The sequence below is a fragment of the Micromonospora musae genome (genome assembly GCF_003626545.1).
GTDB lineage: Bacteria > Actinomycetota > Actinomycetes > Mycobacteriales > Micromonosporaceae > Micromonospora > Micromonospora musae.
Window position 1 is genome coordinate 850,607 of the sequence record NZ_RAZS01000001.1, and the last position, 56,238, is coordinate 906,844.

The following is a 56,238-nucleotide window of genomic DNA, read 5'->3' on the forward strand; positions in this document are numbered from 1 at the left end:
ACGCGTCGTCCCCGTTGGAGCGCCCCTCCGAGTTGGCGATCAGGTTGTTCGTGCTGCCGTTGGTCATGTTGACCGCGTCAGCGAAGGTGTTCCGGAACCGACTGTTCGTGATCTTGAGGCCGCTGACGCTGACCCCCCAGTAGCCGCAGACGGTGTGCTCGACCCAGACGTTGTCCAACGTCATGTTGTCGACGTCCTTCAGCTCACCCCAGACCTTCCCCGGCCCGTCGATCCGGTTCGTGTAGTTGCCGAAGAAGGCGAGGTGCTCGAAGGACGACCCGCTGGCCGAGGGCTCCACCCGGAAACCGGCGTCGGTGTTCTGCTGCGACGTCGGCGTCTGGAAGCGGGTGAACCACATGCCCGCGCCGACGACCTTGACCGGCTTGCCGTAGACCTGGAGCTTCTGGGCGGTCTCGTACGTGCCGGCTGGCAGGTAGACACCGGTCAGGTTGCCCGACGTGTCCATCCGGACCGCGTCGAGCGCGTTCTGCACGTCGGAGTGGCTGAACCCGTTCGGCACCGCGTACCGGGCCGGATCCGGGTTGGCCCGCGGCGACACCTGCTCCAGGTTGATGAAGTCGATGGCGTACGTGGTGTTGTTGGCCGGGTCCTTCTGGAGGCGGATCCGGCTGCCCGCCGGGATCGTGGAGTTCAGCAGGACGTTCGCCTCGTCGTAGAGGTGCCGGGGCGGGCCCGCGCTCGGCGAGTCGCTCGGGCTGGCCTCCGCGCCGTACAGCCAGATGTGCTTCGAGGTGAGGCTGATCGGCTTGTGCAGCACACCGTTGACGTAGATGTTCAACGTCGAGTTGATGCCCCCGCCGCCCGGCGCATCCGGGATCGAGAAGCGGGTCACCAGGGCGTTCGCCGGCGCCTTCGTGGTCCACTCGACGAAGGCGCCGTTGGTGTTGAGGGTGACGGCCCGCCGGCCGGAGGCCTCACCGCCCAGGTCGCCGATGATCCGGTTCGGCCCGACCGTCTGCGCCCCGCCGCCGATCGTGCCCTCCTCGGCCTCGTACATGTCGTACGGCAGGTTCGCCCCACGCCCGACGAAGAACGGCCGCTCGCTGGTGTTGTTCTGCCGCTTCACCGGCAGCTCGTTGGCGTCGTCGGCGAGCACCACCCGGACGGTGTACCGGCCGTTCGCCGCCGTCCAGCTGCCCAGGTTCACCGGCCCGGCGCTCGCGCCGGCCGCGATGGTGCCGCTGTACGAGCCGGTCAGCGTACGGACCACGGTGCCCGAGTCGTTGACCACGGTCAGCGTGATGCCGTGCGCGCCGCCCGCCGAGGCGACCGTGCCCTGGTTGCGGATGGTCACCGCGAAGTTGACCGTGGCGCCCGCACTCGGCGTGCCGGGCGACCAGGTGACCGCCGAGGCGACCAGGTCCGAGCTGGCCACCGGATTGACGGTGAGCGCGTTCGGGCTGGTGTAGCTGTTGTTCGCCTCGTTCTGCTCGATCACCGTGTTCGCCTCGTCGACCTTGGCCACCAGCTCGTAGCTGCCGGCGTTACGCGGGCCGATGTTCGCCGAGACGGTGGTCGACGCCCCGGCGGCGAGCGCGCCGACGTTCGCCGTGCCGACCTTCGTCGTACCCAGGTAGAGGCCGACGGCCGTGGCCGCCGCGCCCGCGGTTCCCGCGTTGCGGACCGTGGCGGAGAGGGTGATCGCGTCCGTCTCGACCGGCGTCGCGGGTGACGCGGTGAGGGCGGTGACGGTGAGGTCCGGGTTCGGGGCCGGTACACCGATCACCTGGAGCTCGGCGACCTGCCCGTTCGACGAGCCGGAGTTCGCGGTGAACTGGAGCCGGATGTCGGCGGCGGTCGCCGAGACCGGGATGGTCACCGTGTTGCCGCTCGCCGGGCTGAACGAGTAGGTGGCCGACCCGACCAGCGTGCTGAACCCGGCGGCCGACTGCTCCCGGCCGAACACCTGGAACGTCTGGGTGCGCGGCCCCCAGGCCGGGTCGGGGTTGAGCTTCACCACCAGCGAGCTGACCGTCGCGTTCGCGCCGAGCGCGACGGTCAGCGTGCTCGGGTACGCCCCGGGCGCGCCCTCCCAGTAGGTGGTGACGTCGTCGTCGTTGGCGTTGACGGCGTTGAAGATGTGCACCACCGAGGAGGCGGTGATCGGCTTGTCGACGGCCAGGTTGGTGCCGCCGGGTGTGCTGCCGGGGCGGGTCACCGTGTTGCTGTTCGCCGACACGTTCCCCGCCGCGTCCCGGGCGCGGACGAAGTAGGAGACGGTGGCCGAGGCAGGCTGGCTGTCGGTGTAGGTGAGGGTGGAGCCGTTGACGCTGCCGCGCAACGCGCCGTTGGCGTACACGTCGTAGCCGGTCACCCCGACGTTGTCCGTGGACGCCGTCCAGCTCAGCCGGATCTGGCCGCTCGCCGGCTGGGTGTAGGCCAGGGTGCCCGGCGCGGTCGGGGCCACCGTGTCACCGGTGCTGCCGGTACGGGTCACCGAGTTGCTGTTCGCCGACTGGTTGCCGGCGGCGTCCCGGGCCCGGACGTGGTAGGTCACCGTCGCCGAGGCCGGCTGGGTGTCGGTGAAGGTGAGCGTCGAACCGCCGACGCTGGTGCGCAGCACCCCGTTGGCGTAGACGTCGTAGCCGGTCACCCCGACGTTGTCGGTCGACGCGGTCCAGGTCAGCCGGACCTGGTCGGGCGCCGGCTGGGTGAAGGCGAGGTTGCCGGGCGCCGAGGGCGGCTGGGTATCGCCGGTCGCCGGGCCGTAGACCTCCAGCTCGGAGAGCTGCCCGGCGGGCCAGCCGGTGTTCGCCGTGAAGAGCAGGCGGACGTACCGGGTGGCGGCGTTCGGCACGGTGACGGTGACCGAGTTGCCGGAGCCGGGGTTGAAGGCGTAGGAAGCCGAGCCGACCAGGGTGTCGAAGCTCGACCCGTTGGTGCTGCCCTGCACGGTCAGCGTCTGACTGCGCGCGCCCCAGCCGCCGGGCAGCTTGAGCACCACCCGGTTCACGTTCACCGCGGCGGCCAGGTCGACCTGGATCCACTGCGGGAAGGCGTTGTTGGCGCTCTCCCAGTAGGTGCCGGCGTTGCCGTCGTTGGCGTTGGCGGCGCCGTAGACGTCGGAGTGGCTGCTCTCCGCCATCGCCTTGCCGAGCGCCAGGTTGGTCGACGAGGTCGCCGCGCCGTACACCTCCAGCTCGGCGAGCTGGGCGGCCGACCAGCCGGTGTTCGCGGTGATGTGGACGCGGACGAAGCGGGTGCTGGTGGCGGGGAAGTTGATGGTCACGGAGTTGCCGCCGGCCGGGCTGAACGAGCGTCCGGCCGAGGAGACGATGGTGCTGAAGCCGCTGCCGTCGGCGCTGCCCTGCACGGAGAGCGTCTGGGTGCGCGCCTCCCAGCTGCCGGGCAGCTTGAGCGTCACCTGGTCGATCGACTGGCTGGAGCCGAGGTCCACCTGGGCCCACTGCGGGAGGGCACCGCTGCTCTCCCAGTAGCTGCCCTGGTTGCCGTCGGTCAGGTTCCCGGCGGCGTAGGGGGCGTTGGTGCTGCTCGCGGAGGTGTTCTTTCCGGCGGCGAGGTTCGGGCCGCCGGCCGCTGCGGCGGGTGGCGCCGGGGCCGCGGTGACGGCCAGGCCGATCGCGGCGAGCACCGCGACGGCTCGGGTACGGAATCTGGACATGGTTGCGGACACCTTCTTCCCGGGGGACGTGGAGAGGCGTGTGCGGTGGTGCGGGGTGCGGGGTGGAGCGGGGGTGTTGCGGGCGCGTCGGTGGGGCCCCGATCGGCGGCGGAGCCCCACCGGCGCACGTCAGGTGGCGTAGACCTCGAACTCGGCGAGCTGACCGGCGGGCCAGCCGGTGTTGCCGGTGAGGGTCAGCCGGACGAAGCGACGGTCACCGGCCGGTACGGGGATCGACACGGTGTTCCCGGACGCCGGGTCGAAGGTGTAGCCGGCCGAGCTCTTCAGCGTGCTGAACGAGGAGCCGTCGGTGGAGCCGAGCACGGTCAGCGTCTGCGTACGGGTCTGCCAGGCCGAGGCCGGCGGCAGCTTCAGCACCAGCCGGGACACCGGTCGGGCGCTGCCCAGGTCGACGGTCACCGACTGGGGGAAGGCGTTGTTGGCACTCTCCCAGTAGGTGTTCGCGTTGCCGTCCACCGCGTTGCCGGCGACGTACACGTCGGAGTGGCTGGTCGCCGAGATCGGCCGTCCGGCCGCCAGGTTTCCGGTGGGCGGGTTGGTGGGCGGCGGGGTGGAGCCGTCGCCGTACACCTCGAACTCGGCGAGCTGCCCCGCCGGCCAGCCGGTGTTGCCGGTGAAGGTCAGCCGGACGAACCGGCGGTCACCGGCCGGCAGGGCGACGGAGACCGTGTTGCCCGACGCCGGGTCGAAGGTGCGCCCGGCGGACCCGGCGAGCGTCGTCCAGCTCGATCCGTCGGTGGAGCCGAGCACGGCCAGGGTCTGCGTACGCCGCTCCCAGCCGGCCGGCAGTTTCAGCTGTACCCGGTCGACGTTGCGCGCCGTACCCAGGTCGACGGTGATCGACTGCGGGAAGCTGTTGTTCGCGCTCTCCCAGTAGCTGGCGGCGTTGCCGTCCACCGTGTTGGCGGCCACGTAGTTCTGGGTGGAGCTGGTCGCGGTGACCGGTCGGCCCAGCGCCAGGTTTCCGCCCGTCGGCGGCGGATCGGTCGGCGGCGGGTCGGTGGGGGGCGGGTCGGTCGGGCCACCGCCCCACCGCGGCTCCGGCCAGGGGCCGCAGTACGGCGTGGGCGTGTACCAGCCGGAGTTGCCGGGGCCCTGGGTGATCTGGAAGCCGCTGCCGACGCAGTTGTGGATCGGGTTCGACTGGGCGATCCCGGTGGCCCGCACGTTGGTGAACGACACCTGGCTGGGCGCCTGCACCTGGAGGGCGTACGTGCCCGCCCCGTCGATGCGGACGTTGCTGAAGTTGATCCCGCTGGTGGCGCCCTCGATCCAGTGCAGCGCCGCGTACGAGCTGTCCAGGATGTCGGTGTCGGTGACGTTGATGGTCGCGTTCTGGATCGGTTCGTTCAGTGCGGAGAACCAGATCGCGCCGACGCCGAACCGCCAGTTGTAGTCCGAGTTGCCGTTGCGGATCAGCGTGTTCCGGGCCACGGTGATCGTTCCGGAGACCGCGGTCGGGCCGTTCACGCCGGGGTACCGGTTGGCGACGTGGATGCCGCCGCCGTTGGTGACCGAGTCGGCGGTCACGTTGTCGGTGATCTTGATGTCCCGCCCGCCGTACGTCACCAGGTGATTGGCGAGGATCGTCACGCCGATCGTGTTGAACGTGAACGAGTTGTTGACGTTCGGCACGCTCTGCGCCCACATGGCCAGCGCGTCGTCACCGGTGTTGCGGACGAACGTGTTCGTCACCGTGGAGTTGGTGACGCCCCAGTGGAAGTTCACCCCGTCGGCGGTCTGGTCCAGGATCCGGCTGTCGCGGATGGTGAAGTTGTCCATCGGGCCGTCCATCCAGGCGCCGACCTTGGTGTGCTGCATCCAGACGTTCTGCACCACCGAGTTCGACATCGCGCCGCCGATGGCGTTGACCTGGTGCTCGTCCACCCGCTCCCGGATGTCGCCGATGATGGCGAAGTCCCGCAGGGTCACGTTGCGGCTCGGACCACCGGCCTCGTGGGCACGGATCTCACCGCTGTAGCCGCCGCCGGGGACGTACTTGCCGTAGATGCCGGCGGCACGTTTGCGGTCGGTGGGGTGCCGGCCGCCGAGCACCGAATACCACGGTCCTGCGCCGCGCAGGGTCACCCCGTCCACCACCACGTGGTCCCAGAGGGTGAAGGTGCCCGTCGGGATCCAGACCGCCCGGCCCTGCGCCCGGCCGGCGTCGACAGCCGCCTGGAACTTGGCCGTCGAGTCGGTGGCGCCGGTCGGGTCGGCGCCGAAGTCGGTCACCACGTCCAGCACGTTCGCGGGCTTGCCGATCGCCGGCGCGACCAGCTCGAAGTCGGCCAGGTCGATGGTGAAGGTCGGCGACTGGGCGGTCGAGGAGACCTGGAGCCGGATCTTCGTACCGGTCGGGTAGGTGGTCCCGAACATCGTCCGGGTCTCGTCGTAGAAGTGGTGCGGGTTGGTGTCGCCCGGGTTGTTGTTGAACGGATAGCCGCCGTAGTACCAGCCGTACCGGGAGGTCACCGGGACGGCCTTCACCAGGGCGCCGTTGGCGCGCAGGTCGATGCTGGCGTCCCGGCCGGTGCCGGCGGCGTTGTCCGGGATGCTGTACCGGAAGGTCACGGCGTTGGCCGGCTCGGTGAGGGTGAACTCGACGTACTCGCCGACGGAGTCCAGGGTGACCGCCTCGCGGCCGGACGCCTCGGACGGCAGCGTGCCGTAGTACCGGTCCGGGCCGATCTTCGTGCCGGTGTGCGCCACCTCCTCCGCCTCGTGCTCCACGAACGGGACGTCGGCGCCCCGCCCGGAAATGTCGAACGGGGAGAGGCCGGCCGCCTGGGCCGGGGTCGCGGTGCCGGTCAGCGCGAGAACGGTGAGCGACGTCGCGGTGAGGGCGGCGGCGGCGAGGGCGGCCACCCCCGCGCGGGCGCGGACTCTTCGGGGTGGGTGGGCGGTGGCGTGTTCGGGCATGAGCTGGGCTCTCCCTCTCGTCGGTGGTCCAGATCCCCCCGTGCGTTGCGGTCCCCCCGAGGCGGTGCGGTTGCGGGCGACTACCTCCGTTTCGGTCTCGGCCGGCGGTGCCGGCGGGCGAATCCGGGGCCGGCGGCGGGACGGTGCCGCCGGGTGGTGCGGGCGCGGTGCCGGCGGCGGGACGCCAGCCGCCGGCACCGGGCGATCAGGCCGGGTCGGACCCGGCGGAGACGGGTTCGGCGGTACGCAGCCAGACGGCGGTGTCCGGCGGCAGCAGGTCGTCGTCGAGCGGGCCGCTGGCGAGCAGCCGCTCGGTGTGCGGCGGCAGCGGCACTGCGGCGCCGGAGAGGTTGACCAGGCAGGTGAAGCCGGCCGAGCGGCGGTACGCGAGCACCCCGTCCGGCGCGGGCAGCCAGGTCATCTCCCCGTCGCCGAGCGCGGGCTCGGCCCGGCGGATGGCGAGCGCGGCGCGGTACAGCTCCAGCATCGAGCGCTCGTCGCCGGCCTGCGCCTGGGCCGTCCGGTCCTTCCAGTCGGTCGGCTGCGGAAGCCACGGCGCCCCCGTCGTCTCGTCCGGGCTGAAGCCGAACGGCGGCGTCTCCCCGGACCAGGGCAGCGGGACGCGGCACCCGTCCCGGCCGGGGTCGACTCCGCCGGAGCGGAAGTGCATCGGGTCCTGTCGCAGCTCACGGGGAATGTCCTCGACCTCCCAGAGGCCCAGCTCCTCGCCCTGGTAGACGTAGGCCGCACCGGGCAGCGAGAGCGACAACAACGCGGCGGCGCGAGCCCGGCGGGTGCCCAGCTCCAGGTCGGTCGGGGTTCCCTCCCGCTTCGCGGCGAAGCTGAACGTGGTGTCCGCCCGGCCGTAGCGGGTGACGTGCCGGGTCACGTCGTGGTTGGAGAGGACCCAGGTGGCCGGCGCGCCGACCGGGGCGTGCGCGCTCAGCGTTCCGTCGATGCTCTCGCGCAGCGCGGCGGCGTCCCAGGCGCAGCCGAGGAAGTCGAAGTTGAACGCCGCGTGCAGCTCGTCCGGACGCAGGTAGTTGGCGAACCGCTGCCGGTCCGGCATCCACACCTCCCCGATCAGCGCCCGATCGGGGTACTCGTCGGCCACCCGCCGCCAGGCGCGATAGATCTCGTGCACGCCGTCGAGGTCGCGGAACGGGTGCGGCCGCCCGGGCAGGGTCTCCGGCAGCGAACCGTCCTTGACCAGCAGCCCGGCCGAGTCGATCCGGATGCCGTCCACGCCCCGGTCGAACCAGAACCGCAGGATGTCCTCGAACTCCGCGCGCACCTTCGGGTGGTCCCAGTTGAAGTCGGGCTGCTCGGCGGTGAACAGGTGCAGGTACCAGTCGCCGGGGGTGCCGTCCGGATTGGTGGTGCGGGTCCAGGTCTCACCGCCGAACTCGCCGACCCAGTCGGTCGGTCGTTGGTCGCCGTCGGGGCCCCGGCCCGGACGGAACCAGAACAGCTCCCGCTCGGGCGCGTCCGGTCCGCCGTTGAGTGCCGCCTGGAACCAGGGGTGTGCGTCGGAGCAGTGGTTGGGCACGACGTCGACGATGATCTTTAGGCCGAGCGCGTGTGCCTCCGCGATCAGCGCCTCCGCCTCGGCCAGCGTGCCGAAGACCGGGTCGATGTCGCGGTAGTCGGCCACGTCGTAGCCGGCGTCGGCCATCGGGGAGGGGTACCAGGGGCTGAACCAGATCGCGTCGACACCGAGCGTGGACAGGTAGTTCAGCCGGGACCGGATGCCGGCGATGTCGCCGATCCCGTCGCCGTCGCCGTCGGCGAAGCTACGCGGGTACACCTGGTAGATCACCGCTCCACGCCACCACGGACTGCCGTCTGCTGTGGACACGAGCACCTGCTTTCTGCGTTACGTCGGCGGGTTCGCCGGACCTGGATGTGGATCGGGCGCACGATCGTCGAGCGCCGCGCGGCAGGTTACGCCGGGTGGGGGGCTATCCCTTGAGGCTCCCCGTGGTCAGACCGGACATGATGTTCCGCTGGAAGATCAGGAAGATGATCACGGTCGGGATGGCGGCGATCACCGAGGCGGCGATCACCACGTTCATCGGCGTACCGCCCGCGAAGGCGTAGATGCCGACGCTGACCGTGCGCGTCTCCGGTGACGGCATGACCAGCTTCGGCCAGAGGAAGTCCTTCCACACCGCGGTCACGGCGAAGATCGACACCACGCCGAGTATGGGGCGCGACATCGGCAGGATCACCGACCAGAGCGTGCGCAGCGGCGTCGCCCCGTCCATGAGGGCCGCCGCCATCAGGTCCTCCGGGATCGAGTCGAAGAACCGCTTGAGAAGGAAGATGTTGAACGCGTTCGCGACCAGGGGCAGCCAGATCGCGAACGGGGAGTCGAGCAGGTTGACGTGCAGGAACGGCAGGTCGATCACCGTGACGTACTGCGGGACGATGAGGACCATCGCCGGGATCATCAGCGTCGCCAGCATCATCGCGAGGATCGCGTTGCCGAAGATCGGACGGAGCTTCGACAGCGCGTACGCCGCCGCGGTGTCGAGGACGAGCTGGAACACTACCGCCCCGGCCGCGTAGTAGAAGGTGTTGAACAGCAGCTTGGCGAGGTCCAGGTTGTGCCACGCGTCGACGTAGTTCTGGAACTGCGGATCCTGCGGGACGAGCGACGGCGGGGTCTGCGCGATCTCCTGGCCGGACTTCAGCGCTCCGGTCACCATCCAGTAGAGCGGCCCGAGGAAGACGAGCGAGAACCCCACGACCACGACGGCGAGCAGCGTCCAGTAGATCGCCCTGCCGCGCCCCCGCCGGAGCTGGGCGTGCGAGATCAGGGTGCGGGTCCCGGAGTCCTGTGCCATTCCTCGTCCGTCCTAGTCCTGTTTCGCCGTCAGCCGCAGGTAGACGGCGGAGAAGCCGGCCAGCACCACGAGCATGATCACGCCGAGGGCCGCAGCGCCGTTGAGGTCGTTCTGGAAGAACCCGTGCTGATAGATGAGGTACGCGACCGAGGTGGCCGAGTCCTCCGCGCCGGCGCCGTTGGCGAGGATCAGCGGTTCGATGAAGAGCTGCATGGTGGCGACGATCTGCATCATCGCCAGGAGCGCGAGGATCAGCCGGGTCTGCGGGATGGTCACGTTCCAGATCCGGCGCCAGATCCCGGCGCCGTCGAGCTCGGCCGCCTCGTAGAGCTCGCCGGGGATGTTCTGCAACGCCGCCAGGTAGATGAGCACGGCGCTGCCCATGTTCATCCAGGTCGACGCGATCACCATGGCCGGCATCGTCATCTCGGGCGACTGCATCCACTGGGACGTCGGCAGGTGCAGGGCCTTGAGGATCGCGTTGAAGAGCCCCGCCTCGCTGGGGTCGTACGCGTAGAACTTGAAGAGGAAGAGCGCGGAGGCCGGCGGCAGCATCACCGGCAGGTAGACCAGGATCCGCAGGTACCCCTTGGCGTGGCGCAGCTCGTTGAGCAGGATCGCCACGAGGAACGGCACCGCGTACCCGAGGACCAGCGCGAGGGCCGTGAAGTAGAAGGTGTTCTTCCAGGCGGTCCAGAAGCTGGGGTCGTCGAGGATGCGGAGGTAGTTGTCCCAGCCCACCCAGGTGGTCACGCCGCGCCGGGTGCGCTGGAAGCTCATCACGATGCCGCGGATCATCGGGTACCAGGAGAAGACCGCGAAGCAGAGGACCGCACCGATCAGGAACGCGTGCCCGGTGAGGTTGTCGCGCAGCTTGCGGCCGAGGCCCGCGCGCCGGGGCCGAGGCGCGTACGGCGAGGTGGGGCGGCCCGGTCTGGTGGTACCCGGAGCGGTGGTGATCGCCAAGGCAACTCCTGGTGGGTCAGGCACCGGTCGACGGCGTGCCGGTGGGGTGGGGGCCGGCGGTCCGGCCCCCACCCACGGGGTCAGCTCTCCGCGGCGAGGAGCTGGTTGACCTTCTCCTCGGCCGTCTTCAGCAGCGCGTCGAGGTTCGCGTTCGGGTTCGTGAGCACCCCGGACATCGCGGCGTCGAGCACCGCGTAGATCGCCTGCGCGTTGCGCGGCTCACCCTTGATCGGAACCGGGTTCGCCTCGAAGAGCGCGAAGTTGGCGGTGTCGAGGTTCGCGTTCGCCTTACGCAGCTCGAACTCCTGCTTCTGCGCCTCGCTGCCGTTGGCGAAGAGCAGCGGCTGCGGCAGACCCACCGGGTAGTTCTGCGGCTTGGCCCGGACGTAGTCGAACTGGCCCTTGCCCGGCGTCAGCTTCTGGTACGCGATCCACTTCAGGCCGGCCTTGACCTGCTCGGAGGTGAGGCCCTTCTTGAAGAAGTAGCCCTCGCCACCGCCGAGCGTCCCCTTCGCCGCGCCGTCCTGGCCGGGCAGCGGGCCCATCGCCCAGTCCTGGAACTTGCCCTGGAACTGGCTGACGATCGCCTGGGTGGTGTCCGGCGCGCCGATGAACATGCCGACCTTGCCCGCGGCGGCGTTGGTGAGCAGGTCACCCCACTGGAGCAGCTGGCGGCTGCCCATGCTGTTGTCGCCGTACCGCATGTCCTTGAGGTTCTGCAGGACCTGCTTGCCCATCGGGTTGTTGAAGTCGGCCTTCTTGCCGTCCTCGCTCAGCACCTGGCCACCCTGGGAGTAGAGCAGGGAGGTGAAGTGCCAGCCGCCCGTGTTTCCGGCGCTGTACTCCGCGTAGCCGGCGATGCCGTCGCCGAGCGCGGCGATCTTCTTGGCCGCCGCCCGGACCTCGGGCCACGTCTTGGGCGGGTTGTTGACGTCGAGCCCTGCCCGCTGGAACAGGACCTTGTTGTAGACCAGACCCATCGAGTAGTTCTTCACCGGAACGGCGTAGAGCTTGCCGCCGTCGGTGAAGACCTCCTTGAGCGCCGGGTCGACGCTGTCCCAGGTGGAGACCGAGTCCTTGTTGGCGTGCTCGGTGATCTCCATCGCCTGACCGGAGTCGAGCACCTGCTGGAGATCCGTCATGTAGCCGTAGAACACGTCGGTGACGGTTCCGCCGGCCAGGCGGGCGGTGAAGTCCGGCGGGTTGTTGCACTGCTCGCCGACGCTCACGCTCTTGATGATGATGTCGGGGTTCTGCCGCTGGAACTCGACGACGTCGGCGTTCCAGTTCTGCAAAAGCTCCTTCTGAGCGCCGACCGGCTGGCAGTCGACCGTGATGGTGACCTTGCCGCCTGCCTCGTCCGACGCGTCGTCACTCTTCGTGGAGCAAGCCGTGAGGCTGATTCCCAGGCCGGCCACGAGCGCTAACGCCGCAACCTTCCGGTACTGCGGTACGGACATCTGTCCATCCCTTCGGGAACGGGTGTCTCCATGACCTTCGCTGAGCTGCGGTGATCACCACCGCGGCGATGCCCTGCTACTGATCTGCATCCGCCATACGACCCGACCGCGGTAGGTGCGTCGCGAGTCAGGTGTGAGTGGAGTCACTGTAACTACGTGGCTTCATGGCGGCAAGGTATGGATACCACCTTGCAAAGAATCGACTTTGTAACGAGAGATCAAGACAGCGTCTTGAAAGTGGCCCGATAACGCGGGGTTTCATCCACTTTGGGCGGCCGGGCGTTCGAGCCGATCCCGCAATCGACAACGGTCGACGGGTGTGCTCTGCGGGCCCGCCGGAGACGAGACCGGCCGCCGACTGCGGGGAGCGGTCGACGGCCGGGATGCCGTGCGAGGTCGGCTACGCCGTGGCGCGGCCGGGGGCCGGGGCGGTGGAGCCGCGCACCACCAGTTCGGGCTCGAAGAGCAGTTCGTCGTGCAGCACGCCGGCCCCCTCGATCTGGGTGACCAGCAGGTCCACCGCCGCCTGCCCCATCGTCTCGATCGGCTGCCGGACGGTGGTCAGCGGCGGGTCGGTGCAGGTCATGAACGCCGAATCGTCGTAGCCCACCACCGACACGTCGCCGGGCACCGAACGGCCCAACCGGCGTACCGCCCGGATCGCCCCGAGCGCCAGCACGTCGCTGGCGCAGATGATCCCGGTCACGCCCCGGTCCACCAGCTTGCTCGCGGCCACCCGGGCGCCCTCCATCGAGAAGCTGGAGCGCTCGACCCACTCGGTCGGGTCGGCCCAGCCCGCGATCCCGGCCACCGCGGCGAGCTTGCGCCGGGACGGGACATGCCCCTCCGGCCCGAGCACCATGCCGATCCGCTCGTGCCCGAGCGAGCGCAGATGTCCGTACGCCTGCTCCACCGCGACCGCGTCGTCCGTGGAGACCCGGGGGAAGCCCAGCTCGTCCACGCCGGCGTTCACGAGCACCACGGGCAGCCCACGGTCGGTCAACCGTCGATAGTGGTCGTGCGGCGCGTCGGCGAGCGCGTACGAGCCACCGGCGAAGATCACACCGGAGACCTGGTGGTCCAGCAGCATCTCGACGTAGTCCGACTCGGAGACCCCACCGATGGTGCGGGCGCAGAGCGCCGGGGTGAATCCCCGCTGGGCCAGCGAGCCGGTGACCACCTCGGCGAGGGCCGGGAAGATCGGATTCTGCAGCTCGGGGAGGACCAGCCCGACCAGCCGGGCGCGCTCGCCCCGCAGCTTGGTCGGCCGTTCGTAGCCGAGCACGTCGAGGGCGGTGAGCACCGCGGTGCGAGTCGTCTCGGAGACGCCGCCCCGCCCGTTGAGCACCCGGCTCACGGTGGCTTCGCTGACGCCCGCCTTGCGGGCCACCTCGGTCAACCGTTTCGTCACGGCGCAATGCTATGCCAGTCGGCTGCAAGAACTGAACAGCCTTCTGTCGACAGACGTCAGATCAGCGCAGTCACCGCAGGTTCCGCAGCGCGTCCTCGATCGCCCGGTGGAAGGTCGGGTACGCATAGATCATGTGCCGCAGCTGGCTGAGCGGCACGGCCGCGTGCACGGCGACCACCAGCCCGGAGAGCACCTCGCCACCGGCCGGTCCCGCCGAGGTGGCCCCGATCAGCACGCCCTCGTCCGCGTCCGCGATCAGCTTGATGAAACCCTCGTCGCCGACCCGGTGGATCCAGCCCCGGGTGGACTCGCCCAACTTGCTGAAGCCGACCTGGACGTTGATGCCCCGGGACCGGGCCTGCTCCTCGGTGAGGCCGACCGCGCCGATCTCCGGATCGGTGAACGTGACGCGGGGCAGCGCGCGGTAGTCGGCCCGGGGCACGGTGCCGGCCGTGCCACTCGACCCGCTGGCCCCGAGCGCGCTGGCCGCGCCCATGGCGCCCCCCACCACGCTCGCCGTACCGCTGGGATCGGCGCCCGGCCGGGCGTGCCGGGCCCGGTCGAGCACGTCCGCGATGACGATCGCCGCCTGGTACATCGCGATGTGTGTGAAGGCGCCCTCGCCCGTCACGTCGCCGACCGCCCAGATGCCGTCGGCGACCCGCATCCGGTCGTCGACCGGCAGGTAACGCTGGTCGGCGTCCACCCCCACGGCCTCCAACCCGAGCTCGTCCAGGTGCGCCCGGCGGCCGGTGACCACCAGCAGCCGCTCCGCGGTGAACTCCGCCCCACCATGGGCCCGGAGGCTGAACCGCTCCCCGTCGTGGTCGACCCGCTCGGCCCGTACGCCGGTGTGGACCTCGACTCCGTCCGCGCGCAGGGCGGAGGCGGCCGCCTCCGACGCCTCCGGCTCCTCCACGGCGAGCACCCGGTCCAGCGCCTCGACGATGGTGACCCGTACGCCGAACCGGGCGAAGACCTGCGACAGCTCCAGCCCGATCGCCCCGCCGCCCAGCACCAGCAGCGACCCGGGCAGCTCCTCGACCTCGATCGCATGATGGTTCGTCCAGTACGGCGTGCCGGCGAGCCCCTCGACCGGGGGCACCGAGGGGCGGGTGCCGGTGCCGATCACGACCCCGTAGCGGGCCTCGAAGAGCTGGTCACCGACCCGGACGCGACCGGGCCCGTCCAGCCGGCCGCTGCCCCGCACGAACCGACCGCCCCGGCCGACGAACCTGTCGACCGCGGCCCGGTCGTTCCAGGTGTCGGTCGCCTCTTCGCGGATCCGCCGCGCCACCGGCGCCCAGTCCGGCCGCACCTGCGCGCTGCCGGCGAGCCCGTCGATCCGGCGCGCCTCGGCGAGGGCGTTCGCCGCCCGGATCATCATCTTGCTCGGGATGCAGCCCCAGTAGGGGCACTCGCCGCCGACCAGGTCCCGCTCGACGCCGACGACGCTCAGCCCGGACTCGGCGAGCCGACCGGCCACCTCCTCGCCGCCGACGCCGAGCCCCACCACGACCACGTCAACCTGCTCCGGCTCCGCCACCCCACCAGCATCCCCCGACAGGACCGCGAACGCCGCGTTGATCATGAACTTGTCGCCGATCGGCACGGCGTGTCGTGGCGATAACGTCATGATCGACGCTGCCGGACGGGACGGCGTGCCGACTACCGTGAGCAGGTGCACGACGTACGCTTCGCCGCCGTCGACGACCGCTTCCGCAGCCTGCTCGCGGACGGTCGGGAGACCGGGGCCGCCCTGACCATCTGGTACGACGGCCGGATCGTCGTCGACGTCGTCGGCGGCGAGCGGTCGCCGGGCCGGCCGTGGCTGCCGGAGACGCTGGTCGGCGTCTACTCGGTCGGCAAGCCCGTCGCCGCGCTCTGCCTCCTCGTGCTGGTGGACCGCGGCCGGCTCGACCTGGACGACCCGGTCGCCGAGCACTGGCCCGGCTTCTGCACCCCGGCCACCGTCCGGCAGGTGCTGACGCACACCGCCGGCCTGCCCGCCTTCCCGGCTCCCCGGCCCGCCGAGGCGGTCGCCGACTGGGACCTGCTCTGCGCCGACCTGGCCGCCGCCGACCCGGAGTGGGCGCCGGGGTCCGTCGCGCGCGAGCACGCCTGGACGTACGGGCACCTCGTCGGTGAGCTGGTCCGGCGGGTGGACGGCCGGACGCCGGGCCGGTTCCTGGCCGAGGAGATCGCCGGCCCGTGGCGGCTCGACCTGGGCTTCGGTCTGAGCGCGGCCGACCAGCGGCGCTGCGCCGAGCTGCGGTACGGCGACCCGGCCTGGCCGGACCGGGTGGCAGGCGAGCCGGGTTCGCTGCGTCACCGGGCGGTGTCCAACCCGGCGGGCGGGCTCGACCTGGCCGTGCTGAACAGCCCGCTCTGGCGTGGCAGCCAGGTGCCGGCGGTCAACCTGCACGCGACCGCTACCGGGCTCGCGCGGCTCTACGCCGGTCTGCTCGCCGGTGGCACCCTGGACGGCGCGCACCTGATCGGCCCCGAGCTGGTCGCCGAGGCGACCCGGGTCCAGTACGACGGCGACGACCTCGTGCTCGGCCGGCGGGCCCGGTGGACGTTGGGGATGCAGTGGGAGGAGGACGGCAGCTGGGGCATGGGTGGTCTCGGCGGCAGCTCCGCCTGGGCCGACCCCGGACGCGGCTACGCCTTCGCGTACGCGACCTCGCACCTGGCCGACCACGACCGGGTCGACGACCTGGTCGACGTCCTGCACGACTGCCTCTGAACCGTCACGGGCACAACAGCTGCCCGGCGGCTGCTCGGCGGTGGGGCCGGCACTCAGGAGGCGGTCGGCCCGGGCAGCGGGAGTCGGGCCGCCGCGTCCCCGGGTACCGGCGGCCCGGGCAGGGACACCGGCGTGCCGACCGGCGCGAGCAGGGACCGGGCCGCCACGGCGAGCCGGCGCCGCCGAGGCACCACGGCCCGCCGGGCGAAGACGTCGTAGTCCTGCGCGGCGACCTCGTCGAGGATCCCGCCGTAGAGGGCGTACGCGGTCCGCATGCAGGCCTGCGAACCCGGCGCGAGCATGGTGATCCCGGGGGCCGCCGCGGCGTAGTGCGCCTGGGCCCGGGCCACCTCGAAGGCGATGAGCGCCCGGATCGCCGGGGTGGCCTGCCCTCGTGAGCGGGCCTCGGCCAGCTCGTGCCGGGTCACCCCGAACCGGTCCAGGTCCTCGTCGGGCAGGTAGGTCCGCCCCCGGTCCAGGTCCTCGGCGACGTCCCGGATGAAGTTGGTGAGCTGGAAGGCGAAGCCGAGCTGCCGGGCCGGCTCCCGAGCGGCGGCCGGATCGGCGCTCCCCAGGATCGGCAGCATCATCGTGCCGATGGCCGCCGCCGAACCCTCCATGTAGTCGAGCAGGTGCCGATAGCTGGGGTACGAGCTGACGGTCAGGTCCATCGCCATGCTCTTGAGGAACGAGGCGAAGTCGTTCCGGTCGAGGTCGAAGACGGCGATGGTGTGCAGCACGGCCGGGAGAAGCGGGTCGTCGACCTGTTGGCCGTGCAGGCCGGCGAGGAAGCGGCCGCCCCAGTCGTCGAGCCGGCCGGCCCGCTCGGCCGTGGGCAGACCGTCGGTCCGGTCCACGATCTCGTCGGCGTACCGGGTGAAGCCGTAGAGGGCGTGAACGTGCCGCCGTTTCCACGCGGGGAGCAGCCGGGTGGCGAGATAGTAGGTGCGGCCGTGGCGTCTGTGCAGCTCACGACATCGGTCGTAGGCGTGGGCGAGTTCCGTGTCCACCGGCGCCCTCCTCCATAATCGACGCACTAATCGACGCAACTCGTTACTCTAGGGTACGCTCGGCCGCATGGCCAAGGATGCGGACAGTACGGACACCCCCCTCGAACCGGTGACACGCCGAGGCGGATCCGCAGCGGCCACCGTCACCATCGATCGGCAGGCATGATGGGCGGTCTCGGGCGAGGAGGTGGCGCCATGCGGACGGTGGACGGCCGGACGGATCGGGTGGTCGTCGTCGGCGCCGGTCTCGGCGGCCTGGCCTGCGCGCTGCACCTCGCCGGGAGTGGCCGGCAGGTGACCGTGCTCGAACGCGAGCCGGTGCCCGGCGGGCGGGCGGGCCGGCTCGGCGCCGACGGCTACGAGTTCGACACCGGGCCCACCGTCTTCACCATGCCGGAGCTGGTCGCCGAGGCGCTCGGCGCGGTCGGCGAGGAGCTCGGCGACTGGCTGGACCTGACCCCGCTCGACCCGGCCTACCGGGCGCACTATCCGGACGGCTCGACGCTCGACGTCATCACCGACACCACCCGGATGGCGGCGGAGATCTCCCGGGTCTGCGGCCCCCGCGAGGCCGACGGCTACCTGCGCTTCGTCGACTACGCCCGACGCCTCTGGCAGCTGGAACGGGCCGACTTCATCGAGCGCAACCTGGACACCCCGGCCGACCTGCTCACCGGCAACCTGCTGCGGCTGCTGGCCGCCGGCGCCTTCCGCCGCCTGCACACCAAGATCGGTCAGTTCTTCCGCGACCCCCGTACCCAGCGCATCTTCTCCTTCCAGGCGATGTACGCGGGCCTCGCCCCGCACGACGCCCTGGCGATCTACACGGTCATCGCGTACCTGGACTCGGTTGCCGGGGTCTGGTTCCCGCGCGGCGGCATGCACAGCGTCTCCCGGGCCATGGCGGGCGCGGCCGAGAAGCACGGTGTGCAGATCCGCTACGACACGACGGTGACCCGGGTGGAGACGGCGAACGGCCGGGCCACCGGGGTGGTGACCAGCGACGGCGAGCTGATCCCGGCCGACGTCGTGGTGCTCAACCCGGACCTGCCGGTCGCCTACCGCGACCTGCTGCCGCCCGGGCCCCGCCGCAAGCTCACCTACTCACCCTCCTGCGTCGTGTTGCACGTCGGATCGACCCAGGGTTATGGAAAAATCGCTCACCACAACATCCACTTCGGACGATCCTGGAGGGGGACCTTCGATGAGGTCATCCGCCGGGGTCGGCTGATGTCCGACCCGTCCCTGCTGGTCACCAACCCGAGCCGGACGGACCCCTCGGTCGCGCCCCCGGGCCGGCACAGCTACTACGTGCTCGCGCCGGTGCCCAACCTCGACCGGGCCCCGCTCGACTGGCGCGGCGGCCTCTCCCGCCGCTACGCCGACCAGCTCATCGGCACGCTGGAGGAGCGCGGCTACGTCGGCTTCGGCTCGGGCGTCGAGGTGCTGCACACCGTGACCCCGGCCGACTGGGCCGAGCAGGGGATGGCCGCCGGTACGCCGTTCGCGGCGGCGCACAGCTTCCTGCAGACCGGGCCGTTCCGCCCCACCAACCTGCACCGGACGCTCTCCAACGTGGTCTTCGTCGGCTCGGGCACCCAGCCCGGCGTCGGGGTGCCGATGGTGTTGATCTCCGGCAAGCTCGCCGCCGGCCGGATCACCGGAAGCATCCAATGAGCGAGAGAGGGAGGCGGGCATGAGCGAACGTAGTGAGCGAATCATCAGGCACAGCGCGTTTGAGCCTCATGACGGCACCGACCGCAGGGAGGAGCCGTCATGAGCGAACGTAGTGAGCGAATCATCAGGCACAGCGCGTTTGAGCCTCATGACGGCACCGACCGCAGGGAGGAGCCGTCATGAGCGACCGTGAGTCGCACCTGGTCGAGCTCGTGGACGAGGCCGGGCGGGCCAGCGGCGAGATGAGCGTGGCGGCCGCCCACCAGCCGCCGGGCCGGCTGCACCGGGCCTTCTCCGTCATGCTGGTGGCGCCGGACGGCCAGGTGCTGCTCCAGCGCCGCGCCGCCGTGAAGACCCGTTTCCCCCTGCGCTGGGCCAACTCGTGCTGCGGTCACCCGATGCCCGGCGAGTCGCTCACCGAGGCCGCGAACCGCCGTCTCCACGAGGAGCTGGGCGCCGGCCCGGTCGAGCTGACCGAGGTCGGGGTCTACCTGTACCAGGCCGAGGACCCGACAACCGGCCGCGTCGAGTTCGAGTACGACCACGTCCTCCGGGGCGAGTTCATTCCCGGCGCGCCGCTGGCGCCCGATCCCGCCGAGGTCGCCGAGCTGCGCTGGGCGGAGCCGGCCGCGCTGGAGGTGGACCTCGCCGCCGATGCGCGGCCGTACGCCCCCTGGCTCGGCGGGGTGGTGAGCCGGCTGCTGCGGCCCACCGTCCCGGACGCCTCCGTGACTCCGTCGGCCGCCGCAGGTCTTCCGGTCGAGCCGGCTACCGCCCCGGTCGGACCGGGCGGACCGGGCGATGAGGCGGCGGAGCGGTCGGGTGGCCGTTGAGGCGCTGACCGCGGGGGCGGTGGCCCGCAGGCTCGGGGTCGCGGTGACCACGCTCCGCACCTGGCACCAGCGGTACGGGCTCGGGCCCAGCCAGCACACACCGGGGCAGCATCGCCGTTACACGGCCACCGACCTGGCCCGGCTCGAGGTCATGCGACGGCTCACCGCCGACGGGGTCAGCCCCGCCGAGGCGGCTCGCTGGGCTCGGCAGGACCCCGGGTCGGTACGCGCCGACGAACCGGGTCGAGCCCGACCGGCCCCGGCCCGCGACGGTGGTGGTCAGACCATTCCGGTGGGTCGCGCCGGACCGGCCGCCCGGGGGCTGGCCCGCGCCGCCATGCGGCTGGACTCGGTGGCGGTCGGCGACGCGATCGCGCGCACCCTGACCGATCACGGCGTGGTCCACACCTGGGACAGCCTGCTCCGGCCGGTGCTCGCCGGCGTCGGTGAACGGCACGCCGCCACCTCCGCCCTGGTCGACGTGGAGCATCTGCTCTCCCGCTGCGTCTCCGAGGCGTTCGCCGCTGTCACCCGAACCGCCCCGCCGGCCGGGCCGCAGCGGGTCCTGCTCGCCTGCGCCGACGAGGAGCAGCACACCCTGCCGCTGGAGGCTCTCGCCGCCGCTCTCGCCGAGGCCGGGGTGGGCTACCGGATGCTCGGGGCTCGCGTTCCGCTGCCGGCGCTGCTGGAGGCGGTCGACCGGACGGGGCCGGCCGCGGTGGTGCTCTGGTCACACACCTCGGCCACCGCCGACCCGGCCCAGCTCCGGGCGCTGCTCGCCGCCCCGCACCGGCCGCTGCTGGTGCTCGCCGCCGGCCCCGGCTGGTCGGCCGGGGCGCTCGCTCCCGGGATGATCCGTCCCACCCGGCTCGCGGAGGCGTTGGCCCTGCTCGCGGCGGTGCAGGAAGCGCTGGAGCAGCCGACCGCGGGCTGACCGCGAGATGTCGCCCGCGAGGGTTGTGAACTAGCGTCGGGTGGTCCGCGTACCCCGACCCCTTGCGGGAGCGAACAGATGAAAGCCCGAGCCGTGCTCGCGTACGCCCTGGGCCTGGTCCTGCTCCTCGGCGGTTGCGCCGAGTCCGGCGGCCGCACCGGCGCCAACGGCCCCACCCCGAGCACCTCGACCACGCCACCACCGGCGCCCAGCCCGAAGCCGTCCGCGTCGCCGAAGCCGACCCGGACCAGCCCGACCAAGCGCCCGCTGCGCCCCAAGCCGACGACCATGCCGGCCGGCCTGCGCCGCACCACGGGCGTACGTTCGGTCGCCTTGACCTTCGATGACGGGCCCAGCCCGGCGTGGACGCCGAAGATCCTCGACCGGCTGCGGGCGGCCAAGGTGACCGCCACCTTCTGCGTGGTGGGGATGGAGGCGAAGCGCCACCCGGAGCTGGTCCGCCGGATCGTTCGGGAGGGTCACCAGCTCTGCAACCACAGCTGGCGGCACGACGTCGACCTCGGCCGGCGGCCGGTCGCCGAGATCCGGGCCGACCTGGAGCGTACGAACAAGGCGATCCGGGCAGCCGTCCCGAACGCCAAGATCAGCTTTTACCGCCAGCCCGGCGGGGTGTGGACCCCCGAGGTCGTCGGGGTGGCCAAGCAGCTCGGCATGAGCCCGCTGCACTGGAACGTCGACCCACAGGACTGGCGCAGACCGCCGGCCAAGACGATCAGCAAGCGGGTGCTGGGCGCTGTCCACCCGGGCTCCATCGTGCTGCTGCACGACGGGGGTGGAGACCGGGCCGCCACCATCGCCGCCTGTGTCGGAGTGATCGGCGAGCTGAAGCGCCGGTACGGCATAACTCGGCTCGGCCAAGCGTCCTGACCTGCGGTTTCTTGGGCCGTCACGGATAGGGCGATACCGGTTTGGTCGAGCGCCCGAGCATCACGTATGCTTTCCAAGCCTCCGGCGGGGCCGGATGGGAGCAAGTCCGCTTGACCTTGCGAATGTGCAATGATGGCGGGGCCGCCCTCATCGTCTAGCGGCCCAGGACGCCGCCCTTTCAAGGCGGTAGCACGGGTTCGAATCCCGTTGGGGGCACTGCCGGCGCAAGCCGGTGCAAGAGAGCTAGGTCCTGTGGAGCAGTTGGAGTGCTCGCCGCCCTGTCAAGGCGGAGGTCGCGGGTTCAAGTCCCGTCAGGACCGCAGCGCTAACGCCGCGCGAGACATGCGCGGCGTTCTGCGTATCGGACCAGGGTGCCCTCCAGACGGTTCAGCCGTCCTCCGGGTAGCATGGTTCGAGCGACCTGGCCAGGTAGCTCAGTTGGTACGAGCGTCCGACTGAAAATCGGAAGGTCGGCGGTTCGACCCCGCCCCTGGCCACATAGCCTTTCGCCGGGCTACAGAGATCCCCACCAGCGGAAACGCGGTGGGGATCTTGCTTTTGCTGCCCCCTGCCACGCCGATCACCCGCGCCTGTGGTTGACCGTGCTTGGCCGGTGATCGCCGCCACAAGTTGCACGCCCGCTGCACGCCGCCCGCGATTCTCCGGGGTTGATCGATTCCGCACGTGCCCGCTGATCTGACGCGCCCATAAGGCCGCTCGTGCGACCTGCTGGGTTCCGCAGGGCCTGACGATCGGTCGCGTCACCTTGCCCACCAGCGCACCGAGCTCGGATCGATCGGCTCCTGCGTTTCCGTGCGCTCGTGGTGGCGGATCACTGCTGCAGCCGCGGCCTCTCGCTGCGCGTTGGTCATCTTGCGGGTCACCCACTCCCACTGGCCTTCAAGCCACACGGCGTACATGGCCGCGTCGAGCGAGTCCCCGACACTGTCCCAGCCTGCGGCGCGGCGAGCAGCCGAAAAGGCATCCTCGCGGGTATCCCCGAGCCAAACCTCGCCGGCGCCAAGGGGCCGGCGGTAGGTGGCACGCGTGGCGCCGTCGTCATCCACACGGGCCACGAGGGCGATGGCGGTGTAGTCGCCTTCGGCGGACAGCCAGCCGATGACGCGACCTCCCCATGTGTCTTCGAGGCTGTTTTCGGCGCACCAAAGAGGGCTGGGTTGAGGAACGAACTCGCCGGTCATAGAAGCCCCTCTCTCGGACTGATCATTACGTCACATCGCCGAGTGTGGGGGTGAAAGAGCGGTTGAGGTATCAACCACCGGGGCTGAATCCTGTCGGCTCCCAGCGCCACGGCGACCGGCGCCGCCGCGCTTGACGTGACCAGGCTGCTGATTTACCCTCAGATTCCTACCTAAAAAATTGGGGTAAAGATGCTGTCAGGGCTGAGTCCAGGAGACCGACTCCCCCGCCGTGAGATCCATGCCCGCTTCGGCGGCCGGCGCCAGGGAGGGATCTCACCGTCCCGAGAAGCCCCTGTCGTGATGTTCTTCACCGACCCCCGAACCGGGCACCAGCACGGGTACTACGACGGCTGGGATGAACAAGGCCTACTGAACTACGTCGGCGAAGGCCAGCAGGGGGATCAGAGGTTTACTCAAGGCAACAAGTCGATCTTGCTTCATAGGGAAGAAGGTCGAACGCTCGAAGGCTTTCTCGCCAACAGCCCTGACGTCACCTACCTCGGAGAGTTCGAGTTAGTTGACACCTATTTGCGAGATGCGCACGAGACGGGCAACGAAGACGCCCTTCGACAGGTGATCGTCTTCCGGCTCCGCCCCCGCAACAAGGTCCCCGTCGAGTTGCCCAGCACACCCATCACGCCGACCGCCGCACCCGTCGTCAACACGGTGCCCGTCGAGGAGCAGCACACCGAGCGCAGCTTCGTGACGCCCAACCGCGAGCCGTACGAACTCGAGCGACTCGAGGCCAGTTTGGTTCGCCGCTACCGTAACCATCTACAGAGTCAGGGACACGCAGTGGGGCGGTTGCGAATCATCCCGCCCGGTGAAGGATCGCCTCTCTACAGCGACCTATGGGACGAGACAAGGCGCGAGCTTGTTGAGGCCAAGGGCAGCGTCACTCGTGAGCAGCTACGTCACGCCGTAGGGCAGTTGCTCGACTACGGCCGCTTCGTCGACGCGTCAGTTTGCAGCGTCCTCGTTCCGTCTCGCCCCCGCCGAGACCTCCTCGACTACCTACGGCACGCCGGGGTCGGCGTCATCTATCCCGACGGCGACCGCTGGGTTCGCGAATGACAGCTTCAGCTAGCCCCGGTCGGGGGCGCCCCTATGGCTGAGGTCGCGGTATTGATTGCAAAGATTGCCGCCCGGCCGTCGCTCTCATGGCGCCTCGCCTGGCTTGTCTTTTGCCTGCTCGTTCTCCTGCTCTTCGGTGCTCGGACGCTCCAACTGATCACGCCATCGGTCATCGCCGGTGCCACCGGCTCTTCATCGAAGGCGGCACCGTCGGCTTCACCCGACTCGCGACTTGGGGACTTTGGTCCGATGGCTACGTATGTACTGCCATCGATCGCATGGCTCATGATCGCTTCTGCTGGCATCGTGCTGATGTTCTAGCCCCTGCTACCGAGGAGTGCCACAAACCTCCGCTCGAAGGTCACAAGGGCCCGTGGAGGGCCGCTTTGTTCTAGGTGACCCTTGCAAAGCTTCAGGACAGGGCGGGTCCTGTACGACGACCGACGACCGACGGCCTCGGCTGGAAGCGGACCCATCGCCGTTCCGACCTCGGCCGCACCAGACACCGCCTCTCAACGTTTCACAGCTTCTGCGGCCTCATCTGTTCCGGCGTTTTACTTGTTGATCTTTATCGGGTCGCCGGACGAAGGCCACCATCGATCCCTAGCTCCGGGCACCACGCACGCTGACGCCACGCAGCAAGGGCCAAATCTGGTGAACATCTTCGATACCCTGTTGCGGCGAGTGACGCGGAAGCGGCTATGCGTATCGGGGGATTCGGTGGCTGATCTGGATGCGGTCGATGTCGACCCGTCAGAGCTCCGGGGGATCGCGGCCGGCGTCGCCGAGGTCGGAGAAGGTCTGACCCGTGCCGGCTCCACCCGCTCGGCCACCCTGGTTCCCCTCGGAGGTGGTGGCCTGACCGCTGATGCTGCCCAGTCGGCGCGGGAGGTCTGGGAAGCGTTCGTTCGTCGGCTCGGCGATTCGGTGTCCGCTGTCGCGTCTGACTTGAGGTCGGCCGCCGATTCATATGATGTGAGCGATGGGGAGTCGGCCGATCTAATCCGGCAGTCCGGGCGGGTGCCGAGGTGAGTGCCATGACGTTGCGTGAGCTGCTCGCCGCTGACACCACGGCATTCCACAGCGCCGCTTCAGGATGGGAAGGCCTCGCCGAGGACCTCGACAACACCGTCGAGTCATACATCAGCAGCACCCGGGACCTCGGCCATGTCTGGTCGTCCGGCCCGGCCGCCCAGCAGGCCCAAACGCGGGTCGCCAAGCTGCGTCGGGAGATTAGCAACGCCTACCAACCAGCTCGACAGATCTTTCATGCGCTGGACCATCACGCCTACGCCCTCGGCGATCTGCAGCGACAGGCGGCCGGCATCATCGAGCGGGCCCGGGAAGACGGATACGTCATCGATGAGACCACCGGTCAGGTCACCGCCCGCACCGGCGAGCGCACCAGTGGTTCCGTGGACGCCGAACTGCGCGCGGTGCAGTCGTACGCAGACCAGCTGACGGTCGTCGTCGACCGGGCCCGCAGCTTGGACGAGCAGACCGCCGCCGAGCTGCGACGCCACCTGCCCGACCGGGATACCGGCTTCGGTGACCTGCGCCCACGTGACGTGTCTCGTCAGGAAGTCGAGCAGGTGAGAGGCCGGCCACCGCAGGAAGTCGCCGGCTGGTGGTACAGCCTCACGCCCGAGCAGCAAGAGCAGGTCCTCGCCCAGTTCCCGGATCTCATCGGCTCTCTCGACGGCATTCCGGCAAGCGACCGGGACACCGCCAACCGTGCCCTGTTCGGTGGGATGAAGGACGACCTGCAACGGCGGGAGGACGAGCTCAACCGGCGCATCACGGAGCTACTCCTTCAACCCGCGGCCAGCCTGAACGAGCGCAACGCGAACCTCAGGCTGGCCGAGGAATTGCGCCGCGACCTGGCCGACATCGACGCTCAACAAGCGCGCCTGGGCAAGGTCGACGCCGCGCTGGCGCAACTCGGCGACCGCGGCTACCTCCTCGGCTTGGACACCGCCGGTGACGGCAGGGCGATCATCGCCGTCGGGAACCCGGACGAGGCCCGTCACACCGCCGTCTGGGTACCCGGCCTCGGCACCACCCTGGACAGCACCAAAGGCAACGTCGAACGCGTGATGCACCTGCAGGAAGCCGCCGACGTGTTAACCCCTGGGAGGGCCGGGGATGTCGCCACCGTGATGTGGCTCGGCTACGACGCCCCGGAGCTGGACCTGTCGGTGGCGTTGGAGGAACGTTCCCGGCAAGGAGCCGGACCGCTTGTGAATTTCGTGGACGGTCTGCACGCCACACACCTCGACGGTTCCACTCATCTCACCGTGGTCGGTCATTCCTACGGCTCCACCGTTGTCGGTGAAGCAGCTCTCAGCGGCAATCTCCGCGCCGACGACCTGATCACCGCCGGCAGTCCCGGCACCCACGCCGACCACGCCGATCAACTCATGGCCGACCCCCGGCACGTCTGGGCCGGCTCCGCAACCGACGACCCAGTCTCCAACCCCACCGGCAATCCCTACTCCGTCGGCGCCCTGGCAGGCGCTCACGGAACCGCACTCGGCGGCCTCACCGAAGCACTCGTCGCTGCCTACGACGACGGCCACGGCCCCAGCCCACACACCGACCAGTTCGGCGCGAACCGCTACACCGTCGACACCCACGGCCACAGCGATTACTGGAACAGCGGCAGCGAGAGCATCAACAACCAAGCCAGAATCGTCGTCGGCGAGTACAGCGCCACGACCATCGACCACGGCCAACGCCCACCAGACCTCCCCTAGACCAAGGAGCGCACATGAACGCCCGCACACGGGCCGGTCTGGCCGCCCTCACCGCCCTGATCCTCACCGCTTCCGCCGCCTGCACTTCCCCTGACGACCCGTACGACAGGAAGGCCGCCGACGTGCAAACCGCCAGCGAAGCCGACATCACCCGACAGGTGAACGACTACGCCAACCAGGTCGCCACCACCATCGGCAGCCCCCTGTCCAACTCCACCACGAGCTCCGCCCCATGCGAAGGGTCCGGCGGCGAGATGGACGAGTCGATCCGGACCGTCCAAGGCGTCTACAACATCGCGGTCACACCCGGCAAGCACCTCGACATCCTCGCCCAGCTCCGCGACCAATGGCGCAACCAAGGCTGGGCCATCACCGAGGACCGCACCTTTCCCAACGGCATTGAAGGCACGATCACCGCTAAAACCACCCCCGACAGCTACTCACTCACTGTCACCGGCACGAAAGAACCAACGGCCCTCGCTATCCTCATTCACTCCGACTGCTACAAGTCCACAGACCCACTCTGACCAGGCCGAACCTGACGGCGTCGCACCGGGATGCGCCGCTAACCATCGCCAACGCACCTTCGTCGGTAGCTGCCGGTCGTCTCGCTGCATCCTCGCTGCGTTTCACACAGAGCCCGCACCACCTAATCCGTAGCTCAGGGCGATGCGGTCTTGTAGGTACGGGCGAGCCGTCAGGCAGTCCCGAGTCGTCTTAGTGCGGCCGTCGTAGGCGGGTTGGTTGCTGTACTTCGCTGCTGTACCCCCCGCCCTAGTCGTGACAGGTTGCAGCGGTGCCGGCGGCCGGATCTTGTTGCTGGCCGAGTGCAAGGGACGCGTTCGTGGTGCCCCGATGCTGGGTGGAGCCGTCCTGACATGTGAGTTGGTTAGGTCGCTCCCGACGGTGTGATCCAGATAACGCAGGCAGTCACGAACCAGACAATCCCGCGCTAAATCTGCCCATAACCCTGCAGTGCGGGTAGCGTTGGTTCTGGGAAACGTCGCAACCTGCCGCTACCCTGATGCGACCCAGAGGCGGGAACAAGGGGAGGTTCCGCCAGGAGGTGAGCAACGATGGCACGCGTCCAAGACGTCGCCGCCTACATCCTCGAACAGCGCGGCCCGATGACAGCGATGAAACTTCAGAAGCTGTGCTACTACTCCCAAGCGTGGAACCTCGTCTGGGAAGACCGGCCGCTGTTCGACTCGCGAATCGAGGCGTGGGCTAACGGACCAGTCATCCCCGAGCTCTACCGGATGCACCGTTCCCGGCTGCAGCTCTCTGCTAGTGATGTCCCTGGGGATGCCACCCAGCTGGCGTCCGACGAGAGCAGCACGATCGACGCGGTGTTGGAGTTCTACGGGGATATGAGCGCCCACGAGCTGTCGGATCTAACCCATCGGGAAGATCCGTGGCAAGATGCCCGCGCAGCCGCCGGCCTGGCGCCGATGCAGCGCGGAACGGTTGAGATTCCGACGGCTGCAATGCACGAGTTCTACTTGGGCTACGCAGACTAGGCGGGCCTGTGGGAGGGAAGAAGCCCAAGAAGGTACCTGCGGGGAGCGGCTATCAGGGCCCTCCCCGCAAGTCTGTCCCCGCGTCGGCACACCGGCCGCCTGGCTTCTCGCCCGCGGCTCCCGGCTTGTTCATCGTTCGATGGACCAAGTTCGACTTCAACGGTCCGTGGTGCATCTCGCAGTCTGACGCCGCAGTCATCGTCAACCTGATGACTCGACTTTGTCAGATGGAGACGATGACACCAGGGGAGGTCTTCCGCCCCCCGACCGGGCCTGGCGTTGACTACGGTGACCCCGCACTTCTGCCCAACAACAGCGCCTACGAGCGTTTAGGCGAACTAGGGCTCAGCGACGAGACGAACATCAGCCGGCTTCGGATCAACGGCGAGCAGCGATTGTACGGTTTTCGTCGTGACCCAGCGTTTTACGCAGTCTTCTGGGACCCATACCACCAAGTTTGGCCGTCAAAGCTTCGGAACACCTGAGTAGCTGAACTCGGGCAGCGCGGTACTGCGGCAGCTCGTTCATCCCACCTCGTTGTCGATGAGCCCGAATCTCCCGCTATTAGGGTTGCGCGTGAACTGGACGGCAATGTACGGATCGGCAATCGCCGGGGGAGTATTGTCAACGATGATGATTTGAGCACCCCGACCTGGCCCATCTAGCCAATTGATGATATGGCGGTAGAAACGTTCTACGAGCCGCACGTCAGCAAACTCCTCATCATTCTCGGCCGCTTTGCCGCCGAGATTCTTCTGAGGCGTGTCGATAAGCAAGAACCCCGGATGGTTTGCCCCCTGCTCGTAGGCCACCTCGAATATCGCCAAAATCCAGGCCAATGTTTGCAGCACCTGGCCGCCGCTAGAGGCGTTTCGATAAGGACGGTGGCGAACTGACGGGACAAGACTTTCGTCGATGCTGCCCGTATCGTTGTGCTTAGGGTACTCGAAATCAGCAAGGATCTGGCGGTACCGGCTGCTCAACCTGGCCAGCATTTCGTTACGGTCAGGCCGGGTCTTGCTACTTCTATTCTGTGAACGTAGCTCAGCAAGCTCACCCGCCATCACTTCGAGCTTGCGCTGTCGCTGCTCCACGATGCGCCACTGTTTCAGGGCGGCGTTAGCGCGGTCTCGACGGACCGAAGCCGCTTGACGCCGTGCGAGAAGACTCTCGCGAGCGGCTACGTACGGGGTCACTTTGCCAGACGCGGCCCGATTTACCTCTGCGGCCAGCGCTCCTTCTGTTGCCTCCGCTTGAGCTCGTGCCTCACGCAGCGCCGGCAGGCTGTCGTTGAGCTGGAGCCAATATTCGTTCAGTTCCTTGAACCGTCGCCTAGTGCTCGTCAAGTCCGCCGAAATCGCTTCGAGAGCGCCGGCATCGTCGAACGGCACCTCGTCAAGTAATTCCTCAGGTTCCTGTTGCCTGGGAATCTTGCCGTTCGGCGCCTCTGAGGGCCCGCCGTCCTCAAGACCCGCAACTGTCTCTCGCGCAGAGGCTATGGTTCCGAGGGTGAGCGACGTTACAGAGGTAGATACCGGCTGGCTGCACATGCTGCACTGGCCGGCTTGTACGGACGGAGGCTCAGGAAGTTTCCCGAGGCAGGCGGGACAGACTTGCACTGACAGTTGATCAAAAATAGATTTGGCTTGCTTAAGCAGAGTGAGCTTCCGAATGTCATCATTGTACTGAGCCCGCAGACTCGCGTATCGGCTGACCAGTGCTTCGCGATCACGGAGTCTCTGCCTGGCTTGAATGGCGCCACGTGCTGCACGTTGGTGCCGGTCCCGCAATTCGCGAGCAATCTGCGCAGAGGCAGCCTCTTCCCAGTCAAGTCGATCCAGTTCGCCACGGATTGCTGCGAACTCACCTTCGGCGTTATCCACAACCTCTTGCAACTGCTCTCGAGGAGTGGAACCTTGCTCGCGAATAAATTCCTCTAGGGCCTTTATCTCGCGGCGCGCTCCTAATACCTGCTCGTTTAGTCGACTGATCCTGGAAGCTAAATCGGCGCCCTCGTTCTCATGCACGCCGAAAATCGCGTCCACGGTTTGGATCAGATGGCGATTCTTGTTGTAGTTCCCTTCCCAGAGTATCTGGGTGCTTCCAACTCGCTCGTTCAAAACCATGCACAACCACATCAGGTTGCGGAAGCTCATGATATGCGTGGCCGACTCCTGTTGGGTCGGAGCAACCTTCAGCTGAATGTCGTTCAGGTCAACGGTCGACAGGAGCAAACTGGAGAGGCTGGCCGGGTCGGACGGCGGACCTACGGGATGAGGCTGAGGAACTGTCTCGCCAGCCCGATCGAGAGACGTGTCGAAGAGCAAGGCTGTAGATGCCTCTATCGCCCGCTCGACAGTTATGGGACCAAACGTCGTGTCGGCCTCGACAATCGCCGCTCTGACTTGGCGAACGATTTCCTCATGATCGGGGTAAGATGAACCGCCAAAAGCGTACGCAATGAGCTCTAGGATGCTGGTCTTTCCGGTGTTCGTAGGGCCGGCGATGATGCTGAGTGGCCTAGGGGACCCGTCCTCGTCCCGGAAGTCGACCTCGTACGGCTTGGAGTGGCCGGCAAGACGCAGGCGCAGAATTCTGATGCCACGAATTCGGGTGTGAGCATCCCGGGACTCAAGATCTCTCTCGGGCGTCATGGCACTCCTAGCTTGCGTCGTCGCTGAGCTGAGCAGAACTCTCTGCTGTCGACACTTCGTCTGATTCCTCGGAGCTCGTCGCTCCGTATAGGTCAAGTATCAGGGCCGGCTCGCGAAGCCACTCCCTTGCCTGCTTAGCCAAAGCGGTATCAGTGGTCAATCGGGCCAACCGCCTGACGATAAGGCTCACACCTGCGCGATACTGCTCGGCATAGAGGGCAGTAAGCTGCTCAGCAGTATCGCGGCCAAGTGGCGTAAGCGACCAGCCTCCGGCCCGTAGGGTCGCCAATCCATAAGCAACCAAGAGCGCCATGTCGTGCTGCAGCCGTCGCCGCCGGTTAGCGAAGCGCTGACCCGTAGCCGCATATGAGAGTTGGCGTTCATCGAAGCCAGCGATATGTAAATGGGCCCGGGCTTCGGGCTCTTCCTCGCCTACGACCAGGAATGGATTTGCCGAGAAGAAGTCATAGTAGCCGAGGCGTTCCAAGCCGAGACCAGGCCGGTCTGGTGGCGCTACCAATTGCATTAGGAGTAGGAGTTGCGAAAGTCTAAATAAGACATGATCCTCGGGTGACACGGGCAGGGGGGCAGGTCCAAATGGGGGGCGCCTGTGCTCGGTCGCCATCATCCCGCGGCCGCCGTCGTCGTAACCCCTGGGTGGGCGACATGCGTCTCAGTAGTATGCGTACGCGCTACGTCCCGCCAGTTAGTAACCCACCCTGCCCGTTTCGTCTCAACAACCCGGTGCATCATGCCGGCACTGTGGACTGGACGCACAGGCAGCTCTCTCGGCACGGGCAGACGCCTTACATCTTTCATTACGGCTGCGAAGAGCGCTCGCCCCTGTGCCATGACGTCATCAGAGGCGTCCTCCCCCGTTGGGGCAGACCGCTCCTCCCACAGCGCCCAGACATCGTAATCGAGTTCGAGTAAGGCTCGGGTCTCTTCCGGTACGCCACGATTGACTACGTCCCTGGCAAGAATCTCCGCGTTGAAGAAGGCAACCTTTTGCGAGTCGATTTCGACTAAACCAGCAGCTGCCAATTGCTTGACGAAGAGGGCACCCTCGTAATCCTTCTCCACTGGCAAGGGAGTAATTGTAACTGCAGCATTGTTGGGTGGAACCCATACCCTAGCAGGACCATAGAACTCGTTAAGGACATGCTCCGCATCTGGCGACATTAAGAGTGTGCGCAGCTTGGGCGCGTCCCAGAGGTTGAAGACAACACCCGGGTACTCGCGCTTCCAAGCCCGGCAGCGCCCGTCCCACCATTGGCGTTCCGGGCCGTCAAGGTCGACAGGAACGCAAAGCGTCCAGCTCTCGACCGTGTAATTGTTCTCTCGGGCATGCTTCATCGCGGACTGAAGTGACTCGCGCACCTGGTCGCGCTGGGATTTTCCGATCCCGTCGGCGAAGTACTTCGACTGCCAAATGCTAATTTTGTCGACTAGGCTGCCGACGAAGGTGTCGATTCCCCAGTCGCCTGGGTTCGCCCGCACTTCTGTCGCGGTTTCATACCTGACCTGGATCAGCGCTGTCAGCATCCGGTGGAAGTCCTGGCGGGCCGCGTCGTCCGTCCCGAGCCGGAAGCGGTGCTCCCTGAAATCGAGGCGGGATGCATGTACCACCGGGCCTCCTGCGGGCGCTTAGCTCTACTGCACGTTACCCATCGACGACGTGCTGCCACCATAGCGATCACTTTCGGCCAGCGAAAGCCTCTGCTCACCAGGCCTTCCGATCTTGGGCTCTTTGGCCGATATATCCGGCCAGTCGGCTTGCCAACTGCCATCCCGGCTGCCGCCGACCCACACCTCGGTGGAGCGGGCCAGGGCCAGGGCGACAAGGTGGAGCGCCCAACTGGACGTACGACCTTGTCGCCCTGGCCCTGGTCTGCTCGGCTTGCCTGGGTCGGTGGCTGGCGGGATGGCATCCCACCTCAACCATCCACGAACGGAACCGTTCGGCAACTCCATCCTGGAGTCGTCTGGCCCCCGCCGGAGGCACAGTTCTAACCCCCAGCCCCACCCCCACCTCTCACCCTTCCCACCACCTCCACCCCTTTTCCTCTCTGGGGTTCCAGCGGCCGGTACGAACCGTTCGGCAACTTCGTCCGCGCGTGGTGACCTCCCGGCCTTCGTCGCCATTGGACCGTCGAGAATGGGTGAGAGCCTGCCTCGCTCCGGTCATCCTCTGGACTCGTCACCGGGTCACCTACTGACCCAGGCTGACGCGCGGGGCGGGGCGTGGGGTTCGGGCCGGCTGACTTTCCGCCCCGGCGCCGCAGGCGGCCGGGGCGGCGGCTCCGCAGGAGCCGGTTGCCGCGCCCCGGCCCGCGCCGCGCGGAGCGCCTTGATTTAGTACAGGCAAATTCGGCAACAAATCACCGGTTGCGTTACGGGCCGACCCCGGCCAGCACGACACACATCCCCCGGCCGCCGCCATCCAGGCCGCCACGGACGCTCTCGGCTCTACCTCGTGGCCTGGCCGTGGATAGCCGGTCCAAGTGCTCAGGTCTGCCGCCCTGGGCGACCCTCCCTCAGCGGTCCGCGGTTGCCTCCTGGCCGGCCAGCACAATCTCTCTTCCCACCATCCACCCCGGTCACTAATTCGAACGCTTGTACGATAACGGGATGGGCAGAGAGCTGGTGTCGCGCTGGTGGAACGGCGTCTGGGGACGGCTGACCCGGCGTGATGTGTGGCTCGCCCGCGAGACTCGTTGGCACGTGGTCGCCAGGGCCGGCGACTCGGAGACGGGCAAGATTCTCCGCTGGGAGTTTGACACCGAGGATGATGCCCGTCGGATGGTGCAACGTCTCATGCGCGCGGACAGCGGCCCGTGGCGCGAGATGAACGGCGGCGCAGTCACGCAGCCGCCAGGGTGATGCGTCCTCATGGCGGCCCTAACGCCCAACGCTCTCAAAAACTACTTTCCGTGACTGCTAAAACTAAGATCATCTTTTCTTTCTGCAATTTGCATGATCACACTTAGGCGTTACCTAAATCGTCTCAAATAAGCATAAAAACGGGCAAAATCCGGCTATATTCCCGCTGACTGGCCGATCACTTTTTGCACGGTCCTGTCGTTTCACATAAGCGGGCCGACGACAGCCCGTGCAGGAAAGGGGCGGCACCCTGCCTCGTACGCAAGTGCCGCCCCTGGACTGCGTCCAACCTCAAGCGGGAGGAGCACGCAGAACGATGAGATTAACGAGCGTATGGAAGTTCGGTGGTTCCAGCGATGGGAGTGCCAGCGGTTCGGACCGTCGCAAGCCGACGATCGGCGAGACCGCCGCACTGATCGCAGCGTTCGCCGCCGCGATCTCCGCGCTCACCGGCCTCCTCGCCTCTTGCGGTAGCTAGTACGGCAGGAGAAGCAGCCGCCCTCCAAGTGTTTGGCGGGCGGCTGCTTTCTGTCAGGACCCACTTGGGCTGGTGCTGTCGCCCGCGGCATCGTCCAGTCGCACGAGCGCGCGCGCCACCTCCTTCATGCTCGTCACCACCGCGTCCGCCCCGGCCTGCTCAAAGATCGGCTTTTTCTCGCTCTTGTTGGCGAAGCCGACCACACGTGTTCCTGACGCCTTCGCACCCTCGATGTCAGAGAGCGAGTCGCCCAGCAGCAAGCACAGGTTTGGATCAACGCCAAGAGCGTTCGCCGCTCGCAGTATCGGTTCAGGGTTCGGCTTCATCCGGTCAGGGGCCGCGTACATCCGCCCCACGACCAGGCGGATGTGCTGGTTGAGTCGGTGCGTCCGCAGGTACGCCTCTACTGCTTGCCGCGAGTTGTTACTGACCACCGCGATCGACAGCCCCACCTGCCGGGCAGCGACGATGACCTCTCGCCCGCAGGGTGTTGGCTCGGCCGTAGCGGTGGCTCGCACCTCGGCTGCAATGAGTGCATCCTCAATCGCCCGCGTGAGGCCACTGTCGGCTTCGACGCCAGTCCGCCGAAGGACTTCGAGTGGGTCCGATTCGTCGGCCAGGTCAGTGGCGAACGCAGCACCCCGTGCGACAAGCAGCTGCACGAGTTCCCGTGCAACGATCGGTGCCGGGTAACCCGCGAATATGCTGCACACGGGTCCGTCGAAGTCGAGCAGCAGGGCGCGGACTTCGCGGCCTAGCTGCTCGAGCGCGGCGCTCATCCTTGGTACCGGTAGGCGATGGTCGACCACAGGGAGTCGAACCACTGGCGGGATGCCTCTACGAACTGCGTCCCGTGGGATGCCTCGTCGTCGGTGACGGCGTAGTGAAAGAGGGGAACATCCTTCCCCATCAGGTCGTAGATCGCTGTGGGCTCACCCTTGATCGTCACGGTGCGCTCGACCGCTGGGTAGAAGCCGAAGAATACTTCTTCGGCGTTGAGCAGGTACAGCTTGAACTGCGGGGAGCCGCGGTGCATCCGCACCTCCGCGGTCGCCGAACGAACTAGCCCAAGGTCGGCGAGTTCCGAGACCTGGTCGAGGATGCCGTCTACAGCTCTGCGAGTGATGCGGTCGGCACGCTCTCGCACCAGCGGGTCATCTGCCTGGGTCTCGGCCCTGGCTGGTAGCGCCATCGGCGCCGACATGTCGGAAACCAAGACTCGGACGGCGATCGTCTCCGGCGCAAGTCGGCCCACCCGGACCTTGTCCAGTACTTCGGCTAGTGCGTCCCGGAGTGTTTCGCCGGAAAAGCCGGCGAAGTCGATGGTGACGTGCGGCCGTTCGAATGCGGCCTCGATGTGCGGCCGGAGCTCGACGGCTCGTTGCGTCTGGGCACGGACGAAGGCGCCACTTCCTTGCCGCGTCACGATGAGCCGTTCCGCTCGGAGTGCTTCGAGCGCTCGCTTGACCGTTTCGCGTGCCACGCCGTACCGGGTGGCCAACTCGGGTTGCGACGGCAGTTTGTCGCCTGGCGCCAGTCGGCGCGTGAGGATCGCGGCCCGAAGCTTGTTCGCGATTTGTTGTGACGCCTGCTTCGGGTCATCGGGGTCAAGTTCCCCGAGGTAGTCCAGGTTCTCGGTCACCCGTCCAGGGTACTGCTGGCTAGCCAAGCTAGGAAACACCCGTTCCAAACTCTTGACCTGACTAGCCAGGCCGTCCTAGCCTTCAATGCAAGCCGCTTGGCTAGCCAGGCCGATCAGGCTTGGTGATCGAGAGCGCTGCCGGCGTACCGGTAGGCGCTACGAGCGCCCTTGGCGCTGAGGGAGGAAAAGATGGCTCTTCGCGGTGGAACTCGGTTCTCGGTTCCGTTCGAAGCGGCGTTCCCGCACGGTTGTGTGTTCGTGCCGGAGTCGATTGCGGAGGCGCAGGACTTCAACGAGGCGACTCGGCAGCGGACGCCGAGTAAGGACAAGCTGACGGGTCAGCGGGTGTGGCAGTGCCGGGTGATGGACATGGACCCGGAGCTGGGCGCGCGGTCGCGTGAGGTGTCGATCAAGGTCCTGTCGGATGTGCAGCCGGTGCCGCCGGTGGGTCCGTTCCAGCCGGTGGAGTTCGAGAACCTGACCGTGACCCCGTATGTGGGCAACAACGGCCGGTTGGCCTTCTCCTACCGGGCGACCGCGCTGGTCGCGCCGAAGACCCTGGCCGAGACGCACGGGAAGGCTGCCTGATGTTCGGCCGGAAGCGCTCTGAGCCGGAGCCGGTGCGCCGTGACCAGGTGATGAAGTTGATCAGCCTGGGGATGAAGGAGACCGACGCCGCCGATCGGGGCATCGACGCCCCGGAGTTCGACGGGGCCAAGGCCGCGTTCGACGCCGCTTTGGGCAAGGCGACTCAGGCGGAGAAGGCCGCGGCGTTCAAGGCGCTCAAGCGGCACGGCTACTGAAACTTCACGTGGCGCGGGGCGGCCCATGCCCTAGGAAAGCCGGCCGCCCCGCTGCCCCACCAATTCCTCTCGGCCTGGAAGGGCGGGTTCATCATGCCTTCTTTCCTGGACTGGACTCGTGGCGGCGGTGCCGGCGAGTCCGCTCCGTGTGTGATCTGCGGGCGCCCTGCGATCTGCCGTAGCCCCAGCGGGAAGCCGGTGCACAAGGTTTGCGCGGAGGCGTGGACCGAGCAGCACAAGGCTCCGAAGGCGGTGGCGTGATGCGCGCCCCGCTGGTCAACTTCCGCCGTCTTCAGGTCGCCACCCCGTGGCCCCTGGTCTGGACGATCACGATCGCGTTCCTGCTGGCCCGGCTCGTCGTGGCGGTCGTCCGCTTCCTGATCTGGGCGGTGCGGCACTGGCGTGCCTGGCCGGGCGTCGTGCTGGTCCTGGTCGCCGTCGACGCGTACCAGTCGCACGGCTGGTGGCCGCACCTCCTGGTCCTCGTCGTCCTTGCCGGTGCGGCGGGCTTGTGGTGGTGGCGTGGTCGGGATTCGTTCCACCGCCTGGTCGTGCTCCGGGCGGTAACGGTGTGGCGGCGGCTGTGGGTGTACCGCCGTCAGTGGCACGAGACCATGACGCTCTGCGGGCTGGTGAAGAAGTACGACGGCGGCGAGAAGACCCCGGAACTGTTGTCGGTTCGCTGCTCGTACGCCACGGATGAAGTGGTGCTGCGGATGCCCCGCGGGCAGAACCCGGAGGCGTACCACAAGGCGGCCCGGGATCTCGCGTACTCGTTCGGCACCCGTCACTGCCGCGTGTTCTCCGGCCGTCGGCACGCCGCTCCGCATCGTTCCGGCCGTCTCGCCTGGGTGCTGCGGCGGGTCGATGCGATCCGGTTCCGGGACCGTCCGCGGCACGTGTGGTTGGTGTTCATCCGCCGTGACCCGCTGACCCGCATCGTCGTCCCGCTGCCCGTCCCGGCGCGCCCGGACTTCACTGCCCTGCCCCTCGGGCTGCGGGAAGACCTGGCCGTCTACTGCCTGCGGCTCCTGGCGACGCATGTGCTGATCGGTGGCGCCACGCGGATGGGCAAGGGCTCGGTGATCTGGTCTCTGCTGCGGTCCCTGGGGGCTGGGATCCGGTCGGGTCTGGTGCGGGTGTGGGCGATCGACCCGAAGGGCGGGATGGAACTCGCCATCGGTCGGCCGTTGTTTTCGCGTTACGTCGATGACGACTGGTCGCGCATGGCGGATCTGCTCGAAGACGCTGTGTGCCGGATGCGTGCCCGGCAGCAGATCCTGCGGGGCAAGGTGCGGGTGCACACGCCGACGGTGGATGAGCCGCTGATCGTCATCGTCATCGACGAGATCGCCGCTCTGCTCGCGTACTTGCCTGACAGCGAGATCCGTAACCGGATCGCTCACGCCCTGGGGTTGCTGCTGTCGCAGGGGGCAGGGCTCGGCGTCCTGGTCGTGGCCGCCACGCAGGACCCGCGCAAGGAAGTCGTGTCCGTCCGCGATCTGTTCCCGACCCGCATCGCTCTCGGCCTCACCGAACGCGGCCACGTCGACCTGCTGCTCGGGGATGGTTCCCGCGACCGCGGTGCCCTCGCCGACCAGATTCCGCTGTCCGGCAAGGGCGTCGCCTACGTCCTGCTCGACGGGCAACCCGAACCCGCCCGCGTCCGGTTCTCCTACATCCCCGATGACCTGATCCGCGAGATGGCCGCGACGTTCCCGGCCCCGCCCGAGGTCCAGCCCGAACCGGAACCCGTCCCGGCGCAGGTCAAGCCAGCCCGCGTCAACGGCAACGGGCGGCAGGCCCACACCTACCGGCCGACCGCGCCCCGACAGGCGGCGCCGTTGCTGCCCTCGTCGCTGCTCAACGCCCTGGACCTCAACGGCACCAACACCGCGAACGGAGGTGACCCCCGATGACGGACCCGACTGCGGACGTCCCGGTGCGGATGCCCTACGCCGACGAACCCGACGAGCCGACCGCCCAGGAGCCGCGGCGCTTCTACCGGTTGCGCGCCCCGCACGTGGACAAAGCCTCGGTGCCGGTCACGGTCCGGGTCACCCCCGACGCCGACCTGTACGTCGCGGTGGGTTCCGGGCGGCGCCGCATGTACCTGACCCCGAACGAGGCGTGGGCGCTGTGGCGCTGCCTCTCCGAAGCCGTCGCTTCCACCGGTGAGCCACCGGAGTGGATCCGCGTGCACATCACCCCCACCCACCGCTGACCTCTCACCGCCCTGCCTTGGAGCCCGTGATGCGTACCCGTCGACTCACCCGCCAGCCCATCCGCCGGACCTGCCTCGACCTCGCCCACACCGACCCCGACCAGCAGTGCCCCTACTGCGCCCCCGACACCCAAGCCGACGCGATCCTCGCCGCCGCTCTGGACCGGCACGCCGAGATCGCTGCCGAGGACGCCGAGACCTGGGGGTGGGCCGCGTGAACCCGCAACTGTGGTCCTGGCTCCTCATGGCCGTCGGCGTCACCGGCCTCTACCTGGCCGGGAAGCGGTCGTGGACCGGCTGGGCCGTCGGCCTCGGCGCCCAAGTGCTGTGGCTGGCCTACTCGATCACCACGCAGCAGTGGGGATTCCTCGTCTCCTGCTTCGTCTACGGCGCCGTCTACCTGCGCAACCTGCGCGCCTGGCTCCGCTCGGCCCTGCCCGCGGTGCCTCAGCGGGAGGTGACTCGTGTCGAGCACTGACCCGAGCACGTTCACCCAGGAGTTCGCCGCCGAGTACGCCCGAAACGCCGTCCCGACCATGCTCAAGGCAATCGGCTCGATCAAGAAGTACAACCGCTTCGTCCTGCTCGCCGCGCTGGCGACGAGTTACCTGCACCAAGCCCACTACCTGTGGACGCAGAACGCGGGGTACTTCGCCTACCTGGTGCCGCTGATCTTCGACGCCGCGATGGTGTCGATGCTGACCGTCGTCCGCACCTCCGGCATCGCCCGGGACGCCAAACGCGGGGCGCTGGTCGTGTTCGCCGCGTGCGGTCTGTTGTCGGCGACCATCAACTTCGCTTCCCCGGGAAGCCTCGGTTTGCGGCTGGTCTTCGCCCTGGTCGTCGTTCTCGTCATCGGCGTCGAACTGGTCGCCGGACGCATCCGGCCCGACTTCGCCGCCATCGAAGCCGAAGCCGCGGCACTGCTCGCCGCTGCCCGCGACCTGGCCGACAACAGCCAGCACACCGGCGGCGACCCCGAACCCGCCGACATCCCCGACACCGCCGAACCTGCCCCAGTCGAGACCGCCGGGGATTCCGCCACGGATCCCGCCGAGGTGGCGCCCGTCGACGTGCCCACCGAACCGGCTCCGGTCGTCGTCCCGCCGGCCCCCGTTCCGACCCCGACCCCGACCCCGGTTCGCTCGGCGCTCATCACGTCCACCGTCCAGACCCCGCGTAACGGCCACGTCTTCGCCTCGGAGTTGACCCGATGACCCGCACCCAACTCGCCCGCGTCAACACCCGGCGCCCGTCCGTCGTCGCCCGTCGGATCATCGGCACCCCCGCCGAGGTCGCCGCGTCCGTCGCCCTGGTCCGCGACTCCGGCCGGCTGCTGTCCATGACTGCACCCCAGCAGATCCCTGGCAACGCCGCTCGGGTGACGGTGACGGTGCGGTTCCTCGACACCGGCCGTTCCGCCCCGGCTCCGGTCCGCCGCCCCCGCCGTGGCGTAGCGGTCGCCGCCATCGCCGTGCCCGCGGTCGGTGTCATCGCGGCGGTCGGCTACCTCGCCGCCCAGCTCGTCGCAGCGATCCGGGCCGCGTTCCCGCTCATCGCCGGCGGCGCCCTGGTCCTGCTCCTCCTCGCTCTCCTGCTGCGCAAGTCGGGACGCTGCTGCCCCGGTCTGCACTGCCCCGGCTGCGGCCACTGACCGCCATGACCGCGGGTTGGCCCACCTACTGCGCCCGCTGCCGTAGGTGGGCCACCGCCCTCATCGAAGCCGGCAACCCCGGCACCGGCCGATACCGCGCCGAGGTCGCCTGCGACCGCCACGAGCAAGCGGCCCACCGCTGGGCCGGCCGCCTCGGTCCGACCCGCACCACCCCGATCGCTGACCACCAGCCCGCCCTCTTCGAGCTACCGGAGGTGACCCGTTGACCGCCCCCACCCTGCCCGGCCTCACCACCGACCCCGCCACCGAACCAACCCCTGCCGCGGCTGACCCGCCGGCGCCTGGCTCCCGCGCCGCCCGCCTCGCCCTGCCCATGTCCCGCCAGGTGCTCAAGGAGATGGCCGCCGAGTACGGCGTCTGCCTGCGCCCCGTCACGCTCAGGCGTACCGACCTACACAGCGGTCAGACGGAAGTGATCGACCTTCCGTGCGGCACCACCCGCGAGGACAAGTGCGCTCCGTGCGCGAAACGCGCCCGCCGGCTGCGGCAGACCCAGATCCGGGAGGGTTGGCACCGTACGGACGAGCCCAACCCGCTCGCGCCCTACCCGGCCAGTGAGGCGCAGCGGGAGTTGGTCATGTTCCGGGCGCATCTCGAGTTCGCCCGCGACGAAGCTCAACGCTCCGCCCAGTTCGACCAGGTTCCCGGCATCGACGCCGCGATCGCCGAGGTAGAGGAAGCCATCGCCGCCGAGGGCCTCCGCGGACAGGTCGCCCCAACCCACGACGGCGAAGAGTCCTCCGGCGGCCGGCGCAAGCGGTCCACGAAGCGGCGGCAGGACACCCCGGACCTGCCCCGCAAGCGGGTCGAGCCCCGCACGGTCGGCCGCGTCTACACCGCCCCCGACGGCACCCAACACCGCCCGTCCATGTGGCTGTCGCTCACCCTCGACAGCTACGGCCGCGTCCTGCCCGACGGCACACCCGTTGACCCCGCCTCCTACGACTACCGGCGGGCCGCCTGGGACGCCGTGCACTTCCCGCGGCTGCTCGACCGCTTCTGGCAGAACCTTCGCCGCTGCGTCGGCTGGAACGTCCAATACGCCGGCTGCGTCGAGCCGCAGCGACGCTTGGCGCCGCATGCGCACTTCGCCATCCGCGGCACCATCTCCCGCGCCGTGCTGCGGCAGGTCGCCGCCGCCACCTACCACCAGGTGTGGTGGCCCCCCGCCGACGAACTCGTCTACTCGCTGGATCGGCCGCCTGTGTGGGACAACGACGCGGACGCCTGGGTAGACCCCGACACCCGCGAGCCGCTGACCACCTGGGCTGACGCCCTGGACGCCCTCGACCTTCAAGCCGACCCCGAACCCTCACACGTCGTCCGCTTCGGCCGCCAGGTCCACGCCGAGGGCGTCACCCCCGGCACCGTGCACGCCGAACGCACGATCGGCTACATCACCAAATACATCACCAAGAGCGCCGCGGACTGCCACAAGCCCGAAACGGACCGGCAGCGCAACCACCTCGACCGGCTCTGGCAGCAACTCCGGATCACGCCGTGCAACGAGCGGTGCGCCAACTGGCTGCTCTACGGCATCCAACCCAAAAAAGCCCACGGCAGGCTTCAAGCCGGACGCTGCAAAGGCAAGGTCCACCAGAGGGCCACCCTCGGCATCGGCGGGCGCCGCATCCTCGTCTCCCGCGACTGGTCCGGGAAAACCCTCGCCGACCACCGCGCCGACGCCCGCGCCTGGTTCCGCCGACTCCTCGGCGTCAGCACCGGCGCCGAGGACGTCGACCCCGTCGACCAGGACGACCCGCCCGCCTACGCCTGGGAGATGGCCCGGCCAGACGACCCCGACATCCCACCCCTGCAACACCGCCTCCTACGCGCCCTGTCCCAGCGGGCACACTGGCGGGCTGCCCTGCTGGCTGCCCAAGACCGAGCGGCAGCCGACTCGTCAGACGGTTCGGCGGTACTACCTGGCCAAGGACTACTACCAGCAGTACCCGGCGCCGACGAAGAAGAACTCGCCTCGGACCCGAAGGAGTCGCAGTAATGGATCGGCTGTTGACGGTGGCCCAGGTCGCCGAACGACTCGGGACTACTGAGCGCTTCCCGCGCCGGTTGATCGCTGAGCGGCGCATCCGGTTCATCAAGCTCGGCTCTCACGTCCGTATCCCCGAAAGCACGTTGGCTGAGTTCATCGCCTCCGGGGTGGTTGAACCGGTCACCGTGGCGTGGTCTGACGGAAAGGCCGTGGCCTGATGGCGAAACGTCGATTTGGCATGGTCCGTAAGCTGCCGTCCGGCCGATTCCAAGCCTCGTTCGTGCCGCCCGCTGGTGGCGCTCGACAGACCGCGCCGCACACCTTCAAGACGAAGACTGATGCCAACCGCTGGCTCACGCTGGTGGAAGCGGACATCTCGCGTGGTACTTGGTTGGACGACCGCGCGGCGGCGGAAACGTTTGGCAGCTTCGCGCAGGCCATCCTGCGGGACAGTCCGAAGATCGGCGTGCGCTGGCGGGAGACGTGCGAGCGGAATCTGCGGCTGCACCTGGCGCCGCTGGTCGAAGTGCAGCTGCGTGAGCTCACCGCGAGTCGGGTGCGGGAGTGGCACGCCGCTGCTCTGCGGGGCAAGGGTGGGCGTACCTCTATCTCTCAGTCGTACCGCTTCCTGCGCATGGTCATGAACACGGCTGTCCGTGAGGGCATCATTGCCCGAAACCCGTGCCAGATCCCCGGTGCCGGTACCGTCCGGGTCGCTGAGCGGCCAGTCGCCACGCCGGCTCAGGTCGTCGCCCTGGTCGAGGCCATCAACCCGCGCTACCGCACCGCGGTTCTCATTGCTGCCTGGTGCGGCCTGCGACGCGGTGAGATCGCTGGCTTGCGCGTCGCGGACGTGGACCTGACCGAGCACACGATCACCGTGCGGAAGGCACGCGTGGAACCGCTGCACGCCCCTGATCAAGCGTTCGACAAAGATCCCAAGTCGGAGGCAGGGAAGCGCACGATCACTATCCCGCCGCACGTCGTGCCGCTGGTCCGGCTTCACCTCGACAAGTACGCGGGCAAAGATCGGCTGTTCGTAAGCCGCGACGGGACCCCGCTACGAGGCAACACCTTGTATCAGGCATTCGTCCGGGCGCGGAAACAGGTCGGCCTCGATGAACTGACCTTCCACGATCTGCGGCACACCGGTCAAACCCTCGCCGCCCAGACCGGCGCGACTCTGGCTGACCTCATGAAGCGACTCGGGCACTCGTCCATGGCGGCAGCTCGCCGGTACCTGCACGCGGTCGACGGGCGCGACCGCGAGATCGCCAAGGCCCTGTCGGAACTCGCCGCACACGGTGACGTCGCACGGCTGCCTCGGCACATCACCATGCGGAGTTAGCTGTGACCGCTACCGTTGGAACAGCCCAGTCTCCGTTACCTGACCTTCGCCGCACGCACCGTATAGACCTGCGGGACCCGTTGCCCTGCCGCCAAACGGAAGTGGCCGCGGTTGTGCTCGTGCAGGAACTCCAGGTGCAGACCAGCGGCAGCCAGGGCGCTCACCACGTCGCCCACGCCGTGGAGGAATTCGACCGTCAAGCCCGCGGTGATGGGCGCGTTGGGATCGGCGTAGGTGCCCGGCGCATCCACGACGATCGGGTCACGCTGGAAGTAGTCGCCCTCGACGGTACGGCCGTCTTCGGCGAGGACATCGGTGAACGGGTGGAACTCGGCCAGGTAAAGGAAGCCCCCTGGAGCGACGAGGTCTGCCGCTGTCTGCGCCCAGCGGGCGATGTCCGGAAGCCAGCACAACGCGCCGAAACCGGTGTAGACGATATCGAAAGTCCGCCCATTGAGCGCCTGGACGGCGTCGTACACATCGGCGGTGACGAAGCGTGCGGTGGTGACGCCGATCTGCGCGGCAAGGCCCTCGGCTACCTCCACCGCCGGTGCAGAGAAGTCGAGGCCGGTGACGATGGCTCCACGCCGAGCCCAGGACAGGGTATCCAGCCCGATATGGCACTGAAGGTGAAGCAGCTCCTTGCCAGCGACCTCACCGACCTCGGCGACCTCGAAATCCCGAAGCGTGTTCCTGCCCGCGACGAAGCCGGGAAGGTCGTAGAAGGAACCGGCAACATGGATCGGGACGCGCTCATCCCAGTTGGCACGGTTGGCCGTACGCCAGTCGGTGGCGCCCAAGCTCCTCGTCATGTTGAACCACGCTAGTGAGATGCCCGGATGACGATCAACCTGCTTGCCGCCGGGAGCAACCCGGCGTTACTCACCGAGCAGAGAGACCACGAGGGGGTCGACGTATTGCACGTTGGTTGCACGGCTCCCAGTTACAAGACTCTGACCAGGGAAAATTCACCCGCCTGAAAATCGGAAGGTCGGCGGTTCGACCCCGCCCCTGGCCACATAGCCTTTCGCCGGGCTACAGAGATCCCCACCAGCGGAAACGCGGTGGGGATCTTGCTTTTGCGGCCGAGCCGCCTCGACCGTTTTACGGCCGTGGTCGCCCGCGCTGGAGCATCGGCTAGATCGACTCGATTTCCTTGAAGCCGGGGCTTCCCTGTCGTTGGACACCCCGATTCCAAGGAAGTCGCGCTTCTCACTCCGTCTCAGCGCTTCGACTCGGGTCCGTGCTCGGACATGCTGGCGCGGATCGCGTCCCAGACGCTCCGACCCGCCTGCCGCAGCACCTCACTCGCCTGCCCGGCGAGGTCAGCCGGGTTGGGCACCGGCCATCCCGGCCCACCCGCCTGCCCCTCGCCCGGCTCGGCGCGGCCCGCCTCGCGTTCCCGTGCCCCGGCACCGCCCTGCGGGCCCGCCGCTCCCTGGCCACCGCCGGCGCCCCGCTGCCCCGCACCACCGGCCTGCCCACCCGACGGGCCCTGATCGCCACCGGCGGCCGGCTGCCCCTGCCCCTGCCCCGCGCCGCCCGCCTGCCCACCCGACGGGCCCGCACTGGCGGTAGCCTGCTGCCCCGCGCCACCGGCCTGCCCACCCGACGGGCCCTGAGCGCCGCCGGCGGCCCGCTGCCCCTGACCCGCGCCGCCCGGCTGCCGACCCGACGGGCCCGCACCGGCGCCGGCCTGCGGAGCCGACGGCCCCGGCCCGCCCGCCGCCTCGCCCGGTTGCTCCAGACCGGCTCGCGGCCGCTGAGCGCCCCCGCGCGGTCGCTGCCCGGCGGTCTCGCCAGGTCGCGCGCCCGGCTGCCGCTCGCCGGGCCGCGACGGCTCGAACATCTCCCGAGCGACCGGCGCCTCCCCGGTCCACTCGGCCCGTGCGCTGATCGAGCCGACGTCCCGCCCGAGCCGGTCGGCCACCCGGTCGAGCTGCTCCGCGCGACCGGTCACCTGCTGAGCGGCCCGACCGGCGTCGTCGAGCGCCGCGTGCGCGCTCTCCGCGATCGCCTCGACGAGCTGCGGGTTCCGGTCGAGAGTGTCCAGTGCTCGTTCGAGGATCTCCGCCAGCCGCTCCAGCCGCACCTTGAGCAGCACTTCGGCGAGTACGTCCTTGACGTCGAGCTCGACCGCCTCCAGCCGCACCCGGACGCCGGCGTCCAGCACAATGAGGTTCGCCAGCCGCGCCCGGAGGGAGAGGTCGGCATCCAGAGCGTCGACGGCCAATCGCAGCTCACCGACGCGCAGCTCCGGCACGTCCAGCAGAACGTCCGGTTCCCCGGGCCGCAGCCTGCGTTCGGCCTCGGTCGGCCAGCGGCCCTCGCGTACGTGCCGTTCCGGCCCGTCCTCCTGGTGCCCGGTCGCGGCGCCGCTTCCCTGTCCCTGGTCCGGCCGCTTCGGATCCCGGCCCACCTGCCCGCGCTCGCTCCCGCTGCTCATCCCGCCCCGCCCCCGGCTCGGCTGGCCCGGCCCACCCCGGCCCCGACCGGGCGCGCTTACCCGCTTCCTGCCGTGCCATCCCTGTTCCGGCCACGCTCCGGCCGCCGCGATGCCCCGTTGGCCGAGGCGCAGCCCGACCCGTCAGCCACGCTCCGGCCACCCGGCCGAGAGCCCACCCTCCGGCAGTCCGGCAGTCCGGCAGTCCGGCAGTCCGGCGAGGAGCCTGACCCGGCAGCCACGTTTCCCGGCCCGCTCGGGAGCCCGAGCCCGCCGGCCACGCTCGAGCCGCTTCGGGGGCCGTTCGCGCCGCCATGCGTCGGGGTCCCGCAGTGCCGCGCACGCCCGCGCGTCCGGACCGAAACTTTCGCCCGCTGCACACCCGGGCATCAGCCGGTATGGTCCGGACCTATGGGACAGGAGTTGACGGACCCAGCCGACATCCGGCAGGACGTCGAGCGGTTCCACCTGCGGTGCAGCCTGCTCATCTCCGCCCCCACCGAACGGGCCTTCGCGGTCTTCGCCGGTGCGCTGACCGACTGGTGGGTCAGGGAGTACACCTGGTCCGGCCCGGAGGCGCTCTCCGAGCTGGGCATCGAGCCGTGGGCGGGCGGGATGCTCTACGAGATCGGCCCGTACGGCTTCCGAGCCGACTGGGGTCGGGTGCTCACCTGGGATCCGCCCCGTCGACTGGTCTTCACCTGGCAGATCGGGCCGGACCGGGTACCGGTTCCGGATCCGGCGCGGGCGAGCGAGGTCGAAGTGGTCTTCCTCACCGCGGCGCCGGAGCAGACCCGCGTCGAGCTGGAGCACCGTCACTTCGACCGGCACGGCGAGGCGGCCGAGGGCTACCGGCAGGCGCTCACCGCCGGCTGGCACGAACTGCTCTCCCGCTACGTCGCGACGGTCGACGGTCGCCGTCCGCCGCCGGGCTGACCGCGACCGGCGCGGCGGCTCGGAACCCGCCCGGCCCGGTCGCGCCCCGCTCGGATCCGGCCCGGTCCGAGCCCGGCCCGAGCCGCGGTAGGCACGCCCGACCTGCGGTAGCCACGTCCGACCCGAGCCGCAGTAGGCACGCCCGGCCCCGATCGGAGCGACCGTTCAGCGGCTGAGACGGCGATCGGGGCGCGACCCGGGGTGCACCTCCCGGCCGCCCAGGTCGGCCCGCTGCCCGGCCTCGGCGCCCGAGGCGAATCCGGTACCCGCGAGCCGTCGGCGCGGCGCGGTGCGTAGGCGCGGGTACACCTCGGCGAGGCGGCGCTGCACCCGGTCGGAGCGGTCGGCCAGGACCAGCGCCACGCCCGGTTCACCCGAGCCGGCCGCCGCCTCCGTCTCGGCGGCCCGCAACCGCGCCCCGATCACCTGGGCGAACCCGGCCAGCCACGAGCGGCGAAAGGTGCCGGGTTGCTCGCCGGGCGGTACGGGCGTACCGGCCAGCCCGTGCGCGGCCTGGACCAGCAGCGAGGTGTAGAGCAGCTCGGCCCGTTCCAGGTCGCTCGCGAAGCCGAACAGGTGCATCGCGAAGCCGCTGCCGTGCCGGCGACGTACGCAGCGGCAGCGCAGCGGATCGGCGACCGCGGCGAGCAGTCCGGCCTTGTCCCGGGCGTACGGGGCGGCCACCTCGACCAGGCGGTCGCCGACCGGGTCGGTGGTCGGGTCCCGGGCCGCGAGCAGCGCTCGGTCGACGCCGTACCGGGCGATCAGCTCCGTCGCCTTCGCCATGAACGCCGCCGACTCGGCGGGGGTGCAGGCCGGGTCCTCGGCCTGGGCCAGCAACTTTCGAACCTTGCTCAGCATGGCCTCGGACATGCCCTCAGAGCTATCACACGCGCCAGCCGGGTGGCCGGGTCACCGGGCGCGGCTGCGCAGCGTGGCGACGGTCGACCCCGCGAGGGTGAGCAGGCAGTCGGGGAGGAGGCCGTCGTCGGCCGCGGCGCCGAAGAGCGCCTGGCCGGTGTCGGCGTCCCGGTTCGCGTACGCGCTGACGAAGCGGGCCACCCAACGGGTGTCGTAGCCGGCCTCGTCGATGCCGGGGAAGTCCAGTGCGCAGCCGCCGGCCGGCCCTGGATCGCCCACCATGGTGGCCGCGAGACACCATGCGACCCCGTACGCCCCGGCCAGGCCGGAGCGGTCGACCACCTCGTCGAACGCGCCCACCACGGCATCGCCGTCTCCGGCCAGCGCCGAGCGGAGCACGGCGGTCGCGTCGTCGAGCGTCTGCTGTGGCAGTTCCGTCACGCAGGGCACAGTAGGTGGGCGGGTCAAGGCGGGGCAGGCACCACCATCGATCGCTACTCTCCGTAGCCAGTGGGGGCGACCTGGGGAATGACCCGGCTCCACGGTCCCGCGGCCGACGTGGGCACGCTATCGTGCGCAGCGGACCTTCGCCGATGGAAGGACGACCATGCTCGTATCGCGCGGCTCCCGGACGGCCGCCCTGGCCGCCTGCGCCACTATCCTGCTCGCCACCAGCGCATGCGGGAGTGACAAGCCCGAGGAGGGGACGGCCCAACAGGTACGCCTCTACGGGACCGACGGCAACATGCTCAACTCGTTCCCGGCCGAGTTGAAGGATCACGCCGACCTCGTCGACGGCATGAAGGGCACCACGCCGTTGACGCCGCTGCCCGACGAGTTCAAGACTCGGCTACGGTCCGTCGCTCCGGATCTGGGCGACTACCTCTACGCCGGTGAGACGTACGACGCCGTCATGATCAGCGCGCTCGCCGCGCAGTTGGCGGGCAGCACGGACTCTCCCGAGATCGCGAAGCAGGTCGTGGGCGTCACCAACGGCGGCGAGCGGTGCGAGGACTTGGCGACCTGTCTGAGCATGGCTCGGGAGGGGCAGGACATCGAGTACCGTGGCGTCTCGGTGACCCGCTCCGGCTTCACCGAGGTCGGGGAACCGGCCACCACGAGCTACGGCACCCTGCACTTCGACGGTCAGCAGCTCAACGACGGCAAGACCGAGTTCGTCGGCGCCGGGGACGAGTCGGCCGCGAGCACCAAGGCCCCGCCGAAGGGGAAGAAGCAGGGCGACGGGGCGGCACCCGGAACGCCGCTGGTCATCGCCGGCCTCTGGCCGAAGACCGGTGACCTGGCTCTGGCGTACCCGCCGATGGCCGCCGGCGCGGCGCTGGCGATCAAGGAGATCAACGCCGCCGGTGGTGTGCTCGGCAAGAAGGTGACCTGGATCGAGGGCGACGACGGCACCAGCGCCACGAAGGCGAAGGCGACCGTGGCGGAGCTGATCGATTCCGGCGCGGACGTCATCATCGGCGCCGCGAGCTCGGGGATCTCCCTCGCGGTGCTGCCCGAGACGGTCCAGGCCGGCAAGATTCTCTTCTCCCCGTCGAGCACCGACGACGGCCTGACCACGGCCGAGGACAAGGGTCTCTTCTTCCGCACCGCTCCGCCGGACAGCCTCCAGGGCCGCGCCCTGGCCGACGTGATCCTCCGGGACGGCTCTCAGCGGATCTCGATCGTCGCCCGTAAGGACTCCTACGGTGAGGGTCTCCAGGCCGTGGTGAAGGCGGAGCTGGAGAAGGCGGGGATCGGCACCGACCGGCTCAAGCTGCTGACCTACGAGCCGCCGGAGGGCGAGTCCGCGCCGCAGCTGGACTTCGGCGCCGGGGCCAAGGAGATCAAGGACTTCGGCTCGGACGCCGTGCTGGTGATCGGCTTCGGCGAGTCGGCTCAGGTGATCCGGGCGCTGGCCGACGCGGGCGTGCAGATCCGGCACTGAGCGCGGCAACGCGATCGACGAGAACGGCCGCACCGGGCAACCGGTGCGGCCGTTTCGTCGTCCGGCCCCCGGACCGCTCGACGTGGCGGCGGAGGGGCCTGGCGGCTGTGTCAGCGGGCGCTTCTGCGCTCGAGGAACTCGGTCATCCGGCGACGCTTCTCCTCGTCCTCGAAGAGCACCGCCTGGCTGACCAGGTCGAGCTGAGGATGAGCGGCCGTAGGGGCGTCCACCGCCAGTTTGGTCAGCCGCAGGGCGAGCGCGGAACCCTTGGCCATCTCGTCGAGCAGGCTGTGCGCGGTCGGCAGCAGCTCGCCCGGCTCCGCGACGACCCGGTTGACCAACCCGATCCGGAGCGCCTCCGCCGCGTCGACCCGCCGCCCGGTGAAGAGCAGCTCCTTGGCTCGGGCCTCACCGATCAGCGCGGGGAGCCGGTGGGTCGCGCCGGCGCCGGCCAGGATGCCCAGCCGCACCTCGGGCTGGCCGAAGACCGCACGCTCGGTGCAGATCCGCAGGTCGCAGGCGTACGCCAGCTCGGCCCCACCGCCCAGCGCCGGCCCGTCCACGGCGGCGACGGTAGGCATCGGCAGCGCCCGGATCCGGGCGAAGGCGGCCGAATTGATGGCGGCGAGGGCGTCCAGCCGGCCCCGCTCACGCAGCTGCCCGATGTCGGCGCCGCCGGCGAAGATGCCCTCCGTTCCGCCGGTGAGCAGCAGCAGCCGGGGGCGGGCCTCCAGCTCGGCGCAGACCGCGTGCAGCTCGGCGATCAGGTCGGCGTCGATGGCGTTGCGCTTCTCCGGCCGGTCCAGGGTCACCACCAGCCGGTCGGGGTGTTCCTCGATCCGTACTCCGCTCACCGCGCCCACCCTCCGTTCGCGACTGCGGGGCTCGCAAGCTCACTCCTCGCGCTCACTGCTTCACGCCGCCTTCCCAGGAGTAGAAGCCCTGGCCGGACTTCTTGCCCAGCCGTCCGGCGGCGACCATCTCCACCAGCAGCGGCGGCGGCGCGAACCGGTCCCCGTAGGCGGCCTGCAGGGTGCGGGCGATGTCCAGCCGGACGTCGAGCCCGACCAGGTCGGTCAGCTCCAGCGGCCCGATGGGGTGCCGGTAGCCGAGCACCATCGCCTTGTCGATGTCGGCGGGGCTGGCCACTCCGTCGGCGACCATCCGGATCGCCTCCAGGCCGAGCGTGACGCCGAGCCGCGAGGTGGCGAAGCCCGGCATGTCGCGTACGACGACGGGGTCCTTGCCGAGCCGACCGGCGAGCGCGACGGCCGCCGCGGTGGTCTCCTCGGTGGTGGCCGGGCCGACCACGACCTCGAGCAGGGCCATCGCCCAGACGGGGTTGAAGAAGTGCAACCCGACGAAGCTCTCCGGGCGGGTCAGGTCGGCGGCGAGCGCACCGATGGCGATGCTCGACGTGTTGCTGCCCAGCAACGCCGGACGCAACGTCTCGGCGTCACGCAGCACCGCGCGTTTGAGGTCGAGCCGCTCCGGCACCGCCTCCACCACCACGTCCGGCCCCTCGGCCGCCTCGGCGAGGGCGGCGCGCAGCGTCACCCGGGCGCGGTTCGCCTCCGCCTGGTCGGCGGTGAGCTTGCCGCGCTCGACCGCCCGCTCCCACAGCCCGCCGAGCCGGGCGACGGCCGCCGCGCCCCGGTCGGCGTCGACCTCCACCAGCTCGACGGCGTATCCGGCGCCTGCCGCCACGTACGCGATGCCGAGCCCCATCGTGCCGGCTCCGATCACGACGAACCGATCGCTCACCATGCCTCCCCGCTGCGCCCGACGGCGGCGCGGGGATCACCCGCGACCGACGGTCCGCTCCACTGCCTCATGGTGCGACCCTAAGAGCCCCGATCGCGGCGCCCCGCGTGGGGGCGCGGCGGATCGGGTACGAGAGTGCCGTCAACTTCAGGGAAGGACCAGCCGATGACTGAGGCAACCAAGGGCGTCGCGGACGCGGAGACCACCGAGACGGTGGAGACCCGGGGGAACGAGCGGGTCGACCTGCTGCGTGCGGACACCAACAACGACGGCCGGACCGACGTGTGGGTGGCCGACACCGACGGCGACGGGAAGGCCGACCTGTTCCAGTTCGACACCGACCACGACGGCGCGGTGGACGTCACCATGGTGGACCTCGATGAGGACGGCACCCCGGACGAGATCGTCGACGGCGACGGCGGCATCCCGCCGGAGCCGCTGCCCCCGACCGTCCAGGTCTGAGTCACCGGGCAGGCCGGCGGCGGAGCCCTCGTCCAGATCAGCCGAGCGCCGAGGGTTCCGTCGCAGGTCAGGCCCTTCTCGACTGGTACGCGGCGCGCCGTGACACGGTTCGGGCTATCCGGTCGGTCAGTCAGCCGTACGGCCTTATCCTGGCGGCGTGGAGATGCTGGATCGCCTCTCGGCGGAGAAGTACATCCTGCTCACGACGTTCCGCAGGGACGGTCGGGCGGTCTCGACTCCGGTCTGGTCGGTGCGCGACGGCGACGGCCTGGCGGTCTGGACGGCTGCGGATTCCGGCAAGGTGAAGCGAATCCGCAACAACGGCACGGTGACCGTGGGGCCGTGCGACGTACGGGGGCGCCCGCAGGGCAGCTCGGTGCCGGCTCACGCGAGCCTCTACGACCACGCGGGCAGCCTTCGGATCCGTGGCCTGCTGAAGCAGAAGTACCGCCTGCTGGGCCGGCTCACGCTGTTGGGCAGCCGGTTCCGCCGGGGCGAGGCCGGCACGGTCGGCATCCGGATCACCTTGACCGAGGCATGAACACGAGTAAGGGCGGCGGACCGAGGTCCACCGCCCTTACTCGTCGACACGTGGTGCCGGCTCAGTCTCCCTGGCGCTGCTGGGGAATCTGCCCCTGCAGCAGGGCCCTGACCTCCGACTCGCGGTACCGGCGGTGACCGCCGAGGGTGCGGATGGCGGACAGCTTGCCCGCCTTGGCCCACCGGGTCACCGTCTTCGGGTCGACACGGAACATCGACGCCACCTCGGCCGGTGTGAGTAGCGGCTCTGGTTCGTGCGTTCGCGATGCCATCGGTCACTCCTCCACATGTATAGACATCGGCCGGGGTCCCGCCGGCCGACGCGTCTCCCATGGTCCGGCTAGTCCCCGATGTCCGACATGGGCCGAACGGCCGAACGTCCCTAGACGGACGGATGAACCATGCCCGATTTATGCGACTTTTATGCGGCAGAAAGTACCTTATTCGGACTCATGATCACGGTTCGTGAAGCATCAACTACGAGCACTCCTCGCCTTGGGAGCGCTCTGTGACTGATATGTCTTAGTTGCATCTCTCCAGCAACTGCACGGCCCGCCACCGCGCGACCAGCTTGTCGTACGCGGCCGACGCCTCCTCGGCCTCACCCCGGGAGAGCCCGGCCAGACCCGCCGCGACCAGCTCCGGCGAGTCGTCGGCGGAGAGCGTCTCGTCCGGCAGCAGCTCGACCAGGCCGCCGTAGTCCAGCTCCACCATCGACCGCGGGTGGAACTCCTCCAGCCAGCGAGCGGCCTCCTCGACCGCCTCGGTGATCGGCGCCTCACCGACGGACTTGCGCAACACCGCCAACGCCCGCGACGACCGCCGCCGCGCGTTGGAGATCTCCGTCCGGTAGCGCAACGCCCGCCGGCCCGGGCCGGTGACCAGCTCCCGCTCCTCGGGGTCGAACAGGACGAACCACCGCAGCGGCACTCCCCAGGTGGCGATCTGCTCGTGCAGCCGGGGCACACCGTGCTCCAGCACCCGGGCGCCGCTGCGCCAGTCGTCCACCACCGCTTTGGCCTGGCCGGCGAGCACCGGGGGCACGAAGGCGTCGGCGAGCACCGGCGGAACACCGTCCCGGGCGCTGAGCGCCGCCTCGGCCACCCGGATCCGCAGGTTCCACGGGCAGACCAGCAGCGTCTCCTCCGTCTCCAGGACGTACGCCTCCTCGGGCAGGTCCGGCAGGCGCGTCCAGCCGGCGCCGAGCGCCTCGATCACCGCCGTCCGCTGCCGGCCCGGCCCCTCAACCGGGGCGACCGCCCGCCCTTCGGACACGTATCGCCGCCAGTACGACTGGCGATCCCGGTCGAAGGCGGTCAGCGGCTCGTACACGCGCAGGTAAGAAGCGAAGAGCGACGGCACGGCGCGATCCTCCCATGAACACCGCCCTCACCGCGGCCAGCGCCCACCAGCACGCCGTGGGCGAGAGGCTGCCGGCGGCCGATATTAGGCTCAACTCACCGGCAGTATCCCCGCCGGCGTCCGTCAGGTCCGCGTCCCACAAGGACGCACCGAAACCAGGAGCCAGTCATGGGCGTATTCGCCAGCACCGACGACCCCGGATCGACCGGGCACGAAGAGGTCGTCTTCTGCCAGGACAAGCAGACCGGCCTCAAGGCGATCATCGGGATCTACTCCACCGCGCTGGGGCCCGCGCTCGGCGGCACCCGCTTCTACCCGTACGCGAACGAGGAGGCCGCCCTCGCCGACGTGCTGGACCTGTCCCGGGGCATGGCGTACAAGAACGCGCTCGCCGGGCTGGACCTAGGCGGCGGCAAGGCTGTCATCTGGGGTGACCCGGAGCAGATCAAGTCGGAGGCGCTGCTGCGCGCGTACGGCCGCTTCGTCGAGTCGCTGGGCGGGCGCTACTACACCGCGTGCGACGTCGGCACCTACGTGCCGGACATGGACGTGATCGCCCGGGAGACCCGCTACGTGACCGGCCGCAGCGTCGAGCACGGCGGCGCCGGTGACTCCTCCATCCTGACCGCCTGGGGCGTCTTCCAGGGCATGCGGGCGGCCGCCGAGCACGTCTGGGGCGCGCCCACGCTGCACGGCAAGCGGGTCGGCGTGGCCGGCCTGGGCAAGGTCGGCAAGTACCTGGTCGGGCACCTGCTCGACGACGGCGCCGAGGTGGTGGCCACCGACGTCAACCCGCGGGCGCTCGAGTGGGCTCGGACTACCCACCCGCAGGTCACCCTGCTGGACGACATCTCCCTGCTGGTCGCCTCGGACCTCGACGTGTACGCCCCCTGCGCGCTCGGCGGAGCGCTGAACGACGAGACCGTGCCGGCCCTGCGGGCGAAGGTGGTCGCCGGTGCGGCGAACAACCAGCTCGCGCACTCCGGGATCGAGAAGCTGCTGGCCGATCGGGGCATCCTCTACGCGCCGGACTACGTGGTCAACGCCGGTGGTGTGATCCAGGTCGCCGACGAGATCGAGGGCTTCAACTTCGAGCGGGCCAAGATGCGGGCCACCCGGATCTACGACACCACCCGGGAGATCCTCAAGCTCGCCGACGCCGAGGGGGTCCCGCCGGCGGTGGCGGCGGACCGGTTGGCCGAGCGGCGGATGGCCGACGTGGGCCGTCTGCGCACGATCCACCTGCCCTGAGCCCGGTGTCCGGGGGCGGAGCGGGTCCGATCCGCCCCCGGCAGGCCCCGAACCGTACGGCGGGCCGTTACGCTGAGGCCGAGGTCAGTTTCGTGGCGTTTTGCCCGGTGTCACGGGCGCTCACGATTCCGCTCCTTACCGGGTACACTGGGTGACGGCCGGACCACCGCGACGCGCAGGGCCGGTAGACGGTAACCCGAGGTGCCGAACGGTGGCATCCCCATGTACCGTAAGAGCCACGAGAGATGCCTGACGTCATCGGGGCCCGCCTTCGGGCTGCCCCGCATTCTGTGCGAGGGGGTCGAGCCATGGGGCGCGGCCGTGCTAAGGCCAAGCAGACGAAGGTGGCGCGGGAGTTGAAGTACCACTCCCCGAACACCGACCTCACCGCCTTGCAGCGTGAACTGGCGGGTGCTGGTAAGTCTGAGCACAACTTCGACGACGACTACAAAGAGTATGTCGACGACGATGATGAGGATCACGCGGACGACGACCCGGATCCCTGGGTCCGTCCGACCCGCTGACCTCTCGACGCAGCTGAGCACGCGGTAGCCCCGCGTGCTCACGCATGTGCCCGCTCGCAGCGGTGTAATGACCGACGATCAGGGACCTGCCGTGCCGACACGCCGGACAGGCCCCTGATCCCGGTATCGCGCTTATCAGCGCGGCCGGTTGTTCCAGTTGTAGAACGTCGGGATGTTCTCGAAGTGGTTCCAGGCGCAGACAGCGCCCGACTCACTCGCCCCCGCCACCTCCGACCGGAGCTGACGCGCGGTCTCCGCCTCGCGCAGCAGAGCGTTGAGCCCCGGGGCGGCGTCCCGCACCCGCTCGGCAACCCCTGTGGGAGCGGCAACCCCCGCGCGCTCAGGCTGCCGGTGACTGGTGGTCTCGGGCATGCTCCAACACTCCCTCCAATAGGCGGATCTTGCTGTTGCGGCAGTGCTCGGTCTCCGTACCGTCGAAACGCCCCAGCTCGAAGTAGCGGTTGGCGGCGTGGCCACCACCACAGAAGCCGAAGTAGGGACAGCTGGAGCGGCACGCCTCGACACCGTCGAG

General features: G+C 69.3%; 55 protein-coding genes and 4 tRNA genes (2 of these 59 only partly in view). 34 read left to right on the forward strand and 25 right to left on the reverse strand.

Annotated elements, in window-relative coordinates:
- The 8 genes from D7147_RS04040 to D7147_RS04075 form a co-directional block, all read right to left on the reverse strand.
- Window positions 1-3,643 carry the 5' portion of a discoidin domain-containing protein gene (locus tag D7147_RS04040; protein ID WP_120673845.1) on the reverse strand. Its footprint begins 644 nt before the window's first position, so the window shows 3,643 of its 4,287 coding nt (coding positions 1-3,643); the start codon lies at window positions 3,641-3,643; its stop codon lies beyond the left edge, outside the window.
- Between the two features lie 129 nt (window positions 3,644-3,772).
- On the reverse strand, window positions 3,773-6,586 hold the full coding sequence (locus tag D7147_RS04045) for a discoidin domain-containing protein (protein ID WP_120673846.1): 2,814 nt from the start codon (window positions 6,584-6,586) through the stop codon (window positions 3,773-3,775).
- Window positions 6,587-6,791: 205 nt separating this feature from the next.
- On the reverse strand, window positions 6,792-8,444 hold the full coding sequence (locus D7147_RS04050) for a glycoside hydrolase family 13 protein (protein ID WP_120673999.1): 1,653 nt from the start codon (window positions 8,442-8,444) through the stop codon (window positions 6,792-6,794).
- Between the two features lie 103 nt (window positions 8,445-8,547).
- The gene (locus tag D7147_RS04055) at window positions 8,548-9,435 is read right to left on the reverse strand and encodes a carbohydrate ABC transporter permease (RefSeq protein ID WP_120673847.1); all 888 of its coding nucleotides are present in this window, start codon (window positions 9,433-9,435) and stop codon (window positions 8,548-8,550) included.
- 12 nt (window positions 9,436-9,447) lie between these two features.
- A complete protein-coding gene (locus tag D7147_RS04060; protein ID WP_120673848.1) occupies window positions 9,448-10,401 on the reverse strand; it encodes a carbohydrate ABC transporter permease in 954 nt (317 codons plus the stop codon).
- Between the two features lie 80 nt (window positions 10,402-10,481).
- Window positions 10,482-11,861, reverse strand: a complete 1,380-nt coding sequence (locus D7147_RS04065) for an ABC transporter substrate-binding protein (protein ID WP_120673849.1) — start codon at window positions 11,859-11,861, stop codon at window positions 10,482-10,484.
- Between the two features lie 400 nt (window positions 11,862-12,261).
- A complete protein-coding gene (locus D7147_RS04070) occupies window positions 12,262-13,272 on the reverse strand; it encodes a LacI family DNA-binding transcriptional regulator (RefSeq protein ID WP_120673850.1) in 1,011 nt (336 codons plus the stop codon).
- Window positions 13,273-13,342: 70 nt separating this feature from the next.
- A complete protein-coding gene (locus tag D7147_RS04075) occupies window positions 13,343-14,863 on the reverse strand; it encodes a dihydrolipoyl dehydrogenase family protein (protein WP_120674000.1) in 1,521 nt (506 codons plus the stop codon).
- Between the two features lie 90 nt (window positions 14,864-14,953).
- Between D7147_RS04075 and D7147_RS04080 the strand changes: the two genes are divergently transcribed.
- Window positions 14,954-16,021, forward strand: a complete 1,068-nt coding sequence (locus D7147_RS04080; protein WP_120673851.1) for a serine hydrolase domain-containing protein — start codon at window positions 14,954-14,956, stop codon at window positions 16,019-16,021.
- A 53-nt stretch (window positions 16,022-16,074) separates the two neighbouring features.
- Here the strand turns inward: D7147_RS04080 and D7147_RS04085 are convergent, their stop codons facing one another.
- Complete coding sequence (locus tag D7147_RS04085) at window positions 16,075-17,031, reverse strand: phytoene/squalene synthase family protein (protein ID WP_120673852.1); 957 nt, start codon at window positions 17,029-17,031, stop codon at window positions 16,075-16,077.
- A 195-nt stretch (window positions 17,032-17,226) separates the two neighbouring features.
- On the opposite strand from D7147_RS04085, the gene crtI reads away from it, so the two are divergent.
- The 7 genes from crtI to D7147_RS04120 all read left to right on the forward strand — a co-directional run bounded on the left by crtI (window position 17,227) and on the right by D7147_RS04120 (window position 21,860).
- A complete protein-coding gene (gene crtI / locus D7147_RS04090) occupies window positions 17,227-18,708 on the forward strand; it encodes a phytoene desaturase family protein (protein WP_120673853.1) in 1,482 nt (493 codons plus the stop codon).
- Between the two features lie 179 nt (window positions 18,709-18,887).
- Window positions 18,888-19,541, forward strand: a complete 654-nt coding sequence (gene idi, locus D7147_RS04095) for an isopentenyl-diphosphate Delta-isomerase (RefSeq protein ID WP_120673854.1) — start codon at window positions 18,888-18,890, stop codon at window positions 19,539-19,541.
- Window positions 19,531-20,475: a MerR family transcriptional regulator gene (locus tag D7147_RS04100; protein WP_120673855.1), complete on the forward strand. Its 945-nt coding sequence runs from the start codon at window positions 19,531-19,533 to the stop codon at window positions 20,473-20,475. Before idi ends, D7147_RS04100 begins: the two co-directional genes overlap by 11 nt.
- A gap of 78 nt (window positions 20,476-20,553) precedes the next feature.
- Window positions 20,554-21,363: a polysaccharide deacetylase family protein gene (locus D7147_RS04105; RefSeq protein ID WP_120673856.1), complete on the forward strand. Its 810-nt coding sequence runs from the start codon at window positions 20,554-20,556 to the stop codon at window positions 21,361-21,363.
- A gap of 143 nt (window positions 21,364-21,506) precedes the next feature.
- Window positions 21,507-21,579 (forward strand) — tRNA-Glu (locus tag D7147_RS04110).
- A 30-nt stretch (window positions 21,580-21,609) separates the two neighbouring features.
- A tRNA-Asp gene (locus D7147_RS04115) sits at window positions 21,610-21,683 on the forward strand.
- 103 nt (window positions 21,684-21,786) lie between these two features.
- A tRNA-Phe gene (locus D7147_RS04120) sits at window positions 21,787-21,860 on the forward strand.
- A 264-nt stretch (window positions 21,861-22,124) separates the two neighbouring features.
- Here D7147_RS04120 and D7147_RS04125 read toward each other — a convergent pair.
- A complete protein-coding gene (locus D7147_RS04125; protein WP_120673857.1) occupies window positions 22,125-22,565 on the reverse strand; it encodes a hypothetical protein in 441 nt (146 codons plus the stop codon).
- 297 nt (window positions 22,566-22,862) lie between these two features.
- On the opposite strand from D7147_RS04125, the gene D7147_RS04130 reads away from it, so the two are divergent.
- The 6 genes from D7147_RS04130 to D7147_RS04150 all read left to right on the forward strand — a co-directional run bounded on the left by D7147_RS04130 (window position 22,863) and on the right by D7147_RS04150 (window position 27,915).
- A complete protein-coding gene (locus D7147_RS04130) occupies window positions 22,863-23,639 on the forward strand; it encodes a hypothetical protein (RefSeq protein ID WP_199734060.1) in 777 nt (258 codons plus the stop codon).
- A 33-nt stretch (window positions 23,640-23,672) separates the two neighbouring features.
- Entirely contained in the window at window positions 23,673-23,960 is a 288-nt protein-coding gene (locus D7147_RS32060; RefSeq protein WP_147437330.1) for a hypothetical protein, read from the forward strand.
- Window positions 23,961-24,293: 333 nt separating this feature from the next.
- On the forward strand, window positions 24,294-24,671 hold the full coding sequence (locus tag D7147_RS32290) for a WXG100 family type VII secretion target (protein WP_158609266.1): 378 nt from the start codon (window positions 24,294-24,296) through the stop codon (window positions 24,669-24,671).
- A gap of 5 nt (window positions 24,672-24,676) precedes the next feature.
- Window positions 24,677-26,395 (forward strand): alpha/beta hydrolase, encoded by a 1,719-nt coding sequence (locus D7147_RS04140; protein WP_120673860.1) that lies wholly within the window; start codon window positions 24,677-24,679, stop codon window positions 26,393-26,395.
- Between the two features lie 14 nt (window positions 26,396-26,409).
- Entirely contained in the window at window positions 26,410-26,922 is a 513-nt protein-coding gene (locus D7147_RS04145; protein ID WP_120673861.1) for a hypothetical protein, read from the forward strand.
- 549 nt (window positions 26,923-27,471) lie between these two features.
- On the forward strand, window positions 27,472-27,915 hold the full coding sequence (locus D7147_RS04150) for a Panacea domain-containing protein (protein ID WP_120673862.1): 444 nt from the start codon (window positions 27,472-27,474) through the stop codon (window positions 27,913-27,915).
- A 524-nt stretch (window positions 27,916-28,439) separates the two neighbouring features.
- Here the strand turns inward: D7147_RS04150 and D7147_RS04155 are convergent.
- Together D7147_RS04155 and D7147_RS32065 are read right to left on the reverse strand one after the other, a co-directional pair.
- On the reverse strand, window positions 28,440-30,569 hold the full coding sequence (locus D7147_RS04155; RefSeq protein ID WP_120673863.1) for an ATP-binding protein: 2,130 nt from the start codon (window positions 30,567-30,569) through the stop codon (window positions 28,440-28,442).
- A 624-nt stretch (window positions 30,570-31,193) separates the two neighbouring features.
- On the reverse strand, window positions 31,194-32,198 hold the full coding sequence (locus D7147_RS32065) for a hypothetical protein (protein ID WP_147437331.1): 1,005 nt from the start codon (window positions 32,196-32,198) through the stop codon (window positions 31,194-31,196).
- 1,002 nt (window positions 32,199-33,200) lie between these two features.
- On the opposite strand from D7147_RS32065, the gene D7147_RS04160 reads away from it, so the two are divergent.
- Entirely contained in the window at window positions 33,201-33,452 is a 252-nt protein-coding gene (locus D7147_RS04160; protein WP_233562897.1) for a hypothetical protein, read from the forward strand.
- A 291-nt stretch (window positions 33,453-33,743) separates the two neighbouring features.
- Here the strand turns inward: D7147_RS04160 and D7147_RS32295 are convergent, their stop codons facing one another.
- The 3 genes from D7147_RS32295 to D7147_RS04170 all read right to left on the reverse strand — a co-directional run bounded on the left by D7147_RS32295 (window position 33,744) and on the right by D7147_RS04170 (window position 35,572).
- Window positions 33,744-33,902: a hypothetical protein gene (locus D7147_RS32295; protein ID WP_158609267.1), complete on the reverse strand. Its 159-nt coding sequence runs from the start codon at window positions 33,900-33,902 to the stop codon at window positions 33,744-33,746.
- 81 nt (window positions 33,903-33,983) lie between these two features.
- Entirely contained in the window at window positions 33,984-34,709 is a 726-nt protein-coding gene (locus D7147_RS04165; protein WP_120673865.1) for an HAD family hydrolase, read from the reverse strand.
- Window positions 34,706-35,572, reverse strand: coding sequence for a GntR family transcriptional regulator (locus tag D7147_RS04170; protein WP_120673866.1), 867 nt, complete (start codon window positions 35,570-35,572; stop codon window positions 34,706-34,708). Before D7147_RS04170 ends, D7147_RS04165 begins: the two co-directional genes overlap by 4 nt.
- A gap of 189 nt (window positions 35,573-35,761) precedes the next feature.
- On the opposite strand from D7147_RS04170, the gene D7147_RS04175 reads away from it, so the two are divergent.
- From D7147_RS04175 to D7147_RS04230, 12 genes are all read left to right on the forward strand, one after another.
- On the forward strand, window positions 35,762-36,160 hold the full coding sequence (locus tag D7147_RS04175; protein WP_120673867.1) for a transcriptional regulator: 399 nt from the start codon (window positions 35,762-35,764) through the stop codon (window positions 36,158-36,160).
- Window positions 36,160-36,375, forward strand: a complete 216-nt coding sequence (locus D7147_RS04180; RefSeq protein ID WP_120673868.1) for a hypothetical protein — start codon at window positions 36,160-36,162, stop codon at window positions 36,373-36,375. Before D7147_RS04175 ends, D7147_RS04180 begins: the two co-directional genes overlap by 1 nt.
- Before the next feature lie 260 nt (window positions 36,376-36,635).
- Entirely contained in the window at window positions 36,636-38,294 is a 1,659-nt protein-coding gene (locus D7147_RS04185; RefSeq protein WP_233562924.1) for an FtsK/SpoIIIE domain-containing protein, read from the forward strand.
- Window positions 38,291-38,599 carry a spread protein gene (locus tag D7147_RS04190; protein WP_233562898.1) on the forward strand — a complete coding sequence of 103 codons (309 nt, stop codon included), beginning with the start codon at window positions 38,291-38,293 and terminating at the stop codon, window positions 38,597-38,599. The genes D7147_RS04185 and D7147_RS04190 overlap by 4 nt, the downstream gene beginning before the upstream one ends.
- Window positions 38,600-38,628: 29 nt before the next feature.
- Complete coding sequence (locus D7147_RS04195; protein ID WP_120674002.1) at window positions 38,629-38,817, forward strand: hypothetical protein; 189 nt, start codon at window positions 38,629-38,631, stop codon at window positions 38,815-38,817.
- Complete coding sequence (locus tag D7147_RS04200) at window positions 38,814-39,077, forward strand: hypothetical protein (protein ID WP_120674003.1); 264 nt, start codon at window positions 38,814-38,816, stop codon at window positions 39,075-39,077. The genes D7147_RS04195 and D7147_RS04200 overlap by 4 nt, the downstream gene beginning before the upstream one ends.
- The gene (locus tag D7147_RS32855; protein WP_233562899.1) at window positions 39,064-39,816 is read left to right on the forward strand and encodes a DUF2637 domain-containing protein; all 753 of its coding nucleotides are present in this window, start codon (window positions 39,064-39,066) and stop codon (window positions 39,814-39,816) included. Before D7147_RS04200 ends, D7147_RS32855 begins: the two co-directional genes overlap by 14 nt.
- Window positions 39,813-40,253 carry a hypothetical protein gene (locus tag D7147_RS04210; protein ID WP_120673870.1) on the forward strand — a complete coding sequence of 147 codons (441 nt, stop codon included), beginning with the start codon at window positions 39,813-39,815 and terminating at the stop codon, window positions 40,251-40,253. The genes D7147_RS32855 and D7147_RS04210 overlap by 4 nt, the downstream gene beginning before the upstream one ends.
- A 5-nt stretch (window positions 40,254-40,258) precedes the next feature.
- Window positions 40,259-40,480: a hypothetical protein gene (locus D7147_RS04215; RefSeq protein ID WP_120673871.1), complete on the forward strand. Its 222-nt coding sequence runs from the start codon at window positions 40,259-40,261 to the stop codon at window positions 40,478-40,480.
- Window positions 40,477-42,276, forward strand: a complete 1,800-nt coding sequence (locus tag D7147_RS04220; protein WP_233562900.1) for a replication initiator — start codon at window positions 40,477-40,479, stop codon at window positions 42,274-42,276. The genes D7147_RS04215 and D7147_RS04220 overlap by 4 nt, the downstream gene beginning before the upstream one ends.
- Window positions 42,276-42,485, forward strand: coding sequence for an excisionase family DNA-binding protein (locus tag D7147_RS04225; RefSeq protein WP_120673872.1), 210 nt, complete (start codon window positions 42,276-42,278; stop codon window positions 42,483-42,485). The genes D7147_RS04220 and D7147_RS04225 overlap by 1 nt, the downstream gene beginning before the upstream one ends.
- The gene (locus D7147_RS04230; protein ID WP_199734061.1) at window positions 42,485-43,615 is read left to right on the forward strand and encodes a tyrosine-type recombinase/integrase; all 1,131 of its coding nucleotides are present in this window, start codon (window positions 42,485-42,487) and stop codon (window positions 43,613-43,615) included. Before D7147_RS04225 ends, D7147_RS04230 begins: the two co-directional genes overlap by 1 nt.
- A gap of 35 nt (window positions 43,616-43,650) precedes the next feature.
- Here D7147_RS04230 and D7147_RS04235 read toward each other — a convergent pair whose 3' ends face one another.
- On the reverse strand, window positions 43,651-44,427 hold the full coding sequence (locus D7147_RS04235; protein WP_120673874.1) for a class I SAM-dependent methyltransferase: 777 nt from the start codon (window positions 44,425-44,427) through the stop codon (window positions 43,651-43,653).
- A gap of 136 nt (window positions 44,428-44,563) precedes the next feature.
- On the opposite strand from D7147_RS04235, the gene D7147_RS32300 reads away from it, so the two are divergent.
- A tRNA-Phe gene (locus D7147_RS32300) sits at window positions 44,564-44,633 on the forward strand.
- Between the two features lie 204 nt (window positions 44,634-44,837).
- Here the strand turns inward: D7147_RS32300 and D7147_RS32860 are convergent.
- Window positions 44,838-46,061 (reverse strand): hypothetical protein, encoded by a 1,224-nt coding sequence (locus tag D7147_RS32860; protein ID WP_233562901.1) that lies wholly within the window; start codon window positions 46,059-46,061, stop codon window positions 44,838-44,840.
- 408 nt (window positions 46,062-46,469) lie between these two features.
- On the opposite strand from D7147_RS32860, the gene D7147_RS04245 reads away from it, so the two are divergent.
- Complete coding sequence (locus tag D7147_RS04245; RefSeq protein ID WP_120673875.1) at window positions 46,470-46,994, forward strand: SRPBCC family protein; 525 nt, start codon at window positions 46,470-46,472, stop codon at window positions 46,992-46,994.
- 165 nt (window positions 46,995-47,159) lie between these two features.
- On the opposite strand, the gene D7147_RS04250 is transcribed toward D7147_RS04245, so the two are convergent.
- Together D7147_RS04250 and D7147_RS04255 are read right to left on the reverse strand one after the other, a co-directional pair.
- A complete protein-coding gene (locus tag D7147_RS04250; protein WP_120673876.1) occupies window positions 47,160-47,867 on the reverse strand; it encodes a DUF2786 domain-containing protein in 708 nt (235 codons plus the stop codon).
- A gap of 39 nt (window positions 47,868-47,906) precedes the next feature.
- Window positions 47,907-48,296: a hypothetical protein gene (locus tag D7147_RS04255; protein WP_120673877.1), complete on the reverse strand. Its 390-nt coding sequence runs from the start codon at window positions 48,294-48,296 to the stop codon at window positions 47,907-47,909.
- A 166-nt stretch (window positions 48,297-48,462) separates the two neighbouring features.
- Here D7147_RS04255 and D7147_RS04260 point away from each other — a divergent pair, with 166 nt between their 5' ends.
- Window positions 48,463-49,803, forward strand: a complete 1,341-nt coding sequence (locus tag D7147_RS04260; protein ID WP_120673878.1) for an ABC transporter substrate-binding protein — start codon at window positions 48,463-48,465, stop codon at window positions 49,801-49,803.
- Window positions 49,804-49,913: 110 nt separating this feature from the next.
- Here D7147_RS04260 and D7147_RS04265 read toward each other — a convergent pair whose 3' ends face one another.
- Both D7147_RS04265 and D7147_RS04270 read right to left on the reverse strand, forming a co-directional pair.
- Complete coding sequence (locus D7147_RS04265) at window positions 49,914-50,657, reverse strand: enoyl-CoA hydratase/isomerase family protein (protein ID WP_120674004.1); 744 nt, start codon at window positions 50,655-50,657, stop codon at window positions 49,914-49,916.
- Between the two features lie 52 nt (window positions 50,658-50,709).
- Window positions 50,710-51,567, reverse strand: coding sequence for a 3-hydroxyacyl-CoA dehydrogenase family protein (locus D7147_RS04270; protein WP_120674005.1), 858 nt, complete (start codon window positions 51,565-51,567; stop codon window positions 50,710-50,712).
- 165 nt (window positions 51,568-51,732) lie between these two features.
- Between D7147_RS04270 and D7147_RS04275 the strand changes: the two genes are divergently transcribed.
- Both D7147_RS04275 and D7147_RS04280 read left to right on the forward strand, forming a co-directional pair.
- On the forward strand, window positions 51,733-52,029 hold the full coding sequence (locus D7147_RS04275; protein ID WP_120673879.1) for a hypothetical protein: 297 nt from the start codon (window positions 51,733-51,735) through the stop codon (window positions 52,027-52,029).
- Between the two features lie 157 nt (window positions 52,030-52,186).
- Complete coding sequence (locus tag D7147_RS04280) at window positions 52,187-52,570, forward strand: PPOX class F420-dependent oxidoreductase (RefSeq protein ID WP_120673880.1); 384 nt, start codon at window positions 52,187-52,189, stop codon at window positions 52,568-52,570.
- 61 nt (window positions 52,571-52,631) lie between these two features.
- Here the strand turns inward: D7147_RS04280 and D7147_RS04285 are convergent, their stop codons facing one another.
- The gene (locus D7147_RS04285; RefSeq protein WP_007073996.1) at window positions 52,632-52,841 is read right to left on the reverse strand and encodes a BldC family transcriptional regulator; all 210 of its coding nucleotides are present in this window, start codon (window positions 52,839-52,841) and stop codon (window positions 52,632-52,634) included.
- Window positions 52,842-53,091: 250 nt separating this feature from the next.
- On the reverse strand, window positions 53,092-53,931 hold the full coding sequence (locus tag D7147_RS04290; RefSeq protein ID WP_120673881.1) for a hypothetical protein: 840 nt from the start codon (window positions 53,929-53,931) through the stop codon (window positions 53,092-53,094).
- Between the two features lie 168 nt (window positions 53,932-54,099).
- On the opposite strand from D7147_RS04290, the gene D7147_RS04295 reads away from it, so the two are divergent.
- A complete protein-coding gene (locus D7147_RS04295) occupies window positions 54,100-55,182 on the forward strand; it encodes a Glu/Leu/Phe/Val family dehydrogenase (protein WP_120673882.1) in 1,083 nt (360 codons plus the stop codon).
- Between the two features lie 308 nt (window positions 55,183-55,490).
- On the forward strand, window positions 55,491-55,706 hold the full coding sequence (locus tag D7147_RS04300) for a DUF3073 domain-containing protein (RefSeq protein WP_120673883.1): 216 nt from the start codon (window positions 55,491-55,493) through the stop codon (window positions 55,704-55,706).
- A 135-nt stretch (window positions 55,707-55,841) separates the two neighbouring features.
- Here D7147_RS04300 and amcA read toward each other — a convergent pair whose 3' ends face one another.
- Together amcA and amcB are read right to left on the reverse strand one after the other, a co-directional pair.
- Window positions 55,842-56,078 carry a multiple cyclophane-containing RiPP AmcA gene (gene amcA, locus D7147_RS04305; protein ID WP_120673884.1) on the reverse strand — a complete coding sequence of 79 codons (237 nt, stop codon included), beginning with the start codon at window positions 56,076-56,078 and terminating at the stop codon, window positions 55,842-55,844.
- Window positions 56,047-56,238: the 3' portion of a cyclophane-forming radical SAM peptide maturase AmcB gene (gene amcB / locus D7147_RS04310; RefSeq protein ID WP_199716773.1), read on the reverse strand. It continues 912 nt past the right edge of the window; only the last 192 of its 1,104 coding nucleotides appear in the window; its start codon lies off the right edge, out of view — the gene reads right to left on this strand; it ends in the stop codon at window positions 56,047-56,049. The genes amcA and amcB overlap by 32 nt, the downstream gene beginning before the upstream one ends.

What these genes read in the sequence shown, in the direction of transcription:
- D7147_RS04045 (WP_120673846.1), bottom strand. Translation starts at nt 6,586, where the DNA reads ATGCCCGAACACGCCACCGCCCACCCACCCCGAAGAGTCCGCGCCCGC.
- D7147_RS04055 (WP_120673847.1), bottom strand. Translation starts at nt 9,435, where the DNA reads ATGGCACAGGACTCCGGGACCCGCACCCTGATCTCGCACGCCCAGCTC.
- D7147_RS04065 (WP_120673849.1), bottom strand. Translation starts at nt 11,861, where the DNA reads ATGTCCGTACCGCAGTACCGGAAGGTTGCGGCGTTAGCGCTCGTGGCC.
- D7147_RS04075 (WP_120674000.1), bottom strand. Translation starts at nt 14,863, where the DNA reads ATGATCAACGCGGCGTTCGCGGTCCTGTCGGGGGATGCTGGTGGGGTG.
- crtI (WP_120673853.1), top strand. Translation starts at nt 17,227, where the DNA reads ATGCGGACGGTGGACGGCCGGACGGATCGGGTGGTCGTCGTCGGCGCC.
- idi (WP_120673854.1), top strand. Translation starts at nt 18,888, where the DNA reads ATGAGCGACCGTGAGTCGCACCTGGTCGAGCTCGTGGACGAGGCCGGG.
- D7147_RS04105 (WP_120673856.1), top strand. Translation starts at nt 20,554, where the DNA reads ATGAAAGCCCGAGCCGTGCTCGCGTACGCCCTGGGCCTGGTCCTGCTC.
- D7147_RS04125 (WP_120673857.1), bottom strand. Translation starts at nt 22,565, where the DNA reads ATGACCGGCGAGTTCGTTCCTCAACCCAGCCCTCTTTGGTGCGCCGAA.
- D7147_RS32060 (WP_147437330.1), top strand. Translation starts at nt 23,673, where the DNA reads ATGGCTGAGGTCGCGGTATTGATTGCAAAGATTGCCGCCCGGCCGTCG.
- D7147_RS04140 (WP_120673860.1), top strand. Translation starts at nt 24,677, where the DNA reads ATGACGTTGCGTGAGCTGCTCGCCGCTGACACCACGGCATTCCACAGC.
- D7147_RS04145 (WP_120673861.1), top strand. Translation starts at nt 26,410, where the DNA reads ATGAACGCCCGCACACGGGCCGGTCTGGCCGCCCTCACCGCCCTGATC.
- D7147_RS04150 (WP_120673862.1), top strand. Translation starts at nt 27,472, where the DNA reads ATGGCACGCGTCCAAGACGTCGCCGCCTACATCCTCGAACAGCGCGGC.
- D7147_RS04155 (WP_120673863.1), bottom strand. Translation starts at nt 30,569, where the DNA reads ATGACGCCCGAGAGAGATCTTGAGTCCCGGGATGCTCACACCCGAATT.
- D7147_RS04160 (WP_233562897.1), top strand. Translation starts at nt 33,201, where the DNA reads ATGGGCAGAGAGCTGGTGTCGCGCTGGTGGAACGGCGTCTGGGGACGG.
- D7147_RS04165 (WP_120673865.1), bottom strand. Translation starts at nt 34,709, where the DNA reads ATGAGCGCCGCGCTCGAGCAGCTAGGCCGCGAAGTCCGCGCCCTGCTG.
- D7147_RS04175 (WP_120673867.1), top strand. Translation starts at nt 35,762, where the DNA reads ATGGCTCTTCGCGGTGGAACTCGGTTCTCGGTTCCGTTCGAAGCGGCG.
- D7147_RS04180 (WP_120673868.1), top strand. Translation starts at nt 36,160, where the DNA reads ATGTTCGGCCGGAAGCGCTCTGAGCCGGAGCCGGTGCGCCGTGACCAG.
- D7147_RS04185 (WP_233562924.1), top strand. Translation starts at nt 36,636, where the DNA reads ATGCGCGCCCCGCTGGTCAACTTCCGCCGTCTTCAGGTCGCCACCCCG.
- D7147_RS04190 (WP_233562898.1), top strand. Translation starts at nt 38,291, where the DNA reads ATGACGGACCCGACTGCGGACGTCCCGGTGCGGATGCCCTACGCCGAC.
- D7147_RS04195 (WP_120674002.1), top strand. Translation starts at nt 38,629, where the DNA reads ATGCGTACCCGTCGACTCACCCGCCAGCCCATCCGCCGGACCTGCCTC.
- D7147_RS04210 (WP_120673870.1), top strand. Translation starts at nt 39,813, where the DNA reads ATGACCCGCACCCAACTCGCCCGCGTCAACACCCGGCGCCCGTCCGTC.
- D7147_RS04215 (WP_120673871.1), top strand. Translation starts at nt 40,259, where the DNA reads ATGACCGCGGGTTGGCCCACCTACTGCGCCCGCTGCCGTAGGTGGGCC.
- D7147_RS04225 (WP_120673872.1), top strand. Translation starts at nt 42,276, where the DNA reads ATGGATCGGCTGTTGACGGTGGCCCAGGTCGCCGAACGACTCGGGACT.
- D7147_RS04230 (WP_199734061.1), top strand. Translation starts at nt 42,485, where the DNA reads ATGGCGAAACGTCGATTTGGCATGGTCCGTAAGCTGCCGTCCGGCCGA.
- D7147_RS04235 (WP_120673874.1), bottom strand. Translation starts at nt 44,427, where the DNA reads ATGACGAGGAGCTTGGGCGCCACCGACTGGCGTACGGCCAACCGTGCC.
- D7147_RS32860 (WP_233562901.1), bottom strand. Translation starts at nt 46,061, where the DNA reads ATGAGCAGCGGGAGCGAGCGCGGGCAGGTGGGCCGGGATCCGAAGCGG.
- D7147_RS04245 (WP_120673875.1), top strand. Translation starts at nt 46,470, where the DNA reads ATGGGACAGGAGTTGACGGACCCAGCCGACATCCGGCAGGACGTCGAG.
- D7147_RS04250 (WP_120673876.1), bottom strand. Translation starts at nt 47,867, where the DNA reads ATGTCCGAGGCCATGCTGAGCAAGGTTCGAAAGTTGCTGGCCCAGGCC.
- D7147_RS04260 (WP_120673878.1), top strand. Translation starts at nt 48,463, where the DNA reads ATGCTCGTATCGCGCGGCTCCCGGACGGCCGCCCTGGCCGCCTGCGCC.
- D7147_RS04275 (WP_120673879.1), top strand. Translation starts at nt 51,733, where the DNA reads ATGACTGAGGCAACCAAGGGCGTCGCGGACGCGGAGACCACCGAGACG.
- D7147_RS04285 (WP_007073996.1), bottom strand. Translation starts at nt 52,841, where the DNA reads ATGGCATCGCGAACGCACGAACCAGAGCCGCTACTCACACCGGCCGAG.
- D7147_RS04295 (WP_120673882.1), top strand. Translation starts at nt 54,100, where the DNA reads ATGGGCGTATTCGCCAGCACCGACGACCCCGGATCGACCGGGCACGAA.
- D7147_RS04300 (WP_120673883.1), top strand. Translation starts at nt 55,491, where the DNA reads ATGGGGCGCGGCCGTGCTAAGGCCAAGCAGACGAAGGTGGCGCGGGAG.
- amcA (WP_120673884.1), bottom strand. Translation starts at nt 56,078, where the DNA reads ATGCCCGAGACCACCAGTCACCGGCAGCCTGAGCGCGCGGGGGTTGCC.